The following is a 57671-nucleotide window of genomic DNA, read 5'->3' as shown; positions in this document are numbered from 1 at the left end:
GAGATACAGACCGCTCTGGCGGATCTGGACGGCGTGGAGCAGGCGGTGGTGATCGCCCGTGAGGACCGTCCGGGTGACAAGCGTCTGGTCGGTTACCTCACCGGTGCCGCGGATCCGGTGCAGGTGCGCGCTGCGCTCGCGCAGCGGCTGCCCGGCTATATGGTGCCCGCGGCGGTCGTCGCACTCGAGCAGCTACCGCTGACCGTCAACGGCAAACTCGACAAGCGCGCCCTGCCGGCTCCGGACTACGCCGATGGTGACGGATACCGCGCCCCGACCAACGCGGTCGAGGAGATCCTCGCCGGAATCTATGCGCAGGTGCTGGGGTTGGAGCGGGTCGGGGTCGATGATTCGTTCTTCGACCTCGGCGGTGACTCGCTGTCGGCGATGCGGCTGATCTCCGCGGTCAACACGAGTCTCGATGCCGGCCTCGCGGTGCGCGCGGTGTTCGACGCCCCATCGGTATCCGAGCTGGCGCCGCGGATCGGCGAGAGTTCGGGCCGCCGTACCCCGTTGACGGCGCAACAACGGCCCGAGGTGGTGCCGTTGTCCTATGCGCAGCAACGGTTGTGGTTCTTCAACCAATTGCAGGGGCCGTCACCGGTCTACAACATGCCCACCGCGTTGCGGATCACCGGGGCGTTGGACGTGGAGGCCCTGGGCGCGGCGCTGGCCGATGTGGTGGGCCGCCAGGAGGGCCTGCGCACGTTGTTCCCGGCTGTCGAGGGGATCCCCCGGCAGGTGGTCGTGCCGGCCGAGCAGGCCGACTTCGGTTGGCAGATCGTCGATGCGGCCGGATGGACTGCCGAGCAGCTGTCGGCGGCCGTGCACGCCGCGGTGTGCCACACCTTCGATCTGGCCACTGAGATCCCGCTGCGGGCAACGCTTTTCCGTATGGGGCCCGACGATCACGTATTGGTGGCGGTCGCGCACCATATTGCCGCTGACGGCTGGTCGGTGACCCCGCTGGTGGCCGACCTCGGGGTGGCGTACGCCGGCCGATGCGCCGGTCAGGCCCCGGACTGGGCACCGCTGCCGGTGCAGTACATCGACTACACGCTCTGGCAACAGGATTGGCTGGGATCCGAGGAGGATCCCGACAGCGTGATCTCCGGACAGTTGGCGTACTGGCAGGAGGCGCTCGCCGGGATGCCCGAGCGCCTGGAGTTGCCGACGGATCGGCCTTATCCGCCGGTGGCGGACTACCGCGGGGCAAGCGTGACGGTCGACTGGCCGGCCCAGCTGCAGCAGCAGGTGGCCCGGACGGCTCGGGAGCACAACGCGACCAGCTTCATGGTGGTGCAGGCCGCCCTGGCGGTGTTGCTGTCGCAGCTGAGCGCCAGTTCCGATGTGGCGGTTGGGATCGCGATAGCAGGTCGCGGCGAGCCCCAGCTCGATGAGTTGGTCGGTTTCTTCGTCAACACGTTGGTGCTACGGGTGGACCTGTCGGGAGATCCCACCATCGACGAACTGTTGAGTCAGGTACGCCAGCGCAGTCTGTCGGCGTTCGACCACCAGGATGTGCCGTTCGACGTGCTGGTGGAGCGACTCAACCCGGCCCGGTCGCTGGCGCGTCATCCGCTGGTGCAGGTGCTCCTGGCGTGGCAGAACTTCGCCGGAGACCCAGCGGTCGATGTCGCGCTGGGCGATGTGCAGATCGCGCCGCTGTCTGCCGAAACCCATGCGGCCCGGATGGATTTGGTGTTCTCCCTGTCCGAACGGTGGACCCCCGACGGTGAGCCGGCCGGTATCGGTGGCGGAGTGGAATTCAGAACCGATGTCTTCGACGCCGCCAGCATCGACAAGCTGGTCGAGCGGTTAAGGAGAGTACTCATGGTGCTGACCGCAGAACCCGGGGGGCAGTCATGACCGCGGATCTCACCCGGCGCTTGTCGTCGATGGACCTGCTCGACGAGGGCGAGCACTCCCAGCTCGATGATTGGAGCAACCGTGCAGCCCTGAACCGGCCGGCGACCCGGTCGGTGTCGGGTTCTGCGTCGATTCCGGTGTTGTTCGCGGTACAGGTGGAGCGGGTTCCGGATGCGGTGGCGGTGTCGTTTGCGGGTCGTTCGGTGTCGTATCGGGAGTTGGATGAGGCGTCGAATCGGTTGGCGCACTTGTTGGTTGCTCAGGGTGCGGGTCCGGGTCGGTGTGTGGCGTTGTTGGTGAACCGGTCGGTTGAGGCGATCGTGTCGATTCTGGCGGTGCTCAAGTCTGGTGCGGCGTATCTGCCGATCGATCCGATGCATCCCGATGCACGGGTCGAGTTCATGCTCACTGACGCCGCACCTGCCGTGGCACTTGTGACAGGTGGGTTGGCCGCGCGGTTGGCCGGGTGCACAGACCTGGTGGTCATCAATGTCGAAGATCCCCGCATCGATGACCAGCCCAGCGCGCCGCTGGATGCGGCGCCTGCCGCCGATGACATGGCGTACCTGATCTACACCTCGGGCACCACGGGTGTGCCCAAGGGCGTGGCGATCACGCATCACAACGTGACCGAGCTGCTGGAGTCGCTGGATGCCGATGTCGAGCGTGCCGGTGTGTGGTCGCAGTGGCATTCCTATGCGTTCGACGTTTCCGTGTTCGAGATCTGGGGCGCACTCCTGGCCGGTGGCCGGTTGGTGGTGGTCTCCGAGGAGGTGACCCGCTCGGCAGCGGACCTACTCGCGCTGTTGGTGACCGAAGAGGTCACCGTGCTCAGCCAGACCCCCTCGGCGTTCTATGCGCTCCAGGCAGCGGAGGCCCAGCAGCCCGACCTGGGCCGGCAGCTCCAGCTCAAGACCGTGGTCTTCGCCGGCGAGGCGCTCGAACCTCAGCGCCTGGAGTCATGGCTGGCAAACCATCCCGCGGGGTCGCCGCACCTGCTCAACCTGTACGGAACCACCGAGACGACGGTGCACGCCTCGTTCCGGGAGATCGTCGAGGCTGACACCGCCAGCGTGGTCAGTCCCGTCGGGGTGCCGCTGACCCATCTCAGTTTCTTCGTGCTGGACAAGTGGCTGCGCCCGCCGCCGGTCGGGGTGGTGGGGGAGTTGTATGTGGCAGGCACCGGCCAGGGCATCGGGTACTGGCGTCGGCCCGGACTGAGCGCATCGCGGTTCGTGGCCTGCCCGTTCGCCGGCAACGGGTCATCAGGACAACGGATGTACCGCACCGGGGACCTGGCGTCCTGGGGGCCCGACGGGCAACTGCGGTATGCCGGACGTGCTGACGAGCAGGTCAAGATCCGCGGGTACCGCATCGAACTCGGTGAAGTGCGGGTGGCGCTTTCCGAGGTGGCCGGGGTCGAGCAGGCGGTGGTGATCGCCCGTGAAGACCGGCCGGGTGACAAGCGTCTGGTCGGCTATGTCACCGAATTGGTCGCCGGAGCAGTCGATCCGGCCGCGGCGCGCGCCGCGCTGGCCGAACGGCTGCCGAGCTACATGATCCCCACGGCTGTGGTGGTACTCGAGGCCTTGCCGTTGACGGTCAACGGCAAGCTCGACAAGCGAGCTCTGCCGGCACCGGAATACACCGATGGTGACCGGTACCGGGCCCCGTCCAGTCCCACCGAGGAGATCCTGGCCGGGATCTACGCCCAGGTATTGGGTTTGGAACGGGTCGGGGTCGATGATTCGTTCTTCGATCTCGGGGGTGACTCGCTGTTGGCGATGCGGGTGATCGCCGCGGCCAACACGAGCCTGGATTCGGGGCTTGCGGTCCGTGCGATCTTCGATTCGCCGACGGTGGCCCAGCTGGCACCACACATCGGCGAGGGGTCGGGCCGCCGTACCCCGCTGGCAGCCAGAGAGCGGCCCGAGGCGGTGCCGCTTTCCTATGCGCAGCAACGGTTGTGGTTCCTCAACCGGTTCGAGGGCGGAGCTGCCACCTACAACATGCCGACCGCACTGCGGATCAACGGACCGTTGGATGTCGATGCGCTGGATGCCGCGATCGATGATGTGATCGCCCGGCACGAGGCGCTGCGGACCGTCTTCCCGGACACCGACGGGGTGGCCGTCCAGAAGGTGTTGCCCGCCGAGGCGGGGATGTGGCGGCGTGGTGGCCCGGCCGTCATACCGCTGCCGGAGTCCGATGTGATGGGCGCGCTCACCGCGCTGGCCGCGTACCGGTTCGATCTGGCCACCGAGATTCCGATCCGGGCCCAGATCTACGAGGTGGGCCCGCAGCGGTATGTGCTGGCGATCGTGCTGCATCACATCGCTTTTGACGGTTGGTCGATGGCCCCGATGGTGCGCGACGTGGGGGTGGCCTATGCCGGCCGCAGTACCGGCCGGGCTCCCGAGTGGGCGCCGTTGCCGGTGCAGTACGCGGATTACACTCTGTGGCAGCAGGAGTGGCTGGGTTCGGAGTCCGATCCCGACAGTGTGATCGCCGGCCAGCTGGACTACTGGCGTCACGAGTTGGCGGACCTGCCCGAGGTGGTGTCGTTGCCGGCGGACCGGCCCCGTCCGCCGGCACCCACCTACCGTGGCGAGGCGGTTGACCTGAGCATCGACCCGCAGCTGTGGGCCGGGGTCAAGGAGGTTGCCGCAGCGCACAATACGACAGTCTCGATGGTGTTGCAGGCTGTCACGGCGGTGGTGTTGCACCGCGCCGGCGCCGGTGACGACGTGGCTCTGGGAACCCCGATCGCCGGACGGATGGACCAGGCGCTCGACGAGTTGGTCGGATTCTTCGTCAACACCTGGGTGTTGCGGGTCGGGGTGAAGTCCGGGCTGCGCTTCAGCGAGGTACTTGAGCAGGTGCGGCAGAAGGCGCTGGATGCCTATGGCAATCAGGACGTGCCGTTCGAGCGGTTGGTCGAGCAACTCAACCCGGTGCGTTCCACGTCGCATCATCCACTGTTCCAGGCTGCCTTGGTGTTCCAGAACAACAAGCGCCCCGAAGTTCTGGACATCGACGGAGTCACCGTCGAGGGGCTGGCGGCCGATATCCGGACCGCGAAGTTTGACTTGGACATCGATCTGCGGGAGGTGCCCGGCGATGACCCGGACGCGCCGATGGCCGCCGGCATGGTGACCTATGCCATGGATCTGTACGACCGTTCCAGCATCGAGCGGTTCGTGGTTTGGTTCGGGCGGGTGGTCGAGGCTGTCGTGGCCGACTCGTCGGTGGTGGTGGGCGACGTGAGCCTGCTGGACCCCGATGAGCGGGACCAGATGCTGTACAGGTGGTCCGGCGCTGAGGTCAATGCGGCCGTGGGTCTGGGTGACCAGTTGTTGGCTGCGGCGGTCACAGCCGCTCCGGATGCCCCGGCGATCGTCGACGGTACCCGCCAGCTGTCGTATCGCGAGTTGGACGAGGCGTCGAGCCGGTTGGCGCGGGAGCTGATCGCGATCGGAGTGGGCCCGGAACGCACGGTGGGTGTGGCTGTCGCCCGGTGCGCCGAATTGCTTGTGGCGTGGTGGGCGGTGCTCAAGGCCGGTGGGGCGTATGTACCCGTGGACCCGGGGCACCCGGCTGAGCGGATCGCCACGGTCCTCAACACCGCTGAGGCCTCCTGCGTGCTGATCTGTGGAGCGGACACCCTGGAGGGCACCGGGAGCCGCCCGGTGTTGCGCCTCGACACCCTGGACGTGTCGGGACACAGTGCCGCCCCGATCACCGATGCGGACCGATTGGCGCCGTTGACTGTCGATGCCGCCGCCTATGTCATCTTCACCTCGGGGTCCACGGGCACTCCCAAGGGCGTGGCGGTGAGCCACGCAGGTCTGTGGGGAGTGGCAGCGGCCCACCGAAAGTGCTTCGCGATACGTGCGGATTCGCGGGTGTTGACGGTGGCCGCACCGACGTTCGATGCCTCGGTGTACGAGTGGCTGTTGGCCGTGGACATGGCTGCCGCGCTGGTGGTGGCGCCGCCTGATTCCTACGCCGGCGAAGCACTGACTTCCGTGATCGCGGATCAGCGCGTCGATGTGGCGGTGTTCACGCCGACGGTGCTGGAGACGCTGGACCGGGCCCGGCTGGACGGGTTGAAGACGGTGATCACGGTCGGGGAGGCCTTGCCGGCGGAGTTGGTCGCCGCCTGGGCACCGGGCCGGCTGATGTACAACGGATACGGGCCTACCGAGATCACCATCTGGGCCAGCTGCACACCGGCGCTGACGGCGGGACAACCGGTGGACATCGGCACCCCGATCACCGGGGTTCGCACGCTGGTACTCGATGCGCGGCTGAACGCGGCCCCCGTCGGAGTGGTGGGCGAGCTGTATCTGGCCGGTCCGGCGGTGGCGCGCGGTTACGTGGGCCGGGCCGACCTGACCGCAGATCGATTCGTGGCCAACCCCTTTGGCGGGCCCGGGTCGCGGATGTACCGCAGCGGCGACCTGGTGCGCTGGACGGCCTGGGGGGCACTCGAGTATCTGGGGCGCGCCGACGCCCAGGTCAAGCTGCGCGGGCAGCGCATCGAGTTGGGGGAGATCGAGAACACCCTGTTGGCCTGCCCGCAGGTCGGCCGGGCCGCGGCGGCGGTGCACCACACCGACACGGCCGATCACCTGGTCGCCTACGTCAGCCTGGAGCGCTCGAGCACCGCCGACCATGAGGCCGAGGTTGTCGATCAGTGGCAGCAACTGTATGACGAGCTCTATGACGCCGGGGGCGAGGCGGAGGAGTTCGGCAGCGACTTCCGTGGTTGGAACAGCAGTTACACCGGGCAGCCGATTCCACTCGATCAGATGCGGGAGTGGCGGGCGGGGGCCGTCAGTCGGATCCTGGCTCTGCGCCCGCGTCGGGTGCTGGAGATCGGTGTCGGTTCAGGCCTGATACTCGCGCAGGTGGCCCCCGAGTCCGAAGAATATTGGGGCACAGACTTTTCCGCGCCGACCATCCAGACGTTGCAGAGGGCCGTGACCGGGCAGCAGTGGGGGGGCCGGGTGCGGCTGCAGGTGCAGCCGGCCGATGTCGTCGACGGCTTGCCGGCGGGGCATTTCGACACGATCATCATCAACTCGGTGGTCCAGTACTTCCCCAACGCCGGATATCTGACCGACGTGATGGACAAGGCCATGGAACTGCTGGCACCCGGTGGGGCGTTGTTCCTCGGCGACGTGCGCAACCACAGCCTGCAGGGCGCCTTCCAAACTGCCATCGCCTTGGCGCACGTCGACCCTGCCGATACCGACGAGGTTCGGCAGCGGGTTCAGCGGGCTGTGCTCGGTGAGCCTGAGTTGCTTTTGGCTCCAGAGTTTTTCACGGCCTGGGTGGACGGTCATGCGGCAGTGGGTGGCCTGGGTATCGAAGTCAAACGTGGTGAAGCCGACAACGAGTTGACGCGGTATCGCTACGACGTCGTCATCCACAAGACTCCGGCCGCGGTGTGCTCGCCGGCGGATGCACCCGTGTGGGCGTGGGCGGATTGTGCGGGTGTGAGCGGGATGCACAGCCGGCTCATATCGGAACGTCCACCGATCGTGCGCATCAGTGCCATACCCCGCGCCGGCGTGATCGCCGATGTGGGCATCGAGCAGGCCCTGGCTGCCGGAGGGCAGGTGGTGGATGCCCCACCCGACGCCGATGCCGTTACGCCCGAACAGTTGTATCAGTTGGGTGAGCAGGCGGGGTACCGCGTCGCGGTCACCTGGGGTGCCGAGCCCGGCACGGTCGAGGCGACGTTCATATCGGCTGACCACCCCGGCTACACAACAGCACTCACCGATCTGTATCGGCCGGCGTCCGGGGTGCAGCAGCGCAGCAGCCTGGCCAACGATCCCGATGCCAACAGCAAGGTCAGCGCGGTGCGGCAGTGGTTGAGTGCGCGGATGCCCGACTACATGGTGCCGACCCAGATCGTGGTGCTGGACGAGCTCCCGGTGACGTCCTCGGGCAAGATCGACCGCAAGGCTCTGCCCGCACCGGTGTTCACCGTTACCGCGTTCCGCGCGCCGCGGACCCCGACCGAGAAGACTGTTGCCGAGACCTTCGCCGAGGTGCTGGGCCTCGGTCGGGTCGGCCTCGATGACGACTTCTTCGCTCTCGGCGGCGATTCGTTGATCGCCACCCGGGTGTGTGCCCGACTGCAGTCGGCTCTCGGTCGCGATGTGCCGGTACGGTCCCTCTTCGATGCGCCCACGGTGGGTAGCCTGGCCGATTACCTCGACCGGAACCAGGGCCGGGCCAGCCGGCCTCCACTGCAGGCAGTGCCACGGCCACAACGTATTCCGCTGTCCTATGCGCAACAGCGGATGTGGTTCCTCAACCGGTTCGAGGGTGGGGCCGCGACCTACAACATGCCGAACGTGTTGCGGATCAACGGGCCGTTGGATGTGGACGCGCTGGGCGAGGCGCTCGACGATGTGATCGTCCGGCACGAGTCGCTGCGTACGGTCTTCCCCGACACCGACGGGGTGGCCTTCCAGGAAGTGCTGCCTGCCGAGGCCGGGATGTGGCGAGGTGGGGGCCCGGCAGTGGTGCCGCTGTCGGAGTCGGACGTGGCGCGCGAGCTGATGGCCCTGGTGGAACATCGGTTCGATCTGGCCACCGAGATCCCGATTCGGGCGCAGATCTACGCGCTGGGTCCCGAGCTGCACGTACTGGCGATTGTGGTGCATCACATTGCTTTCGACGGCTGGTCGATGGCCCCGATGGTGCGCGACGTGGGGTTGGCCTACGCCAGCCGGTGCGGGGGAGGGGCCCCCGAATGGGAACCATTACCGGTGCAGTACGCCGATTACGCGTTGTGGCAACAGGAGTGGCTGGGTTCGGAGTCCGATCCCGACAGCGTGCTCGCCACGCAGCTCGGCTACTGGCGCCACGAGTTGGCGGAGCTGCCCGAGGTGGTGTCGCTGCCGACGGACCGGCGCCGTCCACCGGTGCCCAGCTATCGGGGCGACGAGGTGCCGCTGCACATCGATCCGCAGACCTGGGCAGGGGTCAAGGCGTTGGCCGACGCGCGTCATGCGACGGTGTCGATGGTGCTGCAGGCCGCGATGGCGGTGGTGCTGCACCGGGCCGGGGTCGGGGAGGATGTCGCACTCGGCACCCCGATCGCGGGACGAACCGACAAGGCGCTCGATGAGTTGGTCGGGTTCTTCGTCAACACCCTGGTGATGCGGGTCGGGGTGAACCCTGCCCTGCGGTTCGCCGATGTGGTGGAACAGGTGCGCCAGAAGGCGCTGAATGCGTACAGCAATCAGGATGTGCCGTTCGAATTGCTGGTGGAGCAGCTCAACCCGGTGCGCTCCACCTCGCACCACCCGCTGTTCCAGGTACTCATGGTGTTCCAGAACAACATGCGGCCCGAGGCCTTGGAGATCAACGAGGTCAGTGTCGAGGCGTTGCAGGCAGATACGAGCACAGCCAAGTTCGACCTGGACATCCATCTGAGCGAGGTGCGCAACGAAGCTTCGGGTGCACCGATGGCTGCCGGCATGGTGATGTACGCGACCGATCTGTACGACCGCGCCACGATCGAGCGGTTCGTGGGTTGGTTCGGTCGGGTGCTCGAGGCGGTGGCAGCCGATTCGTCGGTGGTGGTGGGCGACGTGGATCTGCTCGATCCCGACGAGCGGGAACTGGTGCTGCACGAGTTGTCCGGCGCTGACCTGACAGCCCCGGTGGGGTTGGGGGATCAGCTGTTGGCCTCGGCCGTCGCCACGGATCCGGATGCTCCTGCGATCATCGACGGGCAGCGGATCCTGACGTACCGCGAGCTGGATGAGCTCTCCAGTCGGTTGGCCAGGGTGTTGATCGATGCCGGGGTGGGGCCGGACCGCGCGGTGGGTGTGGCGATGGGCCGCTCAGCCGAATTGGTGGTGGCATGGTGGGCGGTGCTCAAGGCCGGCGGCGTGTACGTCCCGGTGGATCGGGCTCATCCGGAGGCGCGGATCGCGACCCTGCTCGACACCGTCGACGCCGTTTGTGTCCTGACCCGCGATGTCGATGCTGTCGGTGGCGCCGGGCAGCGTCCGGTGCTGCGCTTCGACGCCCTCGATCTGTCCCGATGGCCCGCGGATCCGATCACTGATGCGGATCGGTTGGCGGCGTTGGACATTCATGATGCCGCGTACGTGATCTTCACGTCGGGATCCACCGGAACCCCGAAGGGGGTAGAGGTCAGCCATGCCGGTCTGCTCGGTTGGGCGGCGGCGCAACGGGAGATGTTCGGACTGGGTCCCCGGTCAAGGGTCTTGATGGTCTCCGCACCCACCTTCGATGCGTCGGTCGGTGAGTGGTTGCTCGCGGTGGCCTCGGGCTCCGCCCTGGTGGTGGCGCCTCCGGATTCGTATGCCGGTGAAGCACTGACCGAGATACTCGCCGGTCAGCGCGTCGACGCGGCGGTGTTGACCCCGACGGTGCTGGCGACGCTGGACCGTGCCCGGCTGGACGGGTTGGGCACGGTGATCGCGGTGGGTGAGGCCGTGCCTGCGGAGTTGGTGGCTGCCTGGGCGCCGGGCCGGCGGATGTTCAACGGCTACGGCCCCACCGAAACCACGGTGTGGGTCACCTGTGCGCCGCTGTCAGCGGGACAACCGGTGAGTATCGGAGCCCCGATCCGCGGCGTGTGCGCGCTGGTGCTCGATGCGCGGTTGAACCCGGTTCCGGTAGGCCTGGTTGGGGAGTTGTATGTGGCCGGGCCTGCGGTGGCGCGCGGCTATGTGGGCCGGCCGGAACTGACTGCGGAACGGTTCGTGGCCGATCCTTCCGGCCTGACCGGTGTGCCGGGGGCCCGGATGTACCGCACCGGCGACCTGGTGCGCTGGAACGCCGTGGGACTGCTGGACTACCTGGGCCGGGCCGATGCCCAGGTGAAGCTGCGCGGTCAACGCCTGGAGTTGGGTGAGATCGAGAACGCCCTGCTGGCCTGCTCGCAGGTGAGTCGTGCCGCTGCGGCGGTGCACCGTGGCGATACCGCCGACCACCTGGTTGCCTACGTGACGCTGGAGGCGGCGAGCTTCGTCGGCGACGGAGCCGACATCGTCGACCCGAGGCGCGGTAGCCGTGACGAGTTGTATGACGCCGAACTGGAGATGTCGGAGTTCGGCGGCGACTTCCGGGGTTGGCGCAGCAGTTACACCGGGGAACCGATTCCCTTGCCGGAGATGGCCGAATGGCGTTCGGCGGTGGTGGACCGCGTCCTCGGGCTGCGGCCGCGGCGGGTGCTCGAGATCGGTGTGGGCTCCGGACAGATCCTGTCCCAGATCGCCCCGGAGTGCGAGGAATACTGGGCGACAGACTTTGTCGCGCCGCGCATCCAGACGTTGCAGGCGGCGGTGGCGAGGCAACCGTGGCGGGACCGGGTGCACCTCCTGACGCAATCCGAGCACGTCACCGGCGCACTTCCGCAGGGGCACTTCGACACCGTCATCCTCAACTCGGTGGTCGGGAAGTTTCCGAGTGCGGGCTACCTGGCCGAGGTCATGGACAAGGCAGTGGAACTGCTGGCTCCCGGCGGCGCGGTGTTTGTCGGCGACGTGCGTAACCTCGGGTTGCAGGACGCATTCCAGACCGGCATCGCGTTGGCGTGCGCCACTACCGAGGACGGCGACGAGATTCGTAAACGGGCACATCGTGCCGTCGTGGACGAGCACGAATTGGTCCTGGCGCCAGAGTTTTTCACCACCTGGGCGGCCGGCCGGCCATCGGTGGCGGGGGTGGACATCCAGGTCAAGCGCGGTGTGGCCGACAACGAGCTCACGCGGTACCGCTATGACGTCGTCATCCACAAGACGCCCGCGGCCGTGCGCTGCCTGGCGGAGGTGCCGACGTGGGCGTGGACCGACTGTGCGGGTGTGAGCGGGATGCACAGCCGGCTCATGTCGGAACGTCCACCGATCGTGCGCATCAGTGCCATACCCCGCGCCGGGGTGTTCGCCGATGTGCGCATCGAACAGGCCCTGGCCGCCGGTCGGTCCGTTGGGGAAGCCGCCGCCGCGGCTTCCACCTCGACGCCCGACGGCACCGTCACACCCGAGCAGTTGCACCGCCTCGGAGAGGCGACCCGATATCGGGTGGCGGTCACCTGGGGTGCCGAGCCCGGCACCGTCGATGCGATCTTCATTGCGTTGACCGAGATCGAGCACGGCGGGGCGCTCACCGATATCTATCTGCCCCACAACGGTGCCGGGGACCGCGGCAGCCTGGCCAATGATCCGGCCACCAACACCAAGATCAGCGTGGTTCGCCAGCAATTGAGCACGCGGTTGCCCGAGTACATGGTGCCGACCCAGATCGTGGTGCTCGACGAGTTCCCGTTGACCTCATCGGGAAAGGTGGACCGAAAGGCGCTGCCGGAGCCGGTATTCGCCGCCGCGACGTTCCGAGAGCCGCAGACCCCGATCGAAAAGACCGTCGCCAAGGCGTTTGTCGATGTGCTGGGTGTGGAGCGGGCGGGGCTCGATGATGACTTCTTCGCCCTGGGCGGGGACTCGCTGACGGCGATGCGTCTGATCGCGGCGATCAAGACCGCACTGAACATCGATCTGTCCGTGCCCACGGTGTTCGAAGCGCCCACCGTGATGAGCCTCAGTGAGCGGCTGCAATCGGACACCATCGGTGTGCAGGAAGTGATTCCGGTTCAACCGCTGAAGCAGGGCACCGGCGTGCCGTTGTTCTGCATTCACCCGGGGTCCGGTATGAGTTGGGCCTACTCCACGTTGGGCAACTATCTGGACTGTCCGATCCTCGGAGTGCAACAGACCCTGGACAGCGGCGAAAGCTGGCCCGAGTCGATTCGCGACATGGCGAAGAACTATGCGGACAGGATTCAGAAAGTCCATCCCGCCGGTCCGTATGACCTCCTCGGACTGTGCTTCGGCGGCGTCGTCGCCCATGAGATCGCCATCGAACTGCAACGACGCGGATGCGTCGTCCGACGGCTGATTCTTCTCGACGCCCAGCCGGAGGACGACGCCAACATCCCGAACCGCCTCGTCAAGGAGGAGGACGTCCTCGAGGAGATCCTGCGATTCGCGGGCATCGGTGCGCAGGACTCGGACGAGCCTCTCACCTATGAGCGGGTCGAGGAACTCGTGCGGGAACTGACCGGCGTCGAGTTCTCCCGCTACAAACCGCTTTTGGACATGACCGTTCTAAATGTGAACACCAATGTGGCGTTGTATCAGACTCACGAGCCGGGCCTGTTCGACGGTGACATGGTCATCTTCTCGGCCTTGCGCAGGAAAACCGCTCCCACGTCGTCCGCCGAACAGAACTGGCGCCCCTATGTGGTCGGCGATATCGCGGAGTACTTCGTCGACTGCACGCATGAGGACATGCTGACGGCGCCGGCGGTCAGCACGTACGGCGAACAGCTCAGGCAGGTCTGCGTCGACAGTTGAGCAGGCGTGTTCAGAGGTACGTGCCGGTCAGTGAAAAATCGCTCAGCGCACTCGAAAGATCTTGCTGTAGAGCTGTATTCGAGTTAGTCCGGCCGGGCCGGTAAGAAACCGCGGAGACGAAGACCTTTCCGTGGGATGTTCCGGAGAGGAACGACTGCACCCCGCCGAACCGTTGCAGCATCGTCATGGTCACGCCGGTGTGGAGGATCTTCAATGCGAAGACATCGGCGTCGGTGCCATCTGCCCGGCCGGCGACCGGATCGATGGTGCCGACGTTGGACGCGCCGACCAGGTTGGGTGCGGCGACACTGCTCGCCAGGCCGGCCGCCCTCAGAATCCGCTTGGGTAACAGGGGAACCAGGGCGTTCACCGCGTACTCGTCGTCGGACGCCTCCTGGTGACGGATCAGGGCCTGCTTGATCGCCGTGCGGATGTCGCCCAGATCCGTCGTTGCCTGTGCCGGGTCCACCGTCACGCCCACATTCCCGATCGCATTGGCGCGCGTATCGTCCGGAGTCCGCTCGCTCACCGGCATCATCACGATGACGGAGCCGTCTGCGCCGATCCGCCCCGCGCGCTGAGCGAGTCGCGCCGCCAATCCCACCAGCAACGCGTTTGTGGTCCCGCCGAGTGACTGTGCGCGAGCCTTCCACTCGTCGGCGTCGACGAAGACCGTCGCCATCGGGAGCGCGATCGATGGCTCGGTTCCAGGAGGCAGTATCCGTGACTTGGGCGTCAGCGGGGTCCCGATTCCGTCGCCTTGGCGGGCACGCCGGCCCAACCGGGCGGCGGCGACGATGGCGTGGCCCACGGCCGGGATGTCGCGTGCGCACTGGCGGACGTCCGCGCGCAGGGCCTGCCACCGCCGGCGGGATGCGGCGGCCGGCCAGTGGACCGGGTCTTCGCGGCCTGCCGCCGCATCCGCCAGCGCGTGCCACAGCCCGACGCCGTCGATGAGGCAGTGCGGGACCACCAGGCTCACCCCGGTGCCGCCGTCGGTGAACGGCACCATCGCAAGGTGCCATCCGGGCCCGTGCTCGCAATCCAGTGGGGCGCAGGCCCGCTCGTCGAGCCAGTCGTCGAATTCCTCGCGTGGCCGCGCCGACGCGACCTCGATGTCGGAGGAACTCCGAGGTGCTACCCAGCGGTGGCGCCCGAACAGCAACGGCGACTTCTCGATACACCGAGATAATCGTCCACGTTGAAGATTGGAGTGGAACCGCCGTAGACCGTCGACGTCGATCGGGTGGTCGTACATCCAGACGCCCTGCATGAGACTGTTTGCCCCGGTGGCCCGTCCGACGTCGAACGTGGTCTGGTCGAGCAAATCGAGTACATTGCTCATATTCCGAACGGTACGTGCCTAACCGCGGATTCGTTCGAAAACGACAGGGTTACCACCGAACCGGGCCGCGACGGCGGGGGTCAGACTGTGCGAGCCAGCCGGTCTGCGAGCAGGCCGGCGAACTTGGCCGGGTCCTCGGGAATCTCGCCCTCAGCGAGAAGTGCTGTGCCATAGAGCAGTTCGGCAGTTTCGGTGAGCTGATTCAGGTCGGCGCCGCCTGGTCGGTAGGCCTGACGTAGGCCAGTGACGAGCGGATGCACCGGGTTGAGCTCGAGAATTCTCTTTCCGACCGGAACCACTTGTCCGGACGCCTGGTACATGCGGGCCAGCGCCGGGGTGATGCCGAATGCGGGTGTGATCAAGCAGGCCGGCGACGCCGTCAGCCGGCTGGACAACCGCACCTCCGATACGTGATCACTCAGCGTTTCCGTCAGCCAGGCCAGCAGGTCGGCGAATTCTTTCTCCTGCTCGGTGCGCTCAGCCTCGTGGGCCGACTTCTCCTCGTCGGAGTCGAGGTCCACCTCGCCCTTGGCGACCGACTGCAGCGGCTTGCCGTCGAACTCCGGTACCGACCCCACCCAGATTTCGTCGACGGGGTCCGTCAGCAACAGCACCTCGTACCCTCTGGCCTTGAACGCCTCCAGGTGCGGTGATTTCAGGAGTTGCTCGGTCGAGGGTCCGGTGGCGTAGAAGATCTGGTCCTGACCGTCCTTCATGCGCTCGACGTACCCGGCCAGCGTGGTGAGCCCGTCGTCTCCTGCTGTGAGGGAGACGGTGGACGCGAAGGATGAAACCCGCAGCAGCGTGTCCCGGTTGTCCGGGTCCGACATCAGGCCCTCCTTGAGCACGGCGCCGAACTGAGTCCACAACGTGCGGTAGTCCTGCGGCCGCCCCGATTGCAGATCGGCGATCGTCGACAGGACCTTCTTGGTCAGCCGCCGGCGGATCGCGGTGACCTGCCGGTCCTGCTGGAGGATCTCGCGGGAGACGTTGAGCGACATCCCTTGTGCATCAACCACTCCCTTCACGAAGCGCAGGTAGGCAGGGATGAGCTCGTCGCAATCTCCCATGACGAAAACGCGCTTGATGTACAGCTGCACCCCGACTCTGGCGTCCCTGGTGAACAGGTCGAACGGGGCGTGGGAGGGGATGAACAGCAGGGCCTGGTACTCGAAGGTGCCCTCGCCCCTCATCGGGATGACCGCGAGCGGGTCGTCCCACGCATGGGCGATGTGCTTGTAGAACTCGCTGTACTCCTGCTCGGTTACCTCGTCCTTGGGCTTCGCCCACAGCGCCTTCATCGAATTGAGCGTCTCGTCGTGCATCCGGATCGGCCAGGCGATGAAGTCGGAGTACTTCTTGACGAGCTCTCTGATCTTCGGCTCCGCGGCGTAGTCGTGCAGCTGATCCTCGGCGTCCTCGGGCTTGAGATGCAGCGTGACCGAGGTGCCCTGGGGAGCGTCATCGACGGATTCGATGGTGTACGTGCCGTCACCGCTGGACACCCATCGGGTGGCGCCGCTCTCGCCGGCCTTGCGGGTCAGCAACTCGACCTGGTCGGCCACCATGAACGTCGAGTAGAAGCCGACACCGAACTGGCCGATCAATTCTTCTGAGGCGGCCGCATTCTTGGCCTCGCTCAATTGCTGACGCAGCTCGGCGGTACCCGATTTCGCGAGAGTGCCGATCAGGTCGACCACTTCCTCATGGGTCATGCCGATCCCGTTGTCGCGCACGATCAGCGTCCGCGGCTCCTGGGATACCTCGATCTCGATGTGGAGGTCGGAGGTGTCGGTGTTGAGGTCCTTGTTCCGCAGCGACTCGAGCCGCAGCTTGTCCAGGGCGTCGGAGGCGTTCGAGACCAGCTCCCGCAGGAAGGAGTCCTTGTTGGAGTACACCGAGTGGATCAGTAGTTCCAGCAGTTGGCGTGCCTGGGCCTGAAATTCCAAGTGCTCGACCTGTGGTGGCATGTGAAGAGCTTAGAGACCGCCCATGCCGCGGGCCACCAGCGAGACGCCGACGACTGCGAGGATGGCGGCCGCGAACTTCCGGTGATGGGTACGCGCCCAGTCGTGGAGTCGCTGCAAGGCTGCTTGCGTCCTCGCTGGAGCGGCCACGTTGCTGATCAGAATGATCTCCTCCACGGCCAGCACGCCGATGACGAACGCGATCGCGGCGCCGACCTGGACGCCGAGTACGGCGCCCGAAGCCACGATGATCGCAAGGGCGAACACCACTCCGTCGAGAGGCGGCAGCACGATGATGCCGATGACGAACGAGATCCACGGCGCCCCGTCCCGCCAGGCAGCGCGGATCCGGCCGAACAGCCGACGGGTCGGTGATTCGCCTTCTTCCGCTGCAGCCGCCGCAGCCGAGTGCAGTAGACGCGAGATCGCCGGTGGTGCCGATGAATCGAGCAAAAGTGTCGATACGCTTCCGGTGCCGTCGGGGTCCGCCACCGCCTGCTGACCGTGCGGGGCCGGGCTTCGCATCAATGAACGTGCCAGCATCACCACGGCGATCACCAGCAGAGCCACACCGATGGTGATCGCAGTCCGTTGGGCAGCGGGGTTCGCGGTCGGGTTGGCGAAATCTCTGGCAAAGGATGCCGAGCTCGGCGCGGCGTGAAGCGCAATCAGCGGAACGATCAGGGTGGTCAGCCCGATGATCGCCGCGCCCGACCAGTAGGCGACCAGGTTCCGCAGGGGCCGAAGCCGGGACAGCACCACGAGGATGATGCCGAGACGCACGGGGTTGATCGACGTCAGAAGTGCCAGTACCAGCAGTGACCCCCACATGGTTGTCTCCCCCGTCCGATTGTGATGTCAATCTGTCGATCGTGTGCCTCACGAAGCTTTCGCGGGAATGAGGTTCGCGCACAACAGTTCCGTCAAGTCATGAATGGTCGTGATACCGGTGGCGGGAATCCGCACGCCGGTCTCGGTTTCGATTCGGGTGCGTAATTCGAGCGCCCCCAGTGAGTCCATGCCGTATTCGGACAGCGGACGGTCCGGGTCGACGCTGCGGCGCAGGATCAGGCCGATCTGGGTCGAGACCGCCTGCTGCACCCGGATGGGCCACTCCTCGGCCGGAATCTTGTCGAGCTCGGCGAGCAGTTTGCTTGTGCCCGAGTGGTTTTGGCCGTTGGACCGGAACGCCTCGGCGAAAGGTATCCGCTCGGCGAAGGTGCTCAACCACGATGTGCCGGTGATCGGCGCGTACCCGGTGTAGGCGCGGTTGTGACGCAGCAGTGCTTCGAACGCGTACGCACCCTCGTCGGGCGTGATGGCGATGCCGGCCCCCTCGGCCAGATCGGTGCCACGGCCGATCTGCCCCCAGGCTCCCCACGCGATCGCGATGGCGGGCAAGCCCTGAGCCCGGCGCCACAAGCTGAATGCGTCCAGCCAGCTGTTGGCCGCTGCATAGGCGCCCTGACCGGGTGAGCCGACCAGTGCGGCGGCCGACGAGAACGAGCAGAACCAGTCCAAGGGCTGGTCGGCGGTGGCGGTGTGCAGATTCCAGGCGCCGTAAACCTTGGGGGCCCAGTCCCGCTCGATGAGCTCGTCGGTGATGTTGGTCAACGCCGCGTCCTCGATCACCCCGGCCGCGTGCAACACACCGCACACGGGAAGCCCACCGGCAGTCGCAGCGGCCACCAACCGCTGCGCGGTGCCGGGCTCGGCGATGTCACCGCACTCGACCACGATGTCGGCGCCGGTCGCACGGATGCGGTCGATGGTCGTCAGCGCCTGGGCGCTCGGCCGTGACCGGGAGGACAGCACGATGCGCCCGCAGCCGTTCGCGGCCATCTTCTCGGCCACGAACAGACCGAGCCCGCCGAGACCACCGGTGACGATGTACGCGCCGTCGGGGCGGAACACCCGCACCTGTGACGGTGGAACCACCAGCCGGCTGGAGCCGGTGTGCGGGATATCGAGCACGAGCTTGCCGGTGTGCCGGGCGCCGCCGATCGTCCGAATGGCGTTGGCGGCGTCGGCAAGTGGATACCGGGTGATCTCCGGCATCGGCAGGTCGCCCTCCGCGGTCAGCAGGTACACCGTGGCCAGCAACTCCCGCAGCCGGTCGGGGTGACTGACGGACATCAGCGCCAGGTCGACGGCATGGAACGAGAGGTTGCGCCGGAAGGGAAAGAGACCCAGTCGGGTGTCGCCGTAGATGTCCCGCTTACCGATCTCCACGAATCGCCCACCGAATGCCAGCAATTCGAGGCCGGCCCGCTGGGCGGCGCCGGTCACCGAATTCAGCACGATGTCTACGCCGTACCCCTGGGTGTCCTGGCGGATCTGGTCGGCGAACTCCAGAGTCCGCGAGTCGTAGACGTGCTCAACACCCATGTCGCGCAACAACTGCCGTCGTTGCTCACTGCCGGCCGTGGCGAAGATCTCCGCGCCTGCGGCGCGGGCGATGGCCATCGCCGCCTGGCCGACCCCGCCGGTCGCCGAGTGGATCAGCACCTTGTCGCCCGCTCTGATGCGGGCCATGTCGTTGAGCCCGTAGTACGCGGTGGCGCTCGCGACTGTCAGCGCCGCGGCCTCGGCGTCGGATAATCCGGCCGGCAGGGTGGTGGCCAGGCGGGCGTCGCACGTGACGAACGTGCCCCAACAACCGTCGGCGCACAGACCGCCGACATGATCGCCGACCCGGTGGCCGGTCACGTCGGGCCCGACCGCGGTCACCACCCCGGCGAAGTCGATGCCGAGCTGCGGAAGCCGGCCGTCGAAGGCGGGATATCGGCCGAAAGCGACCAGCACGTCGGCGAAGTTGATGCTGGACGCGGTGACGGCGACCTCGATCTGTCCCGGACCCGGCGGAAGGTGTTCGCAGGCGACGAGTTCCATCGACTCGAGGTCGCCGGGTGTGCGGATCTGCAGCCGCATCCGGTCACGCTCATGGTCGGCGAGGGTGGTCTGTCGCTCCTCGGGGCGCAGCGGGGCAAGACACAACCGGGCGGTGTACCACTGGCCGTCACGCCAGGCGGTTTCGTCCTCCTCGGACCCGCTGAGCAGTTGCAGCGCCAATTGCTCAGCGCCGGTGGCCTCGTCCACATCGATCTGGGTGGCCACCAGGTGCGGATGCTCGGCGCCGATCACCCTGATCAAACCCCGCAACTCAGCCTGCTCGAGATTGGCCACGTCGCCGGCCACCACGGTCTGGGCACCGCGGGTCACCACGTAGAGGCGGGGCAGTTCGCCCGGTATCTCGGGCAGTTCGCGGGTGATGTGCACCAGGTGGCGAACGTAATCGCGGCCCCGCAGCGGGAACTGGTCACCGGCATCGCCGCTCTTCGGTTCCGCCAGGATCACCACACCGGTGAACTGCCCGCCGCGCAGTCGGCTGCTGAGCTCGCGCCCCGTCGACGGGTCATCGTCTCGGCTGGGCCAACTCATGGTGGCGCACTGTGCACCATGGGCGGTCAGGACATCGCCCAAGCTCGCCGTCACGGCATCGGCGGCGGCCGTGGCACTGATCAGCAGCCAGGATCCGGCGTCGGCATACTCCGCCTCCGGCAGGTCACGTTGCTGCCACTCCACGGCCAGCAGTCGCTCGCTGAGAACCTGATCGTCGTGGGCGCTTCCGGAGACACCGGTGCCGAGTCGTAGCCCCTGGACCCTGAGCAGGACCGAGCCGTTCTCGTCGAGCACATCGATGTCGGCCTCGAGCTCCGCGGTGTCGGCATGGATCAACCGGGTGTAGCAGTAGCGCGCGTTGCGGACCGAGCCGTAGCTCCGTAGGCGACGGACGCCCAGTGGCAACGCCAGCACGTCGCCGCCGAGTGCCTGCACGTCGGGGATGGCCTCCACGGATTGGAAGCACGCGTCCAGCAGCGCCGGGTGCACGACGTAGGCGTCCTGTTGTGACCGGATCGAGCGGGGCAGTGCCACCTCGGCGAGCACGGCCTGGGTTGCCCCGGTGTGCACGGCGACCATGCCGGCGAATGCCGGACCGTACTGAATACCGCGCTCACTCACACGATTCCGGACCTCGTCACCGATCTCGTCACCGGGGAGTGCAACCAGGAGCGCCGACAGATCGTAGGCGGGTGGCTGCACATCATCGGCGGCCTGCAGTACCGCGCTCGCGTGGCGTGCCTGGTCGCCCTCGTGATTCGTATCCACGGTGAAGTCGACGACCCCCGGCGACGCCACCAACGCCGACGCGCCGACCCATGTCTGCTCGTCCAACAGCAGTGCCTGCTCGAAGTGGACGTCCCGGACCTCGGAAGCCGCGCCCAACACCGAGTTCGCGGCCGCCAGCGTCATCTCGCAGTACGCGGCTCCGGGAAGCACGGCAACGCTGCGGATCTGGTGGTCCGCGAGCCAGGGCTGGGCGGCCGTGCCGACATCTGCCTGCCACACGTGGTGTTCAGGCTGCTCCTGCAGGCGCACACCGGGGCCCAAGAGCGGGTGAACCGCGATGGTGCAACCGCCGTGCGTCGGAGAATCGTGGCCGCCCCCGTTCAGCCACAGTCGGCCGTGCGTCCAGGTAGGAAGTGGCGCATCGACCAACCGCCCGCTCGGGGAGAGCGCCGTGAAATCGACTGCCGCGCCTGCGCTGTGCAGATCGACCAGGAACCCACGCAACCCGTTCGGCAGGGCCTGTTCACGGCGCATCGCGGCCAGGGCGGCCATCGGCGTCTCGCGACTGCGCGCCGTCTGTTCGAGGGCCCGGGTGAGCAGCGGGTGCGGCGACAGTTCGGCGAAGACCCGGTGCCCGTCCTCCAACGCCGCTTGTACCGCGGTGGCGAACCGAACCATCCGGCGCATGTTGGTCACCCAGTATGCGGCGTCGCACACCGGTTGCTCGCGGGGATCGAACAGGGTCGCGGAGTAGAAGGGGATCTCCGGTGGCATCGGCTTCAGGTCGGCGAGGGCCGCGGTCAGGTCACTGACGATCGGCTCGACCTGAGGCGAGTGGAAGGCGACATCGACCGGGACCTCACGAGCCATCACCCCACGCTGTTCCCAGTCGGCGACGAGCTCGCGAACCGTCTGTGTGGCACCGGCCACGACGGTGGATTCCGGAGAGGCCACGACCGCCACCACGACATCGCTGACTCCGCGTCCGGTCAGCTCGGAAAGTACCTGCTTGGCAGGAAGTTCCACCGCGGCGGTGGCGCCAGTGCCCGCGATCCGGGACATGAGTTGCGACCGGCGGCAGATCAGGCGTAGACCGTCCTCCAGCGAAAGCGCCCCTGCGACAACGGCGGCCGCGCCTTCGCCCAGGGAATGGCCGATCACCGCGGCGGGGTGCACCCCGTATGCCCTCATGGCGGCGGCCAACGCGACCTGCATGGTGAACAGCGTGGGCTGCAGCCGGTCCTGACCGGTGACCGTCTGTGCCGCCGACATCGCCTCGGTCACCGAGAATCCGGACTCGGCGGCGATGATCGGCTCGGCCTGGGCCACGGTGGCGGCGAACACCGGTTCGGTCGCCAGGAGCTCGGCACCCATTGCCGCCCACTGTGATCCCTGGCCGGAGAACACCCAGACCGGACCTCGGTCGTTGCGCCCGGCAGCGGCTTGGTGGGGGGTATCGCCGTCGGCGATCTCACGTAACGCCGCGGTGAGTTCCGCGCGGGTGCGCGCGTTGACGGCGGTCCGTACCGGTCGGTGCACGCGTCGGCGCGCCAGGGTGTACGCCAGATCAGGCAGGGCGGCATCGTCGTGCGCCTGTACCCAGTCGGCCAGCCGGGCGGCCGTGTGACGCAGCTCTTCTGTCGAAGTGGACGACAGCGGGAACAACATCGGTGCCGCGTCCGGCGCGGGCGGCGCTTCGGCCCCGGTGAGTTCCGGCGCCTGCTCGGGTGCCTGCTCCACGATGGCGTGCACGTTGGTCCCCGACAGCCCGTATGACGAGACCGCCGCCCGTCGGGGATGCTTCCCGTTGGTGCACCACGGTGTGGTCTCTCGGGGCACAAAGAGATTGGTCTCGATCTGGGCGAGTTGATCGGGTAGGCGGGTGAAATGGAGATTCTGCGGAACCACACCATGGCGCACCGCGAGAACGGCCTTCATCAGGCCGAGCGCGCCGGAGGCCGCCTGGGCATGCCCCAAGTTGGTCTTCACCGAGGTGAGGGCGCAGCGGCCGTCGACGCCGTACACCTTCGCCAGGCTGGCGTATTCGATCGGGTCCCCGACCGGGGTGCCCGTACCGTGCGCTTCGACCATCCCGACCGTGTCGGGCTCGATATCGGCTGCGGCCAAGGCCATTCGGTACACCGCGGTCTGTGCGGTTTCCGACGGCGTGGCGATGTTCACGGTGTGGCCGTCCTGATTGGCGGCCGTGCCACGGATCACGGCCAGGATCCGATCACCGTCGCGCACTGCGTCGGGCAGCCGCTTGAGCAGCACGACAGCGCAGCCCTCGCCCGAAACGAACCCGTCGGCCGCGACGTCGAAGGCGTGGCAGCGCCCGGTTGGCGAGAGCATCCCCTCAGCTGACCCGGAGGCGAACTTGCGCGGGTCCAGCACCAGGGTGACACCGCCGGCGAAGGCAAGGTCGCTCTCGCCCTCGTGCAGGCTGCGGCAGGCCAGGTGCACTGCGGCCAGCCCGGAGGAGCAGGCCGTGTCGATCGTGAGCGCGGGACCGTGGACCCCCAGCGCATAGGCGACCCGTCCGGACGCCAGGCTGAAGTTGGTGCCGCTGTACCCGTACGCGGCCTCCAGGGCCTCGGCGTCAGCGGCCAGCATCACGTAGTCGCCGTGCGTAAGCCCGACGAAGACACCGGTGCTCGAGTCCGTCAGATCGTCCCGGGAGACGCCGGCATTTTCCATGGCCTCCCACGACGTCTCGAGAAGAATCCGGTGCTGAGGGTCGATCGCGGTGCCCTCGCGCTCGTTGATCTCGAAGAACTCGGAGTCGAAGCCGGCAACATCGTCGATGAACGCACCCCACTTCGACACCGATCGTCCGGGCACCCCGGGTTCGGGGTCGTAGTAGTCGTCGGCATCCCAGCGGTCGGGCGGCACCTCGGTGACCAGATCATCGCCGCGGATCAACGCCTCCCAGAGTCGTTCGGGGGAATCGATACCGCCGGGAAGCCGGCAGGCCATCCCGATGACCGCTACCGGGGTGACCGGTTTGCCGCGCGAGGGCCGCGGGGTCGAACCGGGATCCGAACCCGGCAATCTGTCATGCGTGCTCTCGGTCATAGCCAAGTGCCCTCCTCCCCGAGGCCGGTTGGCGGACTGGCCGCTACCGGTTCGGATGCCCGGCGCCGTACGGTGAGCCGACGCAGTTACGCCGGTGTTCGCCCACCGCCGTCGCCGGCGCGGGGTCCTCAGCGGGCGGTTACCTTCATTCACGCTAGATTCGCTGGGGGGAGTTGTCCCACGATCTGAGCAATCAATCGGCTGTATACAATCGAATGCAAATAGTTTGCGCGACGGTACTGCCAAATGACATAACTGTGACGCACACTTGGTGCAGTTGAAGTTTGCCGCGCTTTTCAGATATGCGGCCGCGGCCGCGGCGTTACCCTGATGCCCGTGGGTGATACGTCCATTCTGACGTTGCTGAACGAGCGTGCCGGTCTTCAAGGTGATGACCCCGCGGTTACTTTTATTGATTACGAAAATAATTGGGATGGAGTTCCGGAGAGCCTGACGTTCGCGCAGTTGTATCGCCGGACGCGGAACCTGGCACGACACCTCGAACAGTGCGGGGCGCCGGGTGACCGGGCCCTGATCCTGGCCCCGCAGGGAATCGACTACATCGTGGCCTTTTTCGGCGCGATGCAGGCGGGGCTCATCGCGGTCCCTCTGTCGGTGCCTCTGGGGGGCGCCACCGATGACCGCGTCGGATCTGTGCTGCAGGATGCTGCGCCGACCGTCATCCTCACCACCTCTGCGGTCGCAGGCGTGGTAGCCGACTACGTGTCCTCCCAGCCCGGCGGATCGGCTCCGACGATGGTCGAAGTCGACCTGCTGGATCTCGATGCCCCGAAGGGGCCATCCGGAGCCGGGATCGACGATCACCCGGACACCGCGTATTTGCAGTACACGTCGGGATCCACGCGGAACCCGGCCGGGGTGATGATGTCGCACAAAAACCTGATGGCCAATTTCCGGCAACTGTTGCCCGGCTACTTTTCCGCCTTCGGAAATGTCATTCCGCCCGGCGCCACTGTTGTGTCGTGGCTGCCGTTCTACCACGACATGGGTTTGTACCTCGGAGTTTGCGCGCCGGTGCTGACGGGAGTTCCCGCTGTGCTCACCAGCCCGATGGCGTTTCTGCAACGACCGGCCCGGTGGATGCAATTTTTGGCAAACAATAGTCGTGCCTACACCGCCGCGCCGAACTTCGCCTTCGAATTGGCCGTGCGAAAGACATCCGACGAAGACCTGGCCGGCCATGACCTCTCCGATGTGCTGGTCATCATCACCGGCGCCGAGCGGGTGCATCCGGCAACGCTTGAGCGCTTCACCGACCGCTTTGCGAGGTTGAAGCTGAACCCGGCGGTGATCCGCCCGTCGTACGGGCTCGCGGAGGCAACCGTCTACGTGACGAGCAACCCGCCCGATCGACCACCGACCGTCGTGCGTTTCGAATCCGACAAGCTGACCGCCGGCGTGGCACGGCGTTGCGAAAACAGCAGCGGCACACCCCTGGTCAGCTACCAGATGCCGCAGTCACCGATGGTCCGCATCGTCGACTCCGATACCTGTGTGGAATGCCCGCCCGGTTCAGTCGGCGAGATCTGGGTGTACGGCGACAACGTCGCGACCGGCTATTGGGGCAGACCCGCAGAGAGCGCGGCCACGTTCGGCGGACAGCTCGTATCGCCCTCGGACGGCACCCCCGAGGGGCCCTGGCTGCGCACCGGGGACCTCGGCTTCGACTCCGGCGGCGAGCTGTTCGTGGTCGGCCGCATCAAAGACCTGCTGATCGTGTACGGGCGCAACCATTCTCCCGACGACATCGAGGCGACAATCCAGGAGATCACCCGGGGCCGGTGCGCCGCCATCGCGGTTCCGGACGGTCGCACCGAGAAGCTGGTCGTGATCATCGAAGTCAGAAAGCAGGGCGACTCTCACCAGGAGGCCATGGACAAACTCTCCGCCGTCAAGCGTGAAGTGACCTCGGCGATATCCCACTCGCACAGCCTCGGTGTCGCGGATCTGGTTCCGGTGCTGCCCGGTTCGATCCCGATCACCACGAGTGGAAAAGTCCGACGATCGGCCTGTGTCGAGCATTATCGGCACGGCCAGTTCGCCCGGCTGGACGCGTAGCCGACAACGCGGGGCGGGGAGAATGAATCTGGCCTACGAAGACCGCGGCCACGGTGAGGCGGTGCTGTTCATCGCCGGCCAAGGCGGTCTCGGACGCACCTGGGATCTTCACCAGGTGCCCGCATTCCGTGCCGCCGGGTACCGCGTCATCACGTTCGACAACCGGGGTGTCGGTGCCACAGCGAATACCGATTCGTTAACCACCGCGACGATGGTGGCCGACACGGCCGAGTTGATCGAGCGGCTCGGCGTCGCTCCGGTCCGGCTCGTCGGTGTCTCGATGGGCTCCTACATCGCACAGGAACTGATGCTGTCCCGGCCGGAACTGGTGAGCCAGGCGGCGTTGATGGCCACGCGTGGCCGCAACGATCGGGCGCGGGAGTTCTTTCGGCAGGCGGAACTGGAACTTGCTGGTGCAGACGTGCGTGTCCCGCCGGCATATGAAGCGAAACTTCGTTTGCTGGAAAGCTTTTCGCCAAAGACTCTGAACGACGACGACTCGGTTCGGGACTGGATCGACACCTTCACGATGTGGCCCACCAGGCCGACCAGGGGAGTCCGCGCCCAGTATGACGTCGGCCCGGAGCGGGATCGGCGGCTCGAATACCGTTCGATCGCCACATCGGTGCTGGTGATCGGTTTCGCCGACGACCTCGTGATGCCCCCACACCTCGGTGCGGAGGTGGCAGAGGCCCTTCCGAACGGCCGGTATCTCGAGATCGCCGACACGGGGCACCTGGGATTCCTCGAACGGCCGGATACCGTGAACTCGGCGATCCTGGAGTTCTTCGCCAATGCCTGAGAGTCGGTGTATGTCCCACGGCGACAACAACGTTGACCGTATGCCCGGACCGTCGGCGACGGAAGTGCCGGAGCGGGCCCGGTCGACAGCTGATACGCAGCGAATGTCCAGCCGGCGCCGATCGGTAGCAACGGTAACTTCCGTTCCACATCGTGCACCCGCGGTTTGCATTACGATCCCGTATCACGTTGGGAATAGACCGATATGGAGGTCGCCTGAATGCTGTACTTGTCAGGTTCGGATCCTGCCCGAATCGCAGCGTGTTCGCCGTGACCCCTCCGCACGGCTGGTTCGGGGTGCCGACGGCAACCGAATCGGCGGGCTAGACGCGGATGGGGGTTCGTGATTTGGGGGTCATGAAGCGGCTGTGGATTCCGCTGCTCATCCTCGCTGTCCTCGGCGCCGGCGGATTCACGGTGCTGCGGCTGCACGGTGTCTTCGGTTCCGAGATTCGCCCCGCGTATTCCGACACCGAAACCGAGGCACGCAAGCCCTACAACCCGAAGCAGCTGGTGTACGAGGTGTTCGGCTCCCCGGGCACGACGGCGAGCATCAGCTATTTCGATGTCGACGCCGAGCCGCAGTTCATTGAAAACGCAAGCTTGCCATGGACGTTGAAATTCCCGATGTCCGAGACGACGGCGATGGTCAACATCATCGCGCAGGGCACTGGTAACACCATCGGCTGCCGCATCACCGTCGATGGCAAGGTCAAGTCGGAGCGGACGGGGCAAGGGACGAGCGCGTTCACCTTCTGCACGCTGAAGGCCGCATGAGCAGCCAACCCACCGCCGAGAAGCCGCCGTTCATCCCGCGGATGATCCGCAAGATGGCGGTGCCGATCATCCTGCTGTGGTTGGTGATCGCCTACATCCTCGGTGCGGCCGTCCCTCCGCTCGAGCAGGTGGAAAAAGAGCACTCGGTATCGATGATTCCCAACGATGCGCCGTCCTTCGAGGCGATGCAGCGCATGGGACAGAGCTTCCGGGAATCCAACTCGAACAGCGTGGCGATGATCGTCCTGGAGGGGCAACAGCCGCTCGGCGACGATGCGCATCGCTATTACGACGACTTGATCCGTCAGTTGAAAGCCGATACGGCGCATGTGCAGCACATCCAGGATTTCTGGGGTGACCCGCTGACGGCGGGTGCGGCGCAGAGCGCCGACAACAAGGCCGTCTACGTGCAGATGAGCCTCACCGGTGACCTCGGTCAGACCGCCTCGACCGATTCCTTGGAATCCGTCCGCAACATCGTGAAGAACACCCCGCCACCGCCGGGGGTGAAAGCTTACGTCACCGGGCCGGTCGCCCTTGTTGCCGATCTGAGCCAGAGCGGCAACAAGACCGTGCTCCTGGTCACCGGCCTGAGTCTCACGGTCATCCTCGTGATGCTGCTCTTCTTCTTCCGTTCGATCGTCACCGCACTGCTGCTGCTGCTACTGGTGGGAACTCAGCTCCAGGTGGCTCGAGGAGTCGTCGCGTTCCTGGGCGATCAAGGGTTGATCGGGCTTTCCACTTACGCCGTGAACCTGTTGGTCACGCTCGGAATCGCGGCGGGAACCGACTACGGCATCTTCTTCGTCGGCAGGTATCAGGAGGCGCGTCAGGCCGGCGAGGACCGGGAGAGGGCCTTCTATACGACCTATCACAGCGTCGCCAAGGTGGTCCTGGCCTCGGGTCTGACCATCGCCGGCGCGGTGTACTGCCTGAGTTTCACCCGGCTGCCGTATTTCCAGACCCTGGGCGTCCCGTGCGCGCTGGGTATGGTCGTCGCCGTTGCGGTCGCCCTGACGCTGATTCCGGCGGTCCTTGCCCTCGGCGGGCGTTTTGGACTGTTCGAACCCAAACGCAAGATCATCGTGCGTCGTTGGCGGCGCCTGGGTACGGCGATCGTCCGCTGGCCCGCACCGATTCTCGTGACGGCATTGGCCGTATCGCTCATCGGATTGCTGGCGCTACCGAAATACCAGCCTGGTTACAACGACCAGAATTATCTGCCGAAGAATATTCCGGCCAATGAAGGGTATGCAGCGGCCGACCGGCACTTCCCGCAGTCGCTGATGACGGCTCCGGACATCTTGTATATCGAGGCCGACCACGACCTGCGCAACCCGGCCGATTTTCTGGTGCTGAACAAACTGGTCAAGGGGCTTCTCGCGGTTCCGGGCGTCGCGAGGGTACAGGGGGCCACCCGTCCTGAGGGAACCCCGCTGAAGCACACGACGATCCCGTTCCTCATGAGTTCGGGCAACGCAAGTCAGTTACAGCTCTTGCCGTTTCAGAAGGCCCGGATGAACGACCTGGTCACCCAGGCTGATGAGCTGCAGAAGACCATCGGCACGATGCAGCGGATGTACGGCTTGATGCAGCAGCTCGCCATTACGACGAATGCGATGGTCACCAAAACTCATGAGTTGGAGGACGTCACCAACGAATTGCGTGATCACATGGCAGACTTCGACGATTTCTTCAGACCCCTTCGGAATTACCTGTACTGGGAACCGCATTGCTTCAACATCCCGGTCTGTTGGGCGTTGAAATCGCTGTTCGAAGCGCTTGACGGCGTTGATCGGCTCACGTCGACGATGCACCAGCTCGTCGGAAACCTCGATCAGTTGAATCTGCTCATGCCGCAGATGATCGCCCAGTTCCCGGCCATGATCGCGACGATGGAGAGCACCCGGACCATGATGCTGACGATGCACAGCACCATGGCCGGAATCTTCGGTCAGATGGAGGAAAACGGCAACAACGCCACCGCCATGGGCAAAGCGTTCGACAATGCCCAGAACGACGACTCCTTCTACCTCCCTCCCGAAGTTTTCGACAATGACGACTTCAAAAAGGTCCTGGACGTTTTCGTCTCGCCCGACGGAAAGTCGGCGCGCATGCTCATCACGCAGCGGGGCGATCCGGCATCGCCCGAGGGCATCGCGCGGGTCGAACCGCTGAAAACGGCGGCGGAGGAAGCGCTCAAGGGAACACCACTGGAAAGCGCCAAGATCTATCTCACCGGCAGCTCGGCGATGGCAAAGGATCAGGTGGATGGTTCTACCTACGATCTCATGATCGCGGGGGTCGCGGCGCTCTGCCTCATTTTCATCATCATGTTGATCATGATCCGGAGCCTGGTGGCCGCGCTCGTCATCGTGGGTACGGTTGCGCTTTCGCTGGGTGCGGCCTTCGGGTTGTCGGTGCTCATCTGGCAGCACATTCTCGGAATTCAATTGAACTGGCTAGTGCTCGCGATTTCGCTGATCATTCTTTTGGCAGTCGGTTCCGATTACAACCTGCTGCTGGTATCGCGCATGAAAGAGGAGATAAAAGCCGGGATCAATACCGGCATCATCCGCGCGATGGCCGGTAGCGGCAAGGTGGTCACCGCCGCCGGGCTGGTGTTCGCGTCCACCATGATGTCGATGCTTGCCAGCGACGTGCGCACGATCGGTCAGGTGGGTTCGACGATCGGTATCGGCCTGCTGTTCGACACCCTGATCGTGCGCGCGTTCATGACGCCCTCGATCGCTGCGCTGTTGGGTCGCTGGTTCTGGTGGCCGCTGAGGGTCCGGCAACGTCCGGCCAGTGCACTGCTGCGGCCGACCGGCCCGCGCCCGCTGGTCCGGTCTCTTCTGCTGTTACCGGACGAACGCGGCTCCTGATGATGGTGTCCTTCCGCGTGAGGACAGCCGCATGAGCGAGCAGTCGACGCCCAGCGATCCGCCGTTCGTCGCGCGGATGATCTATCGGCTCGCGGTACTGATCATTCTCGGCTGGCTGGTGATCGTGGCAGTCCTGACCTTCGCTGTCCCTTCACTGGAGCAGGTCGGACGGGAGTACTCCGTATCGCTGGTCCCCAAGGATGCCCCGTCATTCCAGGCGATGCAGCGCATGGGCCGCAGCTTCCAGGAGTCTGATTCCGACAGTGTGGCGATGATCGTCCTGGAGGGACAACAACCGCTCGGCGACGATGTGCACAGGTATTACGACGACCTGGTGCGGCAGCTGAAAGCCGATACAAAGCATGTGCAGCATGTGCAGGACTACTGGGGGGACAAGCTCACCGCTTCGGGTGTGCAGAGCCCGGACAACAAGGCTGTCTACGTCCAGCTGAATCTCGCGGGCAACCAGGGTGAATCCCTGTCCACCCAATCGGTGGAGGCGGTCCGGGACATCGTGCAACGGTCACAGCCGCCGGCCGGGGTCAAGGCCTATGTCACCGGCCCCGCGCCGCTCGCGTCGGATATGAACCATGCCGGCGACAAATCCATCATCAAGATCACCGCCGTCACCCTCGTGGTGATCCTCACGATGCTGCTCTTCGTCTACCGTTCGGTGGTCACGGCAGTTCTTCTGCTGGTCATGGTGGGCATGCAGGTCCAGACGGCGCGAGGTGTCGTCGCACTGCTCGGTGATCACCAGATCATCGGGCTCTCGACGTTCGCCGTGAATCTGCTCGTATCGCTCGGGATCGCCGTCGGTACCGACTACGGCATTTTCTTCATCGGCCGGTATCAGGAGGCGCGGCAAGCGGGTGAGGAACGCGAGCAGGCGTTCTATACGACATATCACAGCGTGGCCAAGGTGGTGCTGGCCTCAGGCCTGACGATTGCCGGTGCGATCTTCTGCCTGAGTTTCGCCCGGCTGCCGTACTTCCAGACCATGGGTGTCCCCACCGCGGTGGCCATGGTCGTCGCGGTGGCAGTGGCACTGACCCTGATCCCGGCTGTTCTGGCGCTGGGGGGACGCTTCGGTTTGTTCGAGCCCAAACGCAGGATCATCGTCCGACGCTGGCGGCGTCTCGGTACCGCGATCGTCCGCTGGCCCGCGCCCATCCTCGCCGCGGCAATGGTGGTGGCACTGATCGGCTTGTTGGCGCTGCCTGCGTACAAGACCAGTTACAACGACCGGTTGTATGTGCCCAGCAGCATTCCGGCGAATGTCGGATACGCCGCAGCCGAGCGGCACTTTCCCCCGTCGCGCATGACACCCGACATTTTGTTGGTCGAGGCCGATCACGATATGCGGAACCCGTCGGATTTCCTGGTGTTGAACAAACTCGCGAAAAGCGTATTCGCGGTGCCCGGGATTTCACGGGTCCAGGGAATAACGCGTCCCGAGGGCACCCCGATCGACCGCACTTCGATTCCGTTCCTGCTCAGCATGCAGAGTGCAACTCAGGTGGAGCTCCTGCCGTTTCAGAAGAATCGCATGAATGACCTGGTCAAACAGGCCGACGACATGTCGAAGATGATCGCGAACATGCAGCGTCTCTACGCCGTGACACAGAAGCTCGTCACCATGACCCACGGCTTGGTGAAGAACACCCACGAGATGGAGGATGTGCTGAAGGAGGTGCGGGACCATATTGCGGATTTCGATGACTTCTTCCGGCCCATCCGCAATTACCTGTATTGGGAGCCGCATTGCTTTGACATCCCGTACTGCTGGGCCATGAGGTCCTTTTTCGACGCGATGGACGGCGTCGACGCGGTTGCCGACAAGACTCGAGACCTTGTCCGGAACCTCGACCAACTGGATGCGCTCATGCCGAAGATGGTTGCCCAGTTCCCAGCGATGATCGCCTCCATGCAGATGATGCGGACCATGATGCTGACGATGCACAGCACCATGGCCGGAACGCTCGCCCTGATGGATGAGAACAGCAAGAACGCCGCCGTCATGGGCCGGGCCTTCGACGCCGCGCAGAACGACGACTCGTTCTATCTGCCTCCGGAGGTCTTCAACAACGAGGACTTCAAGCGAGCGATGAACCTGTTCTTCTCGCCCGACGGAAAGTCGGTGCGGTTGATCATCTCTCACCGCGGAGACCCCGCCACGCCGGAGGGTATCGCGCGAATTGACAAGGTGGTCAGAGCCGCTGAAGAGGCCCTGAAGTTGACTCCTCTGGCGAGCGCCAAGATTCACATGGCGGGAACCGCGGCGACGTACCGGGACATGCGCGACGGGGCCACCTACGATCTGCTGCTCGCGGGAGTCGCCGCGCTCTGCCTGATCTTCATCATCATGTTGATCGTGACGCGCAGTCTGGTGGCCGCGCTGGTAATCGTTGGCACCGTTGCGCTTTCGTTGGGCGCGGCCTTCGGGTTGTCGGTGCTCATCTGGCAACACATCCTGGGCATCTATCTGCACTGGCTCGTGCTCGCGATGTCCGTGATCATTCTGTTGGCGGTAGGTTCCGACTACAACCTGCTGCTGGTGTCCCGGATGAAAGAGGAAATCGGCGCCGGGATCAACACCGGCATCATCCGGGCCATGGGCGGTAGCGGCAAAGTGGTGACGGCCGCGGGTCTGGTGTTCGCGTTCACCATGATGTCGATGGTGGTCAGCGACCTCCGAATCATCGGACAGGTGGGTTCCACCATCGGGATCGGCCTGCTGTTGGACACCCTCGTGGTCCGCGCACTCATGACTCCGTCGATCGCCGCACTGCTGGGACGCTGGTTCTGGTGGCCGCAACGCGTGCGTCCCCGCCCCGCCAGCGCACTACTGCGGGACACCGGCCCACGGTCACTGGTGCGTACTTATTTGCTGAAGCAAGAAAACCCCGAGTGAACGACTATGTGGACATTAGCGAAACGCGGTCCAGGGGCAATGTGATCGAGTAGAGTTCGGGCCTCGGGGGGAGGAGGTCGTGACATGTTAGAGCTGGTACCGGTCAAACTGGCAGTCGCAGGGGGCACCCTGGCGTTGGTGCTGACCGCCGGGGCCGGGATGGCGTCGGCAGACCCGAATCTGGATTCGATCGTCAACACCACTTGCAGTTACCCGCAGGTGATGGCGGCGGCGAATGCGCAGGATCCGGCGGCCACCGCACAGTTCAACGCGTCCCCGACGTCGCAGTCCTATCTGCGCCAGTTCCTCGCTGCACCAAGGGATGAACGACAGCAGATGGCGCAGCTCATCCTGAGCTCGAACGGGCAGTATCTCGGATTGATGCAGCAGATCTTCAGTACCTGCAACAACTTCTGAGCTCAGGCTCGTCGCTACGCCGGCTTTGTTCCACCGAGCTGTTTCGTCAACGCGTCGGCCGTGGCCACCAGCGCCCGGGCCCTATCGACGATCTCCCTGTCCGTGAGGGCCGTTCCGATGTGCAGTGAGGCCGCCATGACCTGCCGCTGGTAGTGGTCGAAGACCGGTGCCGAGATGACACTGATGTCGGAACGGGCCGTGCTGCGGCGGCCCGGGGTTTCGCACTCGTCGCGCAGATACACGCGCTCACCGATGTCGGACACCAACTCACTCAGCAGGGCGCGCAGTTCGTCGGGCAGGTTGGTCGACATCCCCGCCATCAGCGCGTAGAGCCTGCGGCCCCCGGGGGTCAGGCGTTCCACGAGATATCCGTCGGCGCGACAGTTTTCGATCACCCGCTGTAGCCGCGCGGATTCGGTGCGCAGCGGAATCGTCGGCGCCTTGGCCAGCCAGGCCCGGAGCGCGTCGTCGTCCCACAGCACGAACATCAGGCCGACCGGCGGTGCGAACGGATAGCTCTGCCCGACCCGGACGCCAGGGTCGCGGCCGGGCGGGCCGACCACCTCCAGCACCGTGATCCGGTCATCGACCACGGCGGTCAGGCCCGCGGAGGTGTCGAAAGCGGCTGACAGCGCGTGCAACTCGGCTCGGGCCGCCGGGTTGACGCGCATCGACTCCTGCGCCGCGTGGCCGAGCGAGATCAGGCTCGGGCCAAGGCGGTACGTCTTGTCTCCGCTGTCCCGGATCAGGTAGCCCGATTCGGTGAGTGAGCTCAGGATCCCCAGGCACGTCGGCTTGGTCAGTCCGACTCGGCGGGTGAGTTCGGAGAGCCCGAACCGCTCCTGCGGGTGGCGGGACAGGAAATCCAGGATGGCAACCACCCGGGCAGTCGGTGGTGAGGCGCGGCCGGCCGGCTCGGCGTCTGGCATCGATCCTCCTGGGCGTTGACTCGAATTGGAACGCGTTCTAGTGTCGGGTAGGAAACTCTACCACTGCGGTCCAATATTGGACCGAGAGAGCAGATGCTGGATGTACTCACAACCACTGGCCGATGCCATAGCCGAGGCGGAACGCCTGGTGACCGCCGCGCCCTTTATCTCCTCGGAAGCGGATCTCCTTGAGGGGCTGCAGTACCTGGCCGGATGCATCGCGGCGTGCACGCACGTCGCGTTCGACTACGACCGCGACCATCCGTTCCTGCACAGTGGAACGGGGCCATTCACCAAGATGGGCCTGGACAACCCCGACACCATGTACTTCGGCACTCGGGTCCAACCCGGACACGAGTACGTCGTCACCGGAAAGCGGGGCACGACCACCGACGTCAGCTTCCAGTTGTTGGGCGGGGAGTACACCGACGAGAACGTTCCGGACAGTGAGACCGCATTCGATGACCGCAAGCTCGACATCGCTGCCGACGGCACCTTCGAATGGCGGTTCACCCCGGCTACCCCCGCGCAGCTGGTGATCCGGGAGGTCTACAACGACTGGTCTGCGCAGCGCGGCTCCTTCGCGATATCGCGTACGGACACCGCCGGCACGGCGCCGGCGCCGTTGACCCGCGAACTCATCGAGAAGCGTTACGCCACAGCCGGTAAGCAACTCGTTCAGCGGGTCAAGACGTGGCTGCAGTTCCCCAAGTGGTTCTACGACAACCTGCCCGTCAACACGCTGACCGCACCGCGTCTGACACCCGGCGGGCTCGCCACCCAGTATTCGTCGGTCGGTCACTACGACATGACGCCAGCCCAGGCGATGATCATCACGCTGCCGGTGTCGGATGCGCCCTACCTGGGCTTCCAGCTGGGTAGCCTCTGGTACATCTCGCTGGACTACATCAATCACCAGACCTCGCTGAACGGCACTCAGGCGCAAGCCGATCCGGACGGCAAGATCCGGATCGTGGTGTCCGAGGCCAATCCCGGGGTGACCAACTGGTGCGAGACGCTGGGGCATCTCAAGGGTTACCTGCAGTTCCGCTGGCAGCGGGTTTCGCGTGAGTTGAGCGCCGAGGACGGGCCGACCGCAGAATTGGTCGACATCGGCGCTGTGGCGGAGAAACTGCCGTATTACGAGAACAACAAGATTTCCGATGATGATTGGCGAGCGCGGATTGCGCTTCGTCAGAAGCTAATTGGCGAAAGGATGGTGGGCTGACCGATGTCAGGACTGCTGGAGAACAAGGTCGTCGTCATCAGCGGGGTCGGCCCCGCGCTGGGCACCACGCTCGCGCGGCGCTGTGCCGAGGCCGGAGCTGATCTGGTGCTCGCGGCTCGCACCGTGGAGCGGCTCGACGAGGTGGCCAAGCAGGTGACCGATCTCGGCCGTCGCGCCATCTCGGTCGGCACCGATATCACCGACGAGGCCCAGGTGAACAATCTGGTCGACGCCTCGATCGAGGCGTACGGCAAGGTCGACGTGTTGATCAACAACGCGTTCCGGGTGCCGTCGATGAAACCCTTCGCCAACACCACGTTCGAGCACATGCGCGATGCCATCGAGCTGACGGTGTTCGGCGCGCTGCGGATGGTGCAGGCCTTCACCCCGGCCCTGGCCCAGAGCAAGGGTTCCGTCGTCAACGTGAACTCCATGGTGGTCCGGCACTCGCAGGCCAAGTACGGCGCCTACAAGATGGCCAAGTCAGCCCTGCTGGCCATGTCGCAGACCCTGGCAACCGAACTCGGCGACCAGGGCATCCGGGTGAATTCCATTCTGCCCGGCTATATCTGGGGCGGCACGCTGGAAAGCTATTTCGCCCATCAGGCGGGTAAGTACGGCGCCACCGTCGACGAGATCTACAAGGCGACGGCGGCCTCCTCCGACCTCAAGCGGCTGCCGACCGAGGATGAAGTCGCCTCGGCGATCCTGTTCATGGCCAGCGATCTGTCCAGCGGTATCACCGGCCAGGCCCTCGATGTGAACTGCGGGGAGTACAAGGCATGACCCCGCGCACCGATGTCGGCACCATCGAGGATCTGCATGCCTCGGCGGTAAAGGCCTGCGGCCTGGATGATTTCGGTACCGACGACGACAACTACATCGAAGCGCTCGGAGTGCTGCTGGAGTCCTACCAGCGTGATGACGATCTGACCGAGCTCGGCAGCAAGATGCAGCGCTTCTTCACCCGCAATGCGCTGGTTGCCCGCCTCGTCTCGGAAGCTGCGTTCAAGCAGTACCCGCAGCACGTCGACGTGCCGATCGAGCGGCCGATCTTCGTCACCGGTCTGCCGCGCACCGGGACCACGGTGATCCACCGGTTGCTGACCGCCGACCCGATGCATCAGGGTTTGGAGATGTGGCTGGCGGAGTTCCCGCAGCCTCGGCCGCCGCGGGAAACCTGGCCGGACAACCCGGTCTTCAGTGCGCTCGATGCCCGATTCAAGAAGGCGCACGAGGAGAACCCGGATTACACGGGCCTGCACTACATGACTGCGGACGAGGTCGAGGAATGCTGGCAGTTGCTACGGCAGTCTTTGCACTCGGTGTCCTACGAGACGCTGGCCCACGTACCGACCTACGCGCAGTGGCTGGCCCGTCAGGACTGGACCAAGTCGTACCAGAGGCACCGGAAGAACCTGCAGCTGATCGGTCTCAACGAACCCGAGAAGCGTTGGGTGCTCAAGAACCCCAGTCATCTGTTCGCCCTGGACGCACTGTTCGCGACGTATCCGGACGCCCTGGTCGTCCAGTGTCACCGCCCGGCAGAGACCATCATGGCCTCGATGTGCTCGCTGGCGCAGCACACCACCGCCGGCTGGTCCAACACGTTCACCGGGAATGTGATCGGCGAAGACGCCATGGAAACCTGGTCGCGCGGGCTGGAGTTGTTCAATACCGAACGGGCCAAGCATGATCCGGGTCAGTTCTGCGACGTGGACTACTTCGAGTTCGTCAAGGACCCGATCGGCGCGGTCGAGGGTATCTACCGCACGTTCGGGCTGGACTTCACGGACGCCGCCCGGCAGGCGATGGTCGACAGCCACGAAGCCAGCAAGCAGGGGCCGCGTGCGCCGAAGCACACCTACTCACTGGCCGACTACGGACTGTCCTCTGAGGCGGTCCAGGAGCGATTCAAGGGGCTGTAGTAGTAGCCCCGCGAGCAGACGCGAATGACCCGGAAATGTTGATTTCCGGGTACATTCGCGTCTGCTCGTGAGGGGGAGATCATGAAGGTCTATCTGGCGCTCGACCCGCGTACGCCGCTGACCGCAACCGCCGGCTATGCGCGGCGGGCCGAGCGACTGGGCTGCGACGGCCTACATGTCGCCGAGACCCTGCACGACTCACTGGCGGTCTCGTTGCTGGCCCTGGAGCACACATCGCGCATCACCGTCCGCACCGCCGTGACACTGGCATTCGTGCGCAGTCCCACGCTGACGGCGTACACCGCCTGGGATCTGTCGGTACTCTCGGGCGGTCGGTTCGAGCTGGGGCTCGGGACGCAGATCAAGCAGAACATCCGGGACCGCTACGGCATGCCGTGGAGCGATCCGATTGCCCGGCTCAGGGATTACGTGGGTGCGCTCGATGCCCTGTTCGATGCGTTCCGCACCGGGGGCACAGTGCACTTCGAGAGCGAGAACTACCGGCTGACCCGCATGCAGCCCTACTTCAATCCCGGCCCGAGCGAGGCCGTCCGCCCGCCGATCTGGCTGGGTGCGGTGAACGCCGGTATGTGCGAACTCGCCGGCGGGGTCGCGCGCGGAATCGTCACGCACTCGACCAACTCCGATCCCGACTACCTGCGCGACGTGGTGCGCCCGGCGTTGGCCCGTGGCGCCGAAGCGGCAGGCAGGACAGACGCACCGCGCATCGTCGCCTCGACGGCGATCGCCACCGGCCGCACCGATGAGGCGGTCGCCATGGAACGGGAACGGCAGCGCCGGATGCTGGCATTCCTGTATTCGACACCCGCATATGCGACAGGCCTGACCCGCCGCGGCCTTACTGAACTCCCGGAGCGATTGCGGTCCCTGGTCCGAACCGAGCTGTGGGACGAATTGCCCTCGGTGCTAACCGATTCCATTCTGGACGAGCTGGTGGTCTGTGGACGTCACGATGAGCTGCCCGGCTTGCTGAAGGCGAGGTTCGGGGACGTGGCCGACGGCATCGTGCTGCCGCCGCTGGGCGGCGACGGAGACGACGAGTCGCTGGGTGCCTGCGTGGCCGAGCTGAGGACCGGGAACTAGCGGGCGAATCAGCCGTCGCCGGGGGAGGGGGCCGAAGACACCTCTTCCAGGCACCCTTCGGCAACCGCATGCTTGATGCTGTCGGTCAGCCGCGGGCATGACCGCGCCCGGGCCGGATCTCCGCCGGTGGAGCGGATTTCCTCGAAGGTCGCGCAGCGTTCCACCGCTTCGGTAGACCACTGCACCGAAGTGTGTTCGGCGCTCAGCTTTTTCACCTGCACCGAGACATGGCAGAACCGGCAGTCCACCGACACCAGGCCTGAGGTCAGATAGCGTTCACGGTCGCGCGCGCTGGCCTCGCGGACCGCCGCGGCCCGTTGCGGATCGGACGCGAAATTCGGTGCCTTGGCCCATGATCCGGCGGGCGAACCGGTGCCTGCGCCGCTGCCGGCGTGATGATCGTCATCCTCATGCACGCCGTGCAGCAGCAGCATCGAGCGGGCCAGGTCGTCGACATCTGGCGCCTGGCTCCGCTCGTTGCGTGTCGTCATCAGCTGGACTGCAGTGTTTCCGTCTGAGCCGACTTCTCAGCCGCCTTGATCTTCAGGTTCTCCTCGACCTCCACGTGCCACTTCTCGTTGGCCGCGGTGGTGTCGATCTCCATCTCGAACCGGTCCGTCATGTCGGGGCTGATGTCCGCGACATCGACGTAGAACTGCTGGTACCAGCGGCGCATCTGGTAGACGGCGCCGTCCTCCTCGACCAGCAGCGGGTTGTCGATGCGGGTCTTGTGCTTCCAGATCTCGACGTCCTGCATGAAGCCCTTGCTCACGCCGTCCGTCATCGCGTCGGCCAGCTTCTGGGTGGTCTTTTCGTCCATGCCCTTGGGCTTCTCGACGATGACGCCCCACTGCAGCATGAAGGCGTCCTGGCTCACCGGGTAGTGGCAGTTGATCAGGATCGACTCGGCCTTGTAACCGGCGTAGTTGTTGTGCAGCCAGTTGATCATGAACGACGGCCCGAAGTAGGAGGCCTCCGAGTCCAGGTGCGACTCGCCGTACTGGGTGCCCATGCCGCCGATGTCCTGACGGCCGACGTTGTGCAGATACTGCGAGGCGATGTGGCCTTCGAAGACGTTCTTGAAGTACGTCGGCAGGCCGTAGTGGATGTAGAAGAAGTGCGCCATGTCGGTGACGTTGTCGATGATCTCGCGGCAGTTGCTGCCCTCGATCAACAGCGAGTTCCACTGCCACTCGGTCCACTCGTCGCTGGCCGCCTCGGGGATCTCAGGGATCTGGACCTCGGGCTGGGGGTCGTTGCCCTCGTGGTCGTGCCAGACGAACAGCAGGCCGCCGCGCACGTCGGTGTGCCAGGCCCGGGTGCGGGCCAGGCGCGGGGTGCGCTTGGCGTAGGGGACGAGCTTGCACTTGCCGTCGCCGCCCCAGCGCCAGTCGTGGAACGGGCAGGCCACGGTGTCGCCCTTGATGGTTCCCTGCGACAGGTCGCCGCCCATGTGCCGGCAGTAGCCATCAAGAACTTTCAGGGACCCTTCCGAGTCCGCGAACACCACCAGCTTGGTGCCGAATATCTCGACAGAGTGCGGCTGACCGTCAAGGAAACCCTTGACCGGTCCCAGGCAGTGCCAACCCCGCGCATAGCGGTCTGGCAGGGCGCCGGTGTCGATCTCTCTGATGCCGGCAGTTTCGGTAGTCACGGTGGGCCTCCCGTATCGGTGCTCTTAACTAGAACACGTTACAGTTTTTTGAGCCCTCATGGCAATAATTGAGGCGTGACCTGCGGCATACCCGCTGTGAGCGGGGGTTACTCCCGCTCCGGAAGGCCGATTCTCAACGCGATCTGTTGCATTCGGCCGACACTGGCGACGGTTTGGGGAGACACCGGATCGTCCGGGTTGCTGTCGAACTCCAGCCGCACCACCGCGCGGCCCTGGGTGTACATCAACAGCGTCACGGCCTTCTTGCCGTCGGGTGCGGTTCCCGAGATGACGGTGCCGTTCGATCCCACCGGCACCGGTTGCGGCTGGCCACCGGTCACCATGGTGCTCACCGCCGCGGAGGCCTGCTTGAGCGTTGCCGCCGCCGTCTCCGCGTCCGGGTAGATCAGGATGGTGTCGGCGATTGCCCGGGTGTCGTCGGCGTTGACGAACAACGCGCTGGCCCCGGACTGACCGTCGGGGTTTACGTTGCTGGACCGGGCCGTGAACGCGTCCGGTGGAATGCTGACATCCTCGGCCTGCAGCAGCAGATGGCTGTAGTCGGACGCCTGCGATTTCGGTGACTTCGGGGCGACTGCCGATGTCGACGTGGACGGCGTGGCAACCCACGGCGTGCTCGGCGATTCGCCGGCCGGGGAGCATGCGACGGCCGTGCCGACGATGGCCGCGGCAAGACCGATGGTGATCAAGAACCTGGGGTGATTGGTTGTCGTGAGCGACATAGTTACTGTTCAGGGTACGCGTCGCTGCGCCGGAGTCGGTTTCCTGCGGTATATGTGGACGATGCCGATGTATTCGTTCGAGGGCCGGGCGCCCGTGGTGGACCCAAGCGCATTTGTGGCCCCGACGGCAACATTGATCGGCAACGTGACGGTCGAGGCCGGTGCCTCGGTGTGGTTCAACACCGTGTTGCGAGGCGACTTCGCCCCCATCGTCATCCGCGAGGGAGCCAACGTCCAGGACGGTTCGGTGCTGCACGCGCCACCGGGAATCCCCGTCGACATCGGCCCCGGCGCGACGGTCGCCCATATGTGCGTCGTACACGGCGCACACGTGGGCGAGGAGGCGCTGATCGCCAACCACTGCACGGTGCTCGACGGGGCCGTGATCGGCAGGCGAAGTCTGATCGCCGCACATTCCCTGGTCGTCGGGGGCACCAAGATCCCCGACGAGGTGTTGGTCACCGGTGCACCCGCGAAGATCCGGGGACCTATCGCGGGCACCGGTGCACAGACCTGGGTGCAGGCCAATCCGGCGGCGTACCGGGAGCTGGCGCAGCGCTACCTGACGGGGCTCGTCGAGCTCTGACTTCGCCGATCATGGCCCCTTGGCCAGGTGATGGACCGTGTCTTTTGCGTTTAGAGCGCTGCAACACTGGTTATTTCAGGCACGACGCGACCACCGTGGCGGAACGGTCGCCCTCAAGCGCGAGTACCTCGAGGCTCAGGTGAATGGCGGTGATCAGCGCCGGTGAACGCAACGATTCGCCGAACATCGCCTCGACGCGTTTCACTCTGTGCCGCACGGTATTCGGATGCACGCCGAGTGCCTCAGCTGTCGCTACGACATCGAGATCATGGGCGAAGAACGCGCGAATGAACTCCACGTAGCCGTCGTGATGACCGAGCACGGCGAGCTGTTCGGTGGCCTTGGCTGCGGTGGTCTCCCGGTGTTGTCCGGTCAAGAGCCAATCCGCGATACCAACGTCCTCGAACTTGGTGTAGCGAAGGTTTCGGGTTTGCGCGGCCCGCAGCGCCCGCTGTGCGTTTCTAAGCCGTTCCGGACCGGTGCGCACATCCTGGAACGGTTCGGAGAAGCCGCAGACGGCACCTTCGGGTTGGTTGGCGATCCAGCCGTTGACGGCGGGCACATCCGCCGCGAGCACGCCGATCAGCTGATCGGCGAGCTGTGCGAACATCACGGGCAGGCGCATCAATCTCGCGAGATCGAGCGCGTCAGCCTCCAGTGCGTCAAGCACGGTCGCGGCTCGCGTTACCCAGCGTCCGGCGTCGTAACCATCCGTGGGAGACATTGCGAACACACGCAACTGGGGCCGGTGCCCGAACCGCAACGACTCCAAATGTCCTTCGGCACTGAATTGATCGATGATCTCACCGGCAACCAGCTCACGAACAAATGCCGCCTGGCGGGCACGGTTCTCCACTGCGGCCCGATAGCGCGACCGCTCGATCGCGTTGAGCAGGCGGACGGAGACCTGGAGAATCGATCGGGCCAGAGCGTCGGGAATCTCGTGACGGGTCGAGGCGACCACAAGCCAGTGTGGTTCTCCTCCAGGCTCGATCGGGTCGGCTGTAACTGACCACTTGCCGACGCTGAACCGTAGATGGCCGCTGCGGCCCCGCAGTTGGGACCGCATCAGATGTGACGGTGCCTTGCCGGAGGACGCGACGACGTCACCCAGCTCGTTATACAGCAGTACGCTGCAACGCAATATCGCGGCCAGGCGGGATATCAGCTCCTGCTCGGGATCAGCGGCGCCTAGCGCGTCAAGTAGCTGATCCTGCATCTGCAAAGCGCGCCGCAGGGAATGCGACTCAACTGAACGAGTCTGTTCCACAACACGATCGATCACAGTCATAAATGCGACTTCGCGCGGCACGGTGAACACCGCGAAGTGATGACGGTTCGCCTCGTCCACCAATGCGCGAGGCACTTCATCGGTGACGACCCCGAGTCCGTACCCGAGCGCAGCGACGCCGGCCGAGACCAGCTCGCGTACCAGGCCGCGGAACGCCTGCGCTGCTTTTCCGTTCTTGGCCTCATCTCCGTAGAGCGAACCCGTCGTCAGCATCACTGTTCCCGGCTGCAGCCACTCTGACGGATGGGCGATCTCGATCGCGTGCGCGCCGGACAGTGGTACGTGCGGATTGCAGTCGCTCACCAGGGCAAGGCCGAGCGACTGATCCAACAGCAGATCAAGAAGCCGGAAATCGTCCTTTTGCACAGGTTGCCGCAGCCTCACCCCGAACAGTTAAAAACTCCAACATCAGTGTAGCCGATAGTCACTTTCTCTAATTAGCCGCGGATAAGTGCAGCTCAATACTGGACCACACTTCACCAGAGGAGGCTTGCCAATGAAGCAGAACACAGCCACGAAGACCCTTCGTGTTGCTGTCGACGTGGGTGGGACGTTTACCGACGTGTGCATCTTCGACGAGCGTGATCAGAGCACGCGCGTTGCCAAGGTGCCGTCTACCCCGCACGACCCTATGGAAGCGGTCGTTGCCGGCGTGCGATCAGCCGGTGTCGACCTTTCCGCGGTGACCCTGTTCTCGCACGGCACGACGGTCGCGACCAACGCATTGATCACGCGTCGTTTCCCAGCCGCCGCGATGGTGTGCAGCGAGGGATTCCGCGACATCCTGGAGATCCGCGACGGAACGAAAGATGAACTCTGGGATTCCTACGTCGACGTCGGAGCTCCGTATATCAAGCGGCGAAACCGGTACGAGGTACCTGAGAGAATTGATTACGTCGGTTCGATAGTCACCCCCCTCGACGAAGACAAGGCGCGAGACGTCGCACGCATACTGCGGCGCAAAGGTGTGCTGACCGTTGCTGTTTGCTTCATGAACTCCTATGTCAACGACACCCACGAACGAAGAATGCGCGACATTCTGATCGACGAGATCCCTGGCGTCACGGTGTCGACGTCGAGTGAGATCCTGCCGGAGATTTTCGAATACGACCGCGCGTCCACGACAGTGGCCAATGCGGTGCTCGCCCCGTTGGTGAGTGGTTATGTGAACCGACTGGAGGGGTCTCTGCGCGCCGACGGCTACGACGGTGACCTGTTGTTGTTGCACTCCGGCGGTGGATCGATGACGCCGGCCATGGTCGACCGCTACCCGGTGCGGTTGGCCGCCTCAGGCATCGCCGCGGGCGCCATCGCGGTGGCCGACATTGCTTCGCGCTGCGGATACCCCAACGCGATCGGCCTCGACATGGGCGGGACGAGTTCGGATATCTCTCTGGTCTACGACGGCGAGATCCGCACCACCAAACGGTGGCAAGTCGAGTACGGCTTCCCGATCTGTTTCCCCAGCATCGAGGTTCTCACCATCGGCGCGGGCGGCGGCTCGCTCGCTTGGATCGACGAGGCCGGCTCCCTGCGTAACGGACCCCAATCCGCAGGTGCGGCACCCGGTCCGGCCTGCTACCAACGCGGCGGCACCGAACCGACCAACACCGACGCCAATCTGGTACTCGGCCGACTGGGCGAGTCGCTGATCGGCGGCGAACTGACGCTCGACGCGGATGCGGCGCGTGCAGCCGTGCGTACCGGCATCTCCGAGCACCTCGACCTCGATGTCGACACCGCCGCATCGAACATCATCCAGGTCGCCAATGCCAACATGGCCGACGCTGTGCGACTGTTGTCCATCCGCCGTGGATACGACCCCCGCGACTTCGTCCTAGTGGTCTGTGGCGGGGCCGGAGCACTCCACGGTGCCGCCCTGGCAAAGGAGCTGTCGATACCCACAGTCGTGGTGCCCGCTCATCCTGGAATCACCTCGGCGCAAGGGTGTTTGCTCGTCGACATCCGGCACGACTTGTCGGCGATGTTCCAGCACATCGCTTCCGACGTCGACCCAGCAGAACTCGAATCCGAATTCGCGCAGCTCGAAAAGGAGGGCCTCGCCCGGCTCCGGCACGAGGGCGTCGATGAGGATCGCATGCGTATCGACCGCTCGATCAGCATGCGCTACGCGGGACAGTGGCGGTCGCTGAGCGTCACTGCCGACAACCGGGACAGGTTCTTGGACCGTGCGGTCGAACTCTTTCACGAAGAACACGAACGCGACTACTCGTTCCGCCGCGACGACGTTGACGTCGAGATCTACCAAATCGGCGTTCGCGCCATCGGCAAGACCCCGAAACCGCGGTTCCCCCAGCAGAATGCGTTGGACTCACCCGCACCGTCGCCACTCACAACTCGTCAGGTCTACTTCGACGAGGTCGGTGGGCGCGTGCCGACGCCGGTGTTCGACCGCGACGAACTCATCGCCGGAAACTCGGTAGACGGGCCCGCCATCATCGACCAGCTCGACTCGACCACTGTCATACCGCCATCGACCACCGCCGTCGTCGACGAGTGGGGCAACATTCGAATCCACATCCACCAGGAGCAGCAGTGAACGCCGCAAGCACCACCCGCCGCCGCCTCGATCCGGTTACGTTCGAGGTCCTCAAGAATGCATTCGTGACGTCCGTCGACCTGATGAGTGAGCAGATCTTGCGCACCTGCTACTCGTTCGTCATCTACAGCCGAGACTTCTCCTCGGCGTTGTGCGACGCACAGGGCAACACCGTCATGCAAGGTAGCCAAGACATCGCAGTGCACGTCGGAACGCTGCACTTCCAATGCAAAGCCGTGCTCGACGAGTTCGGCGACGACATCAACCGCGGTGACGTGTTCTGCGTCAACGACCCCTACCGCGGTGGCACCCACCTCAACGACGTCAGCTTCATCCGGCCGATCTTCGCCGACGCCCAGCTGATCGGGTTCGCCCAGAACAAGGGACACTGGGCCGATATCGGCGGCAGCGTCCCCGGATCTTTCGACGTCACCGCCACCGAGCATTTCGCCGAGGGGCTGCGGATCACGCCCGTCCGCATCTGGCACGAAGGCCGATTTCTCGCAGACGTCGCCAAACTGCTGGTGGCCAACACGCGGGCCCCAGAGATCAGCTTGGGCGACCTGCATGCCCAAGCCGAGGCAACCGGCGTGTGCGAGCGCGAGATTCAACGACTGGTCGCCAAGTACGGCCGCGACACCGTGGTGGAAGCCATGGCCGAGGTACAGGACTATGTGGAGCGCATCGTCCGCCAGCGCGTCGCAGAACTGCCCGACGGCGAGTGGGTGACCGAGGACTACCTCGACTCGGATCCTTCGAAACCCGAAGGGATGGTGCCGATCCGAGTGAAAATGACCATCGAGGGTGATCAGCTCAGTTACGACCTGTCCGGCAGTGCCCCCGCGGTAGCGAGCTTTCTCAACTGTGGCTACGGCACCGCCTTCTCGGGAATCGTCGCGGGCACAAAGACCTTCTTTCCCGACGTTCCGCTGAACTCCGGCCTCTACGCCGCCATCGATACCGACATCGGGCCCGAAGGCACCGTGGTCAACGCGGGTTGGCCGATCGCTGTGACCGGATTCTGTTCTGGCCCATACGAAAAGATCATGAACGCCATCTTCGAACTGTGGTCGGCGATCATGCCCGAGCGGGCTATCGCATGCTCATTCAACCTTGAGTACCTTCTCGTCGGTGGCCGTGACGCTCGAGGTGACGAACGTCCGTTCTTCATGTGGTACGACTGGATGGCCGGCGGTTGGGGAGGACGCAGCACCAAGGACGGTTCCACCGCCACGGCGCCAGTGTTCGGTGTCGGACTGGCCGTCCAGCCGTGCGAGGGTCAAGAACGCCTGACTCCGGTGCTGACGACCGAGCACGCGATCATTCCCGACTCCGGCGGGCCGGGTTTGTACCGCGGAGGCTGCGGCGTGACCAAGGGCGGCATCCTGACCGACTGCGAGAACACCGTGATGTCCTATTGCTGCGACCGATCCCGGTCGGTTACCTGGGGCATCAACGGCGGGCTCCCCTCAATTCCTCACGGCGTCTGGCTCAACCGTGGAACGGCCGAAGAAGCCTTTCTGGGATCGGTGTTCTCCAGCGTTGCGGTGCAGGCCGGCGATAACTTCGAGCGGCCATCGGCAGGCGGCGGCGGACTCGGCGATCCTCTCGACCGCGCTCCCGAGGCCGTCCTGGAGGACGTGATCGACGGCTATGTGACCATTGCCGGCGGCGCTCGCGACTACGGTGTGGTCATCACGCCGATCGATCCTGAGATCGACCAGTACGAGATCGACCGCACCGCAACCGATGCGCTGCGCGCCGAAATCCGGGCAGCTCGCAAGCAGTGGCTCAATGTCGACCCCGCAGAGGTCGCCGCCCGATTCCGTGACGGTGAGCTCGATACCTTCGATCTGTTGCGCCGCTACGGTGTCGTGGTCGACTGGGGAACCGGTGAACTGCTCCCGAACACCACTAAACAATTCCGCGACCTGCTGCAGGTGCGCGCGGCCTCACACTGGGGATGACGACGCGTCCGGTTGGACCCGGGTACGGACTGTCGCCGTACCCGGAGCCTGCCGTCATCGGCTCGCCGAGCTCTAGCCGTCGATCTTCTCGGCGCTCGCGCGGTCCACTTCCCAGTAGGCGCGCAACGCCACCAGCTGTCCTGCGTCATTCGCGCGATAGGTGAAGACACCTGGGGTGGTGATGCGGTGCCCGCCCATGGTGGTGACGATGCTGCCGACGTTGGCTTCCTCGTTGCCACACTGGAACGTGTCGAGGAAGTTGAACTCGAGGTTGTCGGTCGGGGCGATGGCCTTGTCCCAGAACGCCGCGATGGCTTCCTTGCCCTGGTGGCCCAAGCCTGCGGGGTCGAAGAACGACGGCCCGATGGGGTCCTGCACGATCGCGTCGTCGGCGAAGTTGTCCAGCCATGCTTGCTTGTCCCGGGCGGCAACCGCATCCCGGGATCGCTTGCCCGCCAGGTGAGCAGGGTGCTGAGTATCGGTGACGGTCATGTCAGTCCTGCCAGCCGGAATGGATGTAGGTGTCGGCGAACCGCTTGAGCGAGTCCTGCTTGCGCTCCAGCGGAGCGTCGAAGCCCAGACCTTCGAGCATCCACGGGATGACGATGTTGTCGGTGATACCGGCCTCGGCCAGCGCACGGTGCCCGTCGAGATCGAACTTGTCGATGCACACAGACTGGAACTCGAACGGCTCATCGGCCCGGCCGTATTCAGCCCGCAGCTTGTTGATCGCCTTCACGGTCTCGGCCAGCTGTGCGCACGTCATCATCGCGCTGGTCCAGCCGTCACCCACGCGGGCGGCACGCTTGAGTGCCACCGGCGTGTGGCCGCCGACGTAGAACGGCACCGGCTCCGACGGCGCCGGGCTCATCTGCAGACGCTCGAAATCGTAGAACTCGCCGTGGAACTCGACCATGCCGCCGCCGAGCACGAGCTTGAGCACCTCGATCATCTCGTCGACGCGCGCCCCACGCTTGGCGAACGGAACTCCGCACCATTCGAATTCCTCTGGTGCCCAGCCGATCCCGACGCCGAAGCCGAACCGGTTGTTGGTCAGGTTGGCCACCGAGCCGACCTGGCGGGCCAGCAGCAGCGGATTTCGCGACCCGAGCTTCATCACGTTGGTGTAGAACCGCAGCGTCGAGGTCGCCGCACCCATCGAGGCCGCCGCGATCAGCGGATCAACCCACGGGGTCTCGGCGTTCCACATCCGCGACCCGTCCGGGGTGTACGGATAGTCCGCGGCCTGCTTCTCCATGTAGAAAAGCGAGTCGGGCAGGGCGATCGAATCGAACCCGACTTCCTCTGCGGTGCGGGCCAATCCGGTCAGATGCTCCAGCGGGCCCATAGCCACGCTGAGGGTGTACTTCATGGTCATGAGGTCGGCTCGCCCGGTTTGTCAGAGCCCACAACCCACATGGAGTAGTACTGCGCGCCACCGCCGTAGGCGTGCCCGAGCGCCTTGCGGGCACCCTGGACCTGATGGTCGCCGGCCTTGCCCATCACCTGGATCGCCGATTCGGCGAACCGGATCATGCCGGAAGCACCGATCGGGTTCGAGCTCAGCACGCCACCGGAGGCGTTGAAGGGGATCTTCCCGCCGATGGCCGTCTCGCCGGCCTCCGTCAGCTTCCAGCCCTCGCCCTCGGCGGCAAAACCGAGGTTCTCCAACCACATCGGCTCGAACCAGGAGAACGGCACGTACACCTCGGCCACATCGATCTCGTCGATCGGGCTGGTGATGCCGGCATCGCGCCACAGTGCCGCCGCGGCGTCGCGACCGGCCTGCGGGTTGACCTGGTCACGGCCGGAGTAGGCCAGCGGCTCGGTCCGCAGCGCCGTCGCGTGGATCCAGGCGACCGGGTGGCCTTCGGCAATCCGCGCGTCGGCGGCGGCCTCGTCACCGATCACCATGGCCGCGGCACCATCTGACGACGGACAGGTCTCGTCGAAACGGATCGGGTCCCACAGCATCTGCGAGGCCATCACCTTCTCCAGCGTGATATCGGGCTGGTGCAGGTGAGCCAACGGGTTCTTGGCACCGTTGAGCCGGTCCTTGACCGCCACCATCGCGCCGATGTGGTTCGGGGCACCGGAGCGCCGGATGTAGGCGCGCACGTGCGGCGCGAAGTAACCGCCGGCACCCGCGCCGACCGGCTTGGTGAAGGGCACCGGAATGCTCAACGCCCACATGGCATTCGACTCGGACTGCTTTTCCCACGACATGGTCAGCACGCGGCGGTACTTGCCGGATTTGACCAGGCTGGACGCGACGATCGCGGTCGATCCGCCCACCGAACCCGCGGTATGCACACGGATCAGCGGCTTGTTGGTGGCGCCGGTGGCGTCGACCATGAACAACTCGGGCATCATCACGCCCTCGAAGAAGTCCGGTGCCTTGCCGACCACCACTGCGTCGATATCGGCCATCGTCGAGCCGGAATCGGCGAGTGCCTTGTCGATGGCCTCGCGCACCAGCCCGTTCATCGATACGTCGTGACGCTTGGCGACGTAGTTGGTCTGCCCGGTGCCCAGGACCGCGGCGAGATTCTTAGCCATTATTTGCCCTCCAGGACCGCGACCAGATTCTGTTGCAGCGCAGCGCCACTGGTGGCGTGCGCGAGCACGCGCCCGGCCGAGCCGGAGAAGATGTGCTGCGCGGCGAAACCGATGCGCTCCAGGCCGGCCGAGAACATCGGGTTGGCGGCCAACGCGCCGCCCGACGGGTTGATCTTCGTGTTCTCGCCCAGCCCGATCGCCTCGGTGAGGATCAGCTGCTGGTGAGTGAACGGGGCGTAGATCTCGGCAACCTCGATCGAGCTCACGTCACCGCCGGTGGCGGCCTGCGCCGAGGCGGCGGTCGACGTCGAGACGGTCAGATCGCGCGCACCCAGCACCGGGGTCTCGATGCGGTGCTCGAATCCGGTGATCCAGGCCGGGTTTTCGCGCAGTTCACGAGCCCGGTCGCCGGCCGCCAAGACGATGGCCGAGGCACCGTCGGTGATGGGGGCGATGTCGTGGCGGCGCAGCGGGTCGGCGAAGAACGGGCGGTCCAGCAGCTCGGCAACAGAGGCAGCGGATTCCACCGAGTCGACGCGGTCGGCCGCGGCGAACGAATCCAACGCCACCTGGGCCATCTGCTCGGCAGTCCACTTACCGGCATCGAGGCCGAACCGGGCCTGAAGTCCGGCCAGCGACACCGCATCCGGCCACAGCGGCGCGACGGTGTAGGGGTCGGTCTGCAGGGCCAGCACCCGGCGCAGAACACCCGCCGAGGACTTGCCGAAGCCGTAGACCAGTGCGGTATCCACCTCGCCGGTCAAGATCTTGATGTAGGCCTCGTACAGCGCCCAGGCTGCGTCCATCTCGACGTGTGACTCGTTGATCGGCGGCACAGCGCCGATCGAGTCGATCGCCGAGATGAACGAGAAGGCGCGGCCGGCAAGGTAATCGGACGATCCCGAGCACCAGAAGCCGATATCGGTCTGTTGCAGGCCGAGCTCTTCATAGAGGCTTGCGAAACATGGCATCAGCATCTCGACGCCGTTGGTGGTGCCATCTGTGCGGCGCACATGCGGGGCATGCGCGAAACCGACGACGGCTACGTCACGAAAAGTCATGTGATCCCTTACAGGTGGTGCTTGTAGCTGTCGTAGTCGGCGTCGGGTTCACCCGTCGGCCGGAAGTGCGAGATGTTGTCGATGCCGAGGCCCCATTCCTCCTGGGGCTTCCATACCGCCTCGACCCGCATGCCCATCCGCACCTCGGACGCATCGATGTCGGTCACCAGATGCAGGAACGGGATGTCGGCACCGTCGAGCAGCACGTAGGCCGCGACGTACGGCGGCTTGATCCGCTGGCCGGCGAACGGGATGTTGATGATCGCGAACGTGGTGATGGTGCCCCGGTCGGGCAGCTCAACGAACTCGGTGAGTTCCTGGCCGGTGGCCGGATCGGCTTCCTTGGGCGGGAAGTACACCTTGCCCTCTGCGCCGGTGCGCGCGCCGAGCAGCTTGCCGTCGCGCAGACCCCGCAGGTAGGTGCTCTCGGGCCGCGAGGCCGTGTGCTGGATCTCGATGGACGAGGGCGCCACCAGCATGGTCACCGGGTCACGGTCATCGCTCACCGGCGGAACATCCTCGGGGGTCTCACCCGGGACGAAGTACGCGATGTCGGTGATCGCGCCCACCGGCTCGTCGACCCAGTGCACGTGCACCCGGGCACCGCTGCTGAGCTCGCCTTCCTTGACGTCCACGGCGTGCAGCAGCGGGGTGTCGGCACCGTCGAGCTTGATCAGCGCCCAGGCGAACGGCCGGTCCAGCGGCTGACCTTCAAGCGGTTCGGGCTGCCAGGTCCAGGACACCACGGTCCCGACGCTGGATACCGGAACCACCTCGGTCAGAGCCTCGTAGGTGACCGGGTCATACTCAGCGGGTGGCACGTGCACCCGTCCGTCGGACCCGCGCACGCCGACGATCCGGCGCTCGCGCAGGGCAGTAAAGAACTGACTGAGCAGTGAACCTACTGAACGGGTGTAGTCAAACGACAGTTTCAGTGGCGCGGAAAGTGGCGGCTCACGGTGATCTGTCGAGGCCGGGCGGCTTTGGCTGGCTGTCACACATCGAGTAGAACAGGTTCTAACAATCGTGGCAAGGACACGTGGGAAGGCGATCTAAATGAAGCTCGGTCTGCAACTCGGATACTGGGGCGCACAGCCGCCGACCAACCACGCTGAACTCGTCTCTGCCGCCGAGGCGGAGGGCTTCGACACCGTCTTCACCGCGGAGGCCTGGGGCTCGGACGCCTACACCCCGCTGGCCTGGTGGGGGCGGGAAACCACTCGCATGCGGCTCGGCACCTCGGTTATCCAGCTGTCCGCGCGTACCCCGACGGCGTGCGCGATGGCCGCGCTGACGCTGGATCACCTCTCCGGTGGCCGCCACATCCTGGGGCTCGGCGTGTCCGGGCCGCAGGTGGTCGAGGGCTGGTACGGCGCGAAGTTCCCGAAGCCGCTGGCCCGCACCCGCGAGTACATCGACATCCTGCGTCAGGTCTGGGCGCGTGAGGCCCCGGTCCACAGCGACGGTCCGCACTACCCGCTGCCGGTGACCGGCGAGGGCACCACCGGCCTGGGCAAGAACCTCAAGCCGATCACCCATCCGCTGCGCGCCGACATCCCGGTGATGCTCGGTGCCGAGGGACCCAAGAACGTCGCGCTGGCCGCCGAGATCGCCGACGGCTGGCTGCCGATCTTCTACTCGCCGCGGATCGCCGGCATGTACAACGAATGGCTGGACGAGGGCTTCGCCCGCCCCGGCGCGCGGCGTACCCGCGAAACCTTCGAGATCTGTGCCACTGCGCAGGTCGTGGTCACCGACGACCGGCCCGCGATCATGGAGCTGATGAAGCCGCACCTGGCGCTGTACATGGGCGGAATGGGGGCCGAGGGCACCAACTTCCACGCCGACGTGTATCGCCGGATGGGGTATGCGGAGGTGGTCGACGACGTCACCAAACTGTTCCGCAGCGACCGCAAAGACGAAGCGGCCAAGATCATTCCCGACGAACTGGTCGATGATTCGGCGATCGTCGGCAACCTCGACTACGTCAAGGAACAGATCAAGGCCTGGGAGGCCTCCGGCGTGACCATGATGGTCGTCGGGGCCACCTCCGTCGAACAGATCAAGGATCTCGCGGCCATGGCTCAGGGCTGAGCCGGCACTGCTGTCAGCCTGTCTAGCCGAAATCCAGCAGGGTCGTCACCGGCAGGGCCGAATTCAGCAACGAAACCCGCTGCGCCGTCCGCAGCAGCCCGTTGAGGATGCGGCCCCGGCCCTCCGGCGTCGGCAGGTTGTGCACTGCCCGGACGCCTGGCACGGAGTTGACGAGATCGGCCGCCCGCGACGGGGACATGCTGAAGGGCATCGGCGGCATCCGGTAGCCCTTTGAGGTCCGCACGCCCTTGCGCGCCCAGGCGGCGAGCCAGGCCGGTGGCAGGTCGAACAGCATCTGCCCGCCCGCGAAACGTTGTGCGCACGCCCGAATCAGCCCCATGGCTTCTTCGGGCTGCAGGTACATCAGCAGCCCCTCTGCCGTGACGAACACGCCGTCGGCCGGGTTCACCTCGTCCATCCAGCTGAAGTCCAGCGCAGAGCGGGCGCACACGGTGATCCGGTCCGAAGTCGGCAGCAGCTTGCGGCGGACCTCGATCATCGGTGGCAGGTCGACTGTCAACCAGCGGAAGTCGTGGCCGACGCCGGCGGCATCAAGCCGATGGAAGCTGGTCTGCAAACCCTCCGCGAGTGCCACCACCGTGGCTTTCGGATGGTCGCGAAGGTAGGCGATCGTGGACGTGTCGAAGCGCAGTGCGCGCAGCGCCACATCCTGGCGCCGGCTCGACCCGAACTTGGCGAAATCGAAATCGATCGAGTCGAGCAGCTGCACCGCCATGGGATCTTCGATGATGCCGTCGGGTCGGCGTGCCTCCTGCGCTCGCATCTGCAGCGTCAGCAGCGCCGTCTCCGACACGCCAGACAGGTCGACCGTGGTCCGCGGGGCCGATGACAGATTCTCGATCACCGGCCCGAATCTACCTCACCCGGATCGGCGCGACGCCTTCTCCGACGTGCGGAATCTCCTGGCGCCGAACTGTTCCCGCCGAATCGGTCGATGATTCGGCGATCGTCGGTAACCTCACTACGTCAAGGAGCAGATCAAGGATCCACTGCGCTGACTCAGGCCCGCTGTAGACACTTCTTGAAATCTGTCTACTGCAGGGGTTAGATTCAATGATGTGAGTGACACCACTCCTGCCTCGCAGCACAATGTGCTCGGCACCGTGTTGACGATGCCGGTGCAGATCCGTGCCGCCGAACAGCACATGGCGGTGTTCTCCGTGGACGCCGACGCCGCGCAGCGAATGATCGATTACAGCGGACTGCGCGTGTACCGGTACCGGCAGCACCGCACGATCGTCGTGTTGATGCTGATGCACTACATCGACGGTGATCTGGGTGAGTACCTGGAGTACGGCACCAACGTCATGGTGAACCGGCCGGGATCGGCGGAGTCGGGGCTACGTGGCCTGGGCTCGGCGGGTGCCTTCATTCATCGCCTTCCCGTCGACGGTGAGTTCACGCTGCAGGCCGGGCGGCAGATCTGGGGATACCCGAAAGTCTTGGCGGACTTCACCGTTCGTGAGGGCAATCCGTTCGGCTTCGAGGTGAGTATCGGCGGCCGGCTGGCCGTGGGCATGGAATTCAAACCCGGGCTTCCGGTTCCATCGCGGTTCACCGCCAAACCCCGGGTGCAATCCAGCTTTTCCTACCTCGACGGCGTGCTGCGTGAAACCGAGGGTCAGATGGGCCTTTCCGGGGCGCGATACCGCCCGGGCGGGGTCCGGATCCGGCTGGGTGACCACCCGTACGCCAAAGAACTCGCGGCCCTGGGCCTGCCCAAACGGGCGTTGTTGTCCAGCTCGGTCCGCAATGTACAGATGACGTTCGCTGACTCCAAGGAGATTTCGTGACCCAGGTACTGCTCAAGCCCGATGTCGACCTGACCAACGGCAACTTCTATGCCGACGGTGGCGCCCGGGAGGCCTACCGATGGATGCGGGCCAACGAGCCGGTGTTCCGCGACCGCAACGGACTGGCCGCGGCCACCACCTATGCGGCCGTGCTCGATGCGGAGCGCAACCCCGAGCTGTTCTCCAACGCCGGTGGGATCCGCCCCGATCAGCCCGGCATGCCGTACATGATCGACATGGACGATCCGGCACATGTGTTGCGCCGCAAGCTGGTCAACTCCGGCTTCACACGCAAGCGGGTGATGGACAAGGTGCCGTCCATCGTGAACCTGTGCGACACCCTGATCGATGCGGTCTGTGAACGCGGGGAATGTGATTTCGTCCGCGATATCTCCGCACCGCTGCCGATGGCGGTGATCGGCGACATGCTCGGCGTGCTGCCCACCGAGCGCGAGATGCTGCTGAAGTGGTCGGATGACCTGGTCTGCGGGCTGAGTTCGCATCTCGACGAGACCGCCATCGGAATGTTGATGGAGACGTTCGCCGCCTACACCGCGTTCACCATGGAGGTGATCGCCAAGCGGCGCGCCGAGCCGACCGATGACCTGTTCTCGATCCTGGTGAATGCCGAGGTCGAGGGGCAGCGGATGAGCGATGACGAGATTGTCATGGAGACGCTGCTGATCCTGATCGGCGGTGACGAGACCACGCGGCACACGCTGTCGGGCGGGACGGAGCAACTGCTGCGTAATCGCGATCAGTGGGAACGTCTGGTGGCCGACCAGTCGTTGCTGCCCGGCGCCATCGAGGAGACGCTGCGCTGGACCTCGCCGGTGAAGAACATGTGCCGCACGCTGACCGCGGACACGGTGTTCCACGGGACCGAGCTCAAGGCAGGCGAGAAGATCATGCTGATGTTCGAGTCAGCGAACTTCGACGAAGCTGTTTTCGAGAACCCTGACGAGTTCCGGATCGACCGGAACCCCAACAGCCACTTGGCTTTCGGTTTCGGAACGCACTTCTGCCTCGGTAACCAGCTGGCTCGGTTGGAGCTGCGGCTGATGCTCGAGCGGCTGCTCACCCGGCTGCCCGACCTGCGGTTGGCCAACGGCGACGCGATTCCGCTGCGTCCGGCCAACTTCGTCAGCGGGCCTGAGGCCATGCCCGTCGTCTTCACTCCGACGGCACCGGTGGGCGCCTAGCTTCTGCCGCCGCCGAGTGTGGATCTGTTGCGAGTTCTCGGCCGAAACCTCGCAACAGATCCACACTCGCGGGCTTGTCGGTGGCTGGCGGCACACTCCGCCCATGGGGGAGCCATTCATCGGTAGTAAAGCTGTTGCGGCCGGCCGGTTGACGCCCTATCGGCTGCGCAGTCGCTACTTCGCGGTCTTCCCCGGAGTTCATGTATCCCGCGGAACCGAGTTGACCGCAAAGGCCAGGGCTCAGGCGGCATGGCTGTGGTCGGGGGGCCGTGGCATCGTCGCGGGGCGGTCGGCTTCGGCCCTGCACGGCGCCAAGTGGCTCGATGCTCGTCGGCCGGCCGAGTTGATCTACGGCAATCGCTATTCTCCCAGAGGAATTCGCGTATGGAGCGATACCTTCGGCGACGACGAGATCGAATTGATCAACGGCATGCGGGTGACCCCACCTGCCCGCACCGCACTGGACCTGGCCTGCAGATACCCCATCGACGAGGCGGTGGCGCTGATCGACGCCCTGGCCAACGCCACGGGATTGACGACGGCCGACGTGGAACCGCTCGTCGACAGGTACTGCGGACGCCGTGGAATCAAGAACGCGCGTCGGGCGCTCGACCTTGTGGATCCGGGCGCCGAATCCCCTCGAGAATCCTGGTTGCGCCTACTGGTCGTCCGCGCCGGATTTCCGCGGCCGCGGACGCAGATCCCGGTTTACGACGAATTCGGGGTATTGGTAGGCGTTTTCGACATGGGCTGGGAGGACGTCAAAGTGGCTGCCGACTACGAGGGCGATCAGCATCGCACCGACCCTCGCCGGTTCAATCGCGACATCCGCAAGGCGGAAGCGGTCACCCGTCTGGGGTGGACCGATATCCGGGTGACCAAGATCGACGGGGACGCCGACATCATCAAGCGGATTGCGGCCGCCGGCGTGCCGCGAGTGTGAACTGGTTGCGAGGTTTCGGCCGGGACCTCGCAGTGGTTCCACACTCGGCTCAGCTGACTGTGTATCACTATGTCCTAGTTAAGTGTTCGCTGTGCAAGGTCGTTCACAGGTTTCGCATAGCTCATCTAATTAGATAGTCTCGCAATATCGGGGGGTGCGACGAGACGATTGAAGGGTGCACGTGATGGCACGACATTCAACTGGGCGAACTCTGATGAGTGGAGTGGTGCTGGGTGGGGCGCTGCTGGCCGGAGCGATCGGAATCGCCGGCCAGGCCGGTGCGGCACCGGTCGGGGCGCCGACGAGCTTGCAAGCCGGGGGACCGGCCCCGCTG

At 65.3% G+C, this 57671-nt stretch carries 34 protein-coding genes and 2 pseudogenes (1 of these 36 running past the window's edge); 21 read left to right on the top strand and 15 right to left on the bottom strand.

The window, feature by feature from the left end:
- The 4 genes and pseudogenes from EYZ64_RS27900 to EYZ64_RS32800 form a co-directional block, all read left to right on the top strand.
- On the top strand, nt 1–1869 hold the final stretch of the coding sequence (locus EYZ64_RS27900; RefSeq protein ID WP_502703029.1) for an amino acid adenylation domain-containing protein. 13239 nt of this gene lie to the left of the window's left edge; only the last 1869 of its 15108 coding nucleotides appear in the window; its start codon lies beyond the left edge, outside the window; its stop codon occupies nt 1867–1869.
- Nucleotides 1866–7058 (top strand): annotated as a pseudogene (locus tag EYZ64_RS32810) (amino acid adenylation domain-containing protein); the annotation flags it as partial. The gene EYZ64_RS27900 and the pseudogene EYZ64_RS32810, both read left to right, overlap by 4 nt.
- A 687-nt stretch (nt 7059–7745) precedes the next feature.
- Nucleotides 7746–12473 (top strand): annotated as a pseudogene (locus tag EYZ64_RS32805) (class I SAM-dependent methyltransferase); the annotation flags it as partial.
- Nucleotides 12462–13283 (top strand): thioesterase domain-containing protein, encoded by an 822-nt coding sequence (locus EYZ64_RS32800; RefSeq protein WP_502703028.1) that lies wholly within the window; start codon nt 12462–12464, stop codon nt 13281–13283. The pseudogene EYZ64_RS32805 and the gene EYZ64_RS32800, both read left to right, overlap by 12 nt.
- Before the next feature lie 10 nt (nt 13284–13293).
- Here the strand turns inward: EYZ64_RS32800 and EYZ64_RS27890 are convergent, their stop codons facing one another.
- The 4 genes from EYZ64_RS27890 to pks2 form a co-directional block, all read right to left on the bottom strand.
- The gene (locus EYZ64_RS27890; RefSeq protein WP_135458675.1) at nt 13294–14628 is read right to left on the bottom strand and encodes a WS/DGAT/MGAT family O-acyltransferase; all 1335 of its coding nucleotides are present in this window, start codon (nt 14626–14628) and stop codon (nt 13294–13296) included.
- Nucleotides 14629–14708: 80 nt separating this feature from the next.
- Nucleotides 14709–16598, bottom strand: coding sequence for a molecular chaperone HtpG (htpG, locus tag EYZ64_RS27885; RefSeq protein WP_135458673.1), 1890 nt, complete (start codon nt 16596–16598; stop codon nt 14709–14711).
- 9 nt (nt 16599–16607) lie between these two features.
- Nucleotides 16608–17426: a GAP family protein gene (locus EYZ64_RS27880; RefSeq protein WP_286175170.1), complete on the bottom strand. Its 819-nt coding sequence runs from the start codon at nt 17424–17426 to the stop codon at nt 16608–16610.
- 48 nt (nt 17427–17474) lie between these two features.
- Entirely contained in the window at nt 17475–23801 is a 6327-nt protein-coding gene (gene pks2, locus EYZ64_RS27875) for a sulfolipid-1 biosynthesis phthioceranic/hydroxyphthioceranic acid synthase (protein WP_135458671.1), read from the bottom strand.
- Between the two features lie 330 nt (nt 23802–24131).
- Here pks2 and EYZ64_RS27870 point away from each other — a divergent pair, with 330 nt between their 5' ends.
- The 6 genes from EYZ64_RS27870 (at nt 24132) to EYZ64_RS27845 (ending at nt 33674) form a co-directional block, all read left to right on the top strand.
- Nucleotides 24132–25880 carry an AMP-binding protein gene (locus EYZ64_RS27870; RefSeq protein WP_135458669.1) on the top strand — a complete coding sequence of 583 codons (1749 nt, stop codon included), beginning with the start codon at nt 24132–24134 and terminating at the stop codon, nt 25878–25880.
- 22 nt (nt 25881–25902) lie between these two features.
- A complete protein-coding gene (locus EYZ64_RS27865; RefSeq protein ID WP_135458667.1) occupies nt 25903–26682 on the top strand; it encodes an alpha/beta fold hydrolase in 780 nt (259 codons plus the stop codon).
- Nucleotides 26683–27038: 356 nt separating this feature from the next.
- Nucleotides 27039–27458 carry an MmpS family transport accessory protein gene (locus EYZ64_RS27860; RefSeq protein WP_135458665.1) on the top strand — a complete coding sequence of 140 codons (420 nt, stop codon included), beginning with the start codon at nt 27039–27041 and terminating at the stop codon, nt 27456–27458.
- Nucleotides 27455–30343, top strand: coding sequence for an MMPL/RND family transporter (locus EYZ64_RS27855; protein ID WP_135458664.1), 2889 nt, complete (start codon nt 27455–27457; stop codon nt 30341–30343). Before EYZ64_RS27860 ends, EYZ64_RS27855 begins: the two co-directional genes overlap by 4 nt.
- 31 nt (nt 30344–30374) lie before the next feature.
- Entirely contained in the window at nt 30375–33257 is a 2883-nt protein-coding gene (locus tag EYZ64_RS27850; protein WP_135458662.1) for an MMPL/RND family transporter, read from the top strand.
- Nucleotides 33258–33341: 84 nt separating this feature from the next.
- Nucleotides 33342–33674: a hemophore-related protein gene (locus EYZ64_RS27845; RefSeq protein ID WP_135458660.1), complete on the top strand. Its 333-nt coding sequence runs from the start codon at nt 33342–33344 to the stop codon at nt 33672–33674.
- 14 nt (nt 33675–33688) lie between these two features.
- Here EYZ64_RS27845 and EYZ64_RS27840 read toward each other — a convergent pair whose 3' ends face one another.
- Nucleotides 33689–34603 (bottom strand): IclR family transcriptional regulator, encoded by a 915-nt coding sequence (locus EYZ64_RS27840; RefSeq protein WP_135458658.1) that lies wholly within the window; start codon nt 34601–34603, stop codon nt 33689–33691.
- A gap of 100 nt (nt 34604–34703) precedes the next feature.
- Between EYZ64_RS27840 and EYZ64_RS27835 the strand changes: the two genes are divergently transcribed.
- From EYZ64_RS27835 to EYZ64_RS27820, 4 genes are all read left to right on the top strand, one after another.
- Nucleotides 34704–35831: a hypothetical protein gene (locus EYZ64_RS27835; protein ID WP_135458656.1), complete on the top strand. Its 1128-nt coding sequence runs from the start codon at nt 34704–34706 to the stop codon at nt 35829–35831.
- Nucleotides 35832–35834: 3 nt separating this feature from the next.
- On the top strand, nt 35835–36617 hold the full coding sequence (locus EYZ64_RS27830) for an SDR family oxidoreductase (RefSeq protein ID WP_135458654.1): 783 nt from the start codon (nt 35835–35837) through the stop codon (nt 36615–36617).
- Nucleotides 36614–37759, top strand: a complete 1146-nt coding sequence (locus tag EYZ64_RS27825; protein WP_135458652.1) for a sulfotransferase family protein — start codon at nt 36614–36616, stop codon at nt 37757–37759. Before EYZ64_RS27830 ends, EYZ64_RS27825 begins: the two co-directional genes overlap by 4 nt.
- A gap of 81 nt (nt 37760–37840) precedes the next feature.
- Nucleotides 37841–38863 (top strand): TIGR03617 family F420-dependent LLM class oxidoreductase, encoded by a 1023-nt coding sequence (locus EYZ64_RS27820; protein ID WP_135458650.1) that lies wholly within the window; start codon nt 37841–37843, stop codon nt 38861–38863.
- Between the two features lie 8 nt (nt 38864–38871).
- On the opposite strand, the gene EYZ64_RS27815 is transcribed toward EYZ64_RS27820, so the two are convergent.
- The 3 genes from EYZ64_RS27815 to EYZ64_RS27805 form a co-directional block, all read right to left on the bottom strand.
- Nucleotides 38872–39354 carry a hypothetical protein gene (locus tag EYZ64_RS27815; RefSeq protein WP_135458648.1) on the bottom strand — a complete coding sequence of 161 codons (483 nt, stop codon included), beginning with the start codon at nt 39352–39354 and terminating at the stop codon, nt 38872–38874.
- Complete coding sequence (locus EYZ64_RS27810) at nt 39354–40517, bottom strand: 3-ketosteroid-9-alpha-monooxygenase, oxygenase component (protein WP_135458646.1); 1164 nt, start codon at nt 40515–40517, stop codon at nt 39354–39356. Before EYZ64_RS27810 ends, EYZ64_RS27815 begins: the two co-directional genes overlap by 1 nt.
- Before the next feature lie 107 nt (nt 40518–40624).
- Nucleotides 40625–41260 (bottom strand): hypothetical protein, encoded by a 636-nt coding sequence (locus EYZ64_RS27805; RefSeq protein WP_135458644.1) that lies wholly within the window; start codon nt 41258–41260, stop codon nt 40625–40627.
- 61 nt (nt 41261–41321) lie between these two features.
- Here EYZ64_RS27805 and EYZ64_RS27800 point away from each other — a divergent pair, with 61 nt between their 5' ends.
- The gene (locus EYZ64_RS27800) at nt 41322–41846 is read left to right on the top strand and encodes a gamma carbonic anhydrase family protein (RefSeq protein ID WP_135458642.1); all 525 of its coding nucleotides are present in this window, start codon (nt 41322–41324) and stop codon (nt 41844–41846) included.
- Between the two features lie 70 nt (nt 41847–41916).
- Here EYZ64_RS27800 and EYZ64_RS27795 read toward each other — a convergent pair whose 3' ends face one another.
- Nucleotides 41917–43503 (bottom strand): PucR family transcriptional regulator, encoded by a 1587-nt coding sequence (locus EYZ64_RS27795; RefSeq protein ID WP_135458641.1) that lies wholly within the window; start codon nt 43501–43503, stop codon nt 41917–41919.
- Between the two features lie 130 nt (nt 43504–43633).
- Between EYZ64_RS27795 and EYZ64_RS27790 the strand changes: the two genes are divergently transcribed.
- The gene (locus EYZ64_RS27790) at nt 43634–45697 is read left to right on the top strand and encodes a hydantoinase/oxoprolinase family protein (RefSeq protein WP_135458639.1); all 2064 of its coding nucleotides are present in this window, start codon (nt 43634–43636) and stop codon (nt 45695–45697) included.
- Nucleotides 45694–47664, top strand: a complete 1971-nt coding sequence (locus EYZ64_RS27785; protein WP_135458637.1) for a hydantoinase B/oxoprolinase family protein — start codon at nt 45694–45696, stop codon at nt 47662–47664. The genes EYZ64_RS27790 and EYZ64_RS27785 overlap by 4 nt, the downstream gene beginning before the upstream one ends.
- A 72-nt stretch (nt 47665–47736) precedes the next feature.
- Here the strand turns inward: EYZ64_RS27785 and EYZ64_RS27780 are convergent, their stop codons facing one another.
- Genes EYZ64_RS27780 through EYZ64_RS27760 form a run of 5 tightly spaced genes read right to left on the bottom strand, consistent with a single transcriptional unit; the run spans nt 47737 to nt 52282 of the window.
- Entirely contained in the window at nt 47737–48156 is a 420-nt protein-coding gene (locus tag EYZ64_RS27780; protein WP_135458635.1) for a nuclear transport factor 2 family protein, read from the bottom strand.
- 1 nt (nt 48157) lies between these two features.
- On the bottom strand, nt 48158–49036 hold the full coding sequence (locus tag EYZ64_RS27775) for a TIGR03619 family F420-dependent LLM class oxidoreductase (RefSeq protein WP_135460299.1): 879 nt from the start codon (nt 49034–49036) through the stop codon (nt 48158–48160).
- Between the two features lie 2 nt (nt 49037–49038).
- Nucleotides 49039–50223, bottom strand: coding sequence for a thiolase family protein (locus EYZ64_RS27770; protein WP_135458633.1), 1185 nt, complete (start codon nt 50221–50223; stop codon nt 49039–49041).
- Nucleotides 50223–51284 (bottom strand): thiolase family protein, encoded by a 1062-nt coding sequence (locus tag EYZ64_RS27765; RefSeq protein WP_135458631.1) that lies wholly within the window; start codon nt 51282–51284, stop codon nt 50223–50225. Before EYZ64_RS27765 ends, EYZ64_RS27770 begins: the two co-directional genes overlap by 1 nt.
- 8 nt (nt 51285–51292) lie before the next feature.
- The gene (locus tag EYZ64_RS27760) at nt 51293–52282 is read right to left on the bottom strand and encodes a Zn-ribbon domain-containing OB-fold protein (protein WP_135458629.1); all 990 of its coding nucleotides are present in this window, start codon (nt 52280–52282) and stop codon (nt 51293–51295) included.
- Between the two features lie 58 nt (nt 52283–52340).
- On the opposite strand from EYZ64_RS27760, the gene EYZ64_RS27755 reads away from it, so the two are divergent.
- On the top strand, nt 52341–53378 hold the full coding sequence (locus EYZ64_RS27755) for an LLM class F420-dependent oxidoreductase (RefSeq protein ID WP_135458627.1): 1038 nt from the start codon (nt 52341–52343) through the stop codon (nt 53376–53378).
- Nucleotides 53379–53400: 22 nt separating this feature from the next.
- Here EYZ64_RS27755 and EYZ64_RS27750 read toward each other — a convergent pair whose 3' ends face one another.
- On the bottom strand, nt 53401–54231 hold the full coding sequence (locus EYZ64_RS27750) for a class I SAM-dependent methyltransferase (RefSeq protein WP_502703027.1): 831 nt from the start codon (nt 54229–54231) through the stop codon (nt 53401–53403).
- Between the two features lie 280 nt (nt 54232–54511).
- On the opposite strand from EYZ64_RS27750, the gene EYZ64_RS27745 reads away from it, so the two are divergent.
- The 3 genes from EYZ64_RS27745 (at nt 54512) to EYZ64_RS27735 (ending at nt 57337) form a co-directional block, all read left to right on the top strand.
- A complete protein-coding gene (locus EYZ64_RS27745; protein ID WP_135460297.1) occupies nt 54512–55192 on the top strand; it encodes an acetoacetate decarboxylase family protein in 681 nt (226 codons plus the stop codon).
- Complete coding sequence (locus EYZ64_RS27740) at nt 55189–56394, top strand: cytochrome P450 (protein ID WP_135458625.1); 1206 nt, start codon at nt 55189–55191, stop codon at nt 56392–56394. Before EYZ64_RS27745 ends, EYZ64_RS27740 begins: the two co-directional genes overlap by 4 nt.
- Nucleotides 56395–56497: 103 nt before the next feature.
- Nucleotides 56498–57337 (top strand): putative endonuclease domain-containing protein, encoded by an 840-nt coding sequence (locus EYZ64_RS27735; RefSeq protein WP_135458623.1) that lies wholly within the window; start codon nt 56498–56500, stop codon nt 57335–57337.
- Nucleotides 57338–57671 lie beyond the last annotated feature (334 nt).

Origin of the sequence: Mycobacterium sp. DL99, assembly GCF_004762045.1 — a bacterium.
GTDB lineage: Bacteria > Actinomycetota > Actinomycetes > Mycobacteriales > Mycobacteriaceae > Mycobacterium.
Note: the sequence above shows the minus strand (reverse complement) of the source record. Positions and strands in the feature narration are given on the sequence as shown.

Bases quoted from the DNA above. Each gene is read 5' to 3' on its own strand.
- EYZ64_RS32800 (WP_502703028.1), top strand. From the start codon at position 12,462: ATGAGCCTCAGTGAGCGGCTGCAATCGGACACCATCGGTGTGCAGGAA.
- EYZ64_RS27890 (WP_135458675.1), bottom strand. From the start codon at position 14,628: ATGAGCAATGTACTCGATTTGCTCGACCAGACCACGTTCGACGTCGGA.
- htpG (WP_135458673.1), bottom strand. From the start codon at position 16,598: ATGCCACCACAGGTCGAGCACTTGGAATTTCAGGCCCAGGCACGCCAA.
- EYZ64_RS27880 (WP_286175170.1), bottom strand. From the start codon at position 17,426: ATGTGGGGGTCACTGCTGGTACTGGCACTTCTGACGTCGATCAACCCC.
- pks2 (WP_135458671.1), bottom strand. From the start codon at position 23,801: ATGACCGAGAGCACGCATGACAGATTGCCGGGTTCGGATCCCGGTTCG.
- EYZ64_RS27870 (WP_135458669.1), top strand. From the start codon at position 24,132: ATGCCCGTGGGTGATACGTCCATTCTGACGTTGCTGAACGAGCGTGCC.
- EYZ64_RS27865 (WP_135458667.1), top strand. From the start codon at position 25,903: ATGAATCTGGCCTACGAAGACCGCGGCCACGGTGAGGCGGTGCTGTTC.
- EYZ64_RS27860 (WP_135458665.1), top strand. From the start codon at position 27,039: ATGAAGCGGCTGTGGATTCCGCTGCTCATCCTCGCTGTCCTCGGCGCC.
- EYZ64_RS27855 (WP_135458664.1), top strand. From the start codon at position 27,455: ATGAGCAGCCAACCCACCGCCGAGAAGCCGCCGTTCATCCCGCGGATG.
- EYZ64_RS27850 (WP_135458662.1), top strand. From the start codon at position 30,375: ATGAGCGAGCAGTCGACGCCCAGCGATCCGCCGTTCGTCGCGCGGATG.
- EYZ64_RS27845 (WP_135458660.1), top strand. From the start codon at position 33,342: ATGTTAGAGCTGGTACCGGTCAAACTGGCAGTCGCAGGGGGCACCCTG.
- EYZ64_RS27840 (WP_135458658.1), bottom strand. From the start codon at position 34,603: ATGCCAGACGCCGAGCCGGCCGGCCGCGCCTCACCACCGACTGCCCGG.
- EYZ64_RS27835 (WP_135458656.1), top strand. From the start codon at position 34,704: ATGTACTCACAACCACTGGCCGATGCCATAGCCGAGGCGGAACGCCTG.
- EYZ64_RS27830 (WP_135458654.1), top strand. From the start codon at position 35,835: ATGTCAGGACTGCTGGAGAACAAGGTCGTCGTCATCAGCGGGGTCGGC.
- EYZ64_RS27825 (WP_135458652.1), top strand. From the start codon at position 36,614: ATGACCCCGCGCACCGATGTCGGCACCATCGAGGATCTGCATGCCTCG.
- EYZ64_RS27820 (WP_135458650.1), top strand. From the start codon at position 37,841: ATGAAGGTCTATCTGGCGCTCGACCCGCGTACGCCGCTGACCGCAACC.
- EYZ64_RS27815 (WP_135458648.1), bottom strand. From the start codon at position 39,354: ATGACGACACGCAACGAGCGGAGCCAGGCGCCAGATGTCGACGACCTG.
- EYZ64_RS27805 (WP_135458644.1), bottom strand. From the start codon at position 41,260: ATGTCGCTCACGACAACCAATCACCCCAGGTTCTTGATCACCATCGGT.
- EYZ64_RS27800 (WP_135458642.1), top strand. From the start codon at position 41,322: ATGCCGATGTATTCGTTCGAGGGCCGGGCGCCCGTGGTGGACCCAAGC.
- EYZ64_RS27790 (WP_135458639.1), top strand. From the start codon at position 43,634: ATGAAGCAGAACACAGCCACGAAGACCCTTCGTGTTGCTGTCGACGTG.
- EYZ64_RS27780 (WP_135458635.1), bottom strand. From the start codon at position 48,156: ATGACCGTCACCGATACTCAGCACCCTGCTCACCTGGCGGGCAAGCGA.
- EYZ64_RS27775 (WP_135460299.1), bottom strand. From the start codon at position 49,036: ATGAAGTACACCCTCAGCGTGGCTATGGGCCCGCTGGAGCATCTGACC.
- EYZ64_RS27770 (WP_135458633.1), bottom strand. From the start codon at position 50,223: ATGGCTAAGAATCTCGCCGCGGTCCTGGGCACCGGGCAGACCAACTAC.
- EYZ64_RS27765 (WP_135458631.1), bottom strand. From the start codon at position 51,284: ATGACTTTTCGTGACGTAGCCGTCGTCGGTTTCGCGCATGCCCCGCAT.
- EYZ64_RS27755 (WP_135458627.1), top strand. From the start codon at position 52,341: ATGAAGCTCGGTCTGCAACTCGGATACTGGGGCGCACAGCCGCCGACC.
- EYZ64_RS27745 (WP_135460297.1), top strand. From the start codon at position 54,512: ATGCCGGTGCAGATCCGTGCCGCCGAACAGCACATGGCGGTGTTCTCC.
- EYZ64_RS27735 (WP_135458623.1), top strand. From the start codon at position 56,498: ATGGGGGAGCCATTCATCGGTAGTAAAGCTGTTGCGGCCGGCCGGTTG.